The sequence below is a fragment of the Pseudomonas sp. 43A genome, from assembly GCF_013363935.1.
Classification (GTDB): domain Bacteria; phylum Pseudomonadota; class Gammaproteobacteria; order Pseudomonadales; family Pseudomonadaceae; genus Aquipseudomonas; species Aquipseudomonas crudilactis.
Window position 1 is genome coordinate 4,411,595 of the sequence record NZ_CP054880.1, and the last position, 57,671, is coordinate 4,469,265.

At 59.2% G+C, this 57,671-nt stretch carries 44 protein-coding genes and 3 pseudogenes (2 of these 47 running past the window's edge); 24 read left to right on the plus strand and 23 right to left on the minus strand.

Translation table 11 applies throughout. The annotated features are described in order from the left end of the window. The 6 genes from HUW52_RS19215 to HUW52_RS19240 form a co-directional block, all read left to right on the plus strand. Nucleotides 1–269, plus strand: partial view of a sigma-70 family RNA polymerase sigma factor gene (locus HUW52_RS19215; protein WP_175554585.1) — the 3' portion only. Its footprint begins 247 nt before the window's first position; 269 of the gene's 516 nt are visible here — the last part of the coding sequence; its start codon lies off the left edge, out of view; its stop codon occupies nt 267–269. After that, the gene (locus HUW52_RS19220) at nt 270–1,247 is read left to right on the plus strand and encodes a FecR domain-containing protein (protein ID WP_175554586.1); all 978 of its coding nucleotides are present in this window, start codon (nt 270–272) and stop codon (nt 1,245–1,247) included. 97 nt (nt 1,248–1,344) lie between these two features. Next, a complete protein-coding gene (locus tag HUW52_RS19225; protein ID WP_175554587.1) occupies nt 1,345–3,759 on the plus strand; it encodes a TonB-dependent receptor in 2,415 nt (804 codons plus the stop codon). A 62-nt stretch (nt 3,760–3,821) separates the two neighbouring features. Then, the gene (locus HUW52_RS19230) at nt 3,822–5,003 is read left to right on the plus strand and encodes an ABC transporter substrate-binding protein (RefSeq protein WP_026000744.1); all 1,182 of its coding nucleotides are present in this window, start codon (nt 3,822–3,824) and stop codon (nt 5,001–5,003) included. Next, nucleotides 5,000–6,061 carry an iron ABC transporter permease gene (locus tag HUW52_RS19235; RefSeq protein ID WP_175554588.1) on the plus strand — a complete coding sequence of 354 codons (1,062 nt, stop codon included), beginning with the start codon at nt 5,000–5,002 and terminating at the stop codon, nt 6,059–6,061. The genes HUW52_RS19230 and HUW52_RS19235 overlap by 4 nt, the downstream gene beginning before the upstream one ends. After that, nucleotides 6,055–6,810, plus strand: coding sequence for an ABC transporter ATP-binding protein (locus HUW52_RS19240; RefSeq protein WP_175554589.1), 756 nt, complete (start codon nt 6,055–6,057; stop codon nt 6,808–6,810). Before HUW52_RS19235 ends, HUW52_RS19240 begins: the two co-directional genes overlap by 7 nt. Nucleotides 6,811–6,820: 10 nt before the next feature. On the opposite strand, the gene HUW52_RS19245 is transcribed toward HUW52_RS19240, so the two are convergent. Further along, the gene (locus tag HUW52_RS19245; protein ID WP_095050073.1) at nt 6,821–7,819 is read right to left on the minus strand and encodes a bile acid:sodium symporter family protein; all 999 of its coding nucleotides are present in this window, start codon (nt 7,817–7,819) and stop codon (nt 6,821–6,823) included. 84 nt (nt 7,820–7,903) lie between these two features. Here HUW52_RS19245 and HUW52_RS19250 point away from each other — a divergent pair, with 84 nt between their 5' ends. After that, a complete protein-coding gene (locus HUW52_RS19250) occupies nt 7,904–8,692 on the plus strand; it encodes a helix-turn-helix domain-containing protein (RefSeq protein WP_095111479.1) in 789 nt (262 codons plus the stop codon). On the opposite strand, the gene HUW52_RS19255 is transcribed toward HUW52_RS19250, so the two are convergent. Beyond that, nucleotides 8,693–9,637: a Dyp-type peroxidase gene (locus tag HUW52_RS19255; protein ID WP_175554590.1), complete on the minus strand. Its 945-nt coding sequence runs from the start codon at nt 9,635–9,637 to the stop codon at nt 8,693–8,695. A 164-nt stretch (nt 9,638–9,801) separates the two neighbouring features. On the opposite strand from HUW52_RS19255, the gene HUW52_RS19260 reads away from it, so the two are divergent. Beyond that, entirely contained in the window at nt 9,802–10,776 is a 975-nt protein-coding gene (locus HUW52_RS19260) for a TerC family protein (RefSeq protein ID WP_175554591.1), read from the plus strand. 11 nt (nt 10,777–10,787) lie between these two features. Here the strand turns inward: HUW52_RS19260 and HUW52_RS30415 are convergent. The 3 genes and pseudogenes from HUW52_RS30415 to HUW52_RS19270 form a co-directional block, all read right to left on the minus strand. Further along, nucleotides 10,788–10,913, minus strand: a pseudogene (locus HUW52_RS30415) (metal ABC transporter ATP-binding protein); the annotation flags it as partial. Next, on the minus strand, nt 10,903–12,003 hold the full coding sequence (locus HUW52_RS19265; protein ID WP_016987071.1) for a polyamine ABC transporter substrate-binding protein: 1,101 nt from the start codon (nt 12,001–12,003) through the stop codon (nt 10,903–10,905). The gene HUW52_RS19265 and the pseudogene HUW52_RS30415, both read right to left, overlap by 11 nt. Nucleotides 12,004–12,252: 249 nt before the next feature. Continuing rightward, nucleotides 12,253–13,659, minus strand: a complete 1,407-nt coding sequence (locus HUW52_RS19270) for a cytosine permease (RefSeq protein ID WP_160057392.1) — start codon at nt 13,657–13,659, stop codon at nt 12,253–12,255. A 324-nt stretch (nt 13,660–13,983) separates the two neighbouring features. On the opposite strand from HUW52_RS19270, the gene HUW52_RS19275 reads away from it, so the two are divergent. Next, nucleotides 13,984–14,469 (plus strand): flavin reductase family protein, encoded by a 486-nt coding sequence (locus HUW52_RS19275; RefSeq protein ID WP_016987069.1) that lies wholly within the window; start codon nt 13,984–13,986, stop codon nt 14,467–14,469. A 147-nt stretch (nt 14,470–14,616) separates the two neighbouring features. Next, nucleotides 14,617–15,660 carry an LLM class flavin-dependent oxidoreductase gene (locus HUW52_RS19280; RefSeq protein WP_150795472.1) on the plus strand — a complete coding sequence of 348 codons (1,044 nt, stop codon included), beginning with the start codon at nt 14,617–14,619 and terminating at the stop codon, nt 15,658–15,660. A gap of 116 nt (nt 15,661–15,776) precedes the next feature. Here the strand turns inward: HUW52_RS19280 and HUW52_RS19285 are convergent, their stop codons facing one another. From HUW52_RS19285 to HUW52_RS19320, 8 genes and pseudogenes are all read right to left on the minus strand, one after another. After that, complete coding sequence (locus HUW52_RS19285; RefSeq protein WP_175554592.1) at nt 15,777–16,322, minus strand: hypothetical protein; 546 nt, start codon at nt 16,320–16,322, stop codon at nt 15,777–15,779. A gap of 275 nt (nt 16,323–16,597) precedes the next feature. Next, nucleotides 16,598–16,915 (minus strand): annotated as a pseudogene (locus tag HUW52_RS19290) (DUF637 domain-containing protein); the annotation flags it as partial. Nucleotides 16,916–17,028: 113 nt separating this feature from the next. Beyond that, nucleotides 17,029–17,319 (minus strand): hypothetical protein, encoded by a 291-nt coding sequence (locus tag HUW52_RS19295; protein WP_175554594.1) that lies wholly within the window; start codon nt 17,317–17,319, stop codon nt 17,029–17,031. A gap of 177 nt (nt 17,320–17,496) precedes the next feature. Next, nucleotides 17,497–17,937: a hypothetical protein gene (locus tag HUW52_RS19300; RefSeq protein ID WP_175554595.1), complete on the minus strand. Its 441-nt coding sequence runs from the start codon at nt 17,935–17,937 to the stop codon at nt 17,497–17,499. A 212-nt stretch (nt 17,938–18,149) separates the two neighbouring features. Next, nucleotides 18,150–18,395 (minus strand): Imm74 family immunity protein, encoded by a 246-nt coding sequence (locus HUW52_RS19305; protein ID WP_110720914.1) that lies wholly within the window; start codon nt 18,393–18,395, stop codon nt 18,150–18,152. Then, nucleotides 18,392–29,632 carry a filamentous hemagglutinin N-terminal domain-containing protein gene (locus HUW52_RS19310; RefSeq protein ID WP_175554596.1) on the minus strand — a complete coding sequence of 3,747 codons (11,241 nt, stop codon included), beginning with the start codon at nt 29,630–29,632 and terminating at the stop codon, nt 18,392–18,394. Before HUW52_RS19310 ends, HUW52_RS19305 begins: the two co-directional genes overlap by 4 nt. 24 nt (nt 29,633–29,656) lie before the next feature. Further along, nucleotides 29,657–31,363, minus strand: coding sequence for a ShlB/FhaC/HecB family hemolysin secretion/activation protein (locus HUW52_RS19315; RefSeq protein WP_175554597.1), 1,707 nt, complete (start codon nt 31,361–31,363; stop codon nt 29,657–29,659). Nucleotides 31,364–31,558: 195 nt separating this feature from the next. Beyond that, nucleotides 31,559–32,008, minus strand: coding sequence for a helix-turn-helix domain-containing protein (locus tag HUW52_RS19320; protein ID WP_160057388.1), 450 nt, complete (start codon nt 32,006–32,008; stop codon nt 31,559–31,561). A gap of 181 nt (nt 32,009–32,189) precedes the next feature. On the opposite strand from HUW52_RS19320, the gene HUW52_RS19325 reads away from it, so the two are divergent. The 5 genes from HUW52_RS19325 to argE all read left to right on the plus strand — a co-directional run bounded on the left by HUW52_RS19325 (nt 32,190) and on the right by argE (nt 37,002). Further along, complete coding sequence (locus HUW52_RS19325; RefSeq protein WP_175554598.1) at nt 32,190–33,008, plus strand: alpha/beta fold hydrolase; 819 nt, start codon at nt 32,190–32,192, stop codon at nt 33,006–33,008. Nucleotides 33,009–33,265: 257 nt separating this feature from the next. Next, on the plus strand, nt 33,266–34,585 hold the full coding sequence (locus HUW52_RS19330) for an NAD(P)/FAD-dependent oxidoreductase (protein ID WP_175554599.1): 1,320 nt from the start codon (nt 33,266–33,268) through the stop codon (nt 34,583–34,585). A 57-nt stretch (nt 34,586–34,642) separates the two neighbouring features. Continuing rightward, entirely contained in the window at nt 34,643–35,059 is a 417-nt protein-coding gene (locus HUW52_RS19335; RefSeq protein WP_008086115.1) for a RidA family protein, read from the plus strand. Between the two features lie 120 nt (nt 35,060–35,179). After that, the gene (locus tag HUW52_RS19340) at nt 35,180–35,857 is read left to right on the plus strand and encodes a DUF1028 domain-containing protein (protein ID WP_175554600.1); all 678 of its coding nucleotides are present in this window, start codon (nt 35,180–35,182) and stop codon (nt 35,855–35,857) included. Further along, entirely contained in the window at nt 35,854–37,002 is a 1,149-nt protein-coding gene (gene argE, locus HUW52_RS19345; RefSeq protein WP_175554601.1) for an acetylornithine deacetylase, read from the plus strand. Before HUW52_RS19340 ends, argE begins: the two co-directional genes overlap by 4 nt. Before the next feature lie 18 nt (nt 37,003–37,020). Here argE and HUW52_RS19350 read toward each other — a convergent pair whose 3' ends face one another. Then, nucleotides 37,021–37,932 (minus strand): LysR family transcriptional regulator, encoded by a 912-nt coding sequence (locus tag HUW52_RS19350; protein ID WP_175554602.1) that lies wholly within the window; start codon nt 37,930–37,932, stop codon nt 37,021–37,023. A 259-nt stretch (nt 37,933–38,191) separates the two neighbouring features. Between HUW52_RS19350 and HUW52_RS19355 the strand changes: the two genes are divergently transcribed. After that, nucleotides 38,192–39,607: a cytosine permease gene (locus HUW52_RS19355; protein WP_175554603.1), complete on the plus strand. Its 1,416-nt coding sequence runs from the start codon at nt 38,192–38,194 to the stop codon at nt 39,605–39,607. 99 nt (nt 39,608–39,706) lie between these two features. Further along, complete coding sequence (locus HUW52_RS19360; RefSeq protein ID WP_175554604.1) at nt 39,707–40,330, plus strand: glutathione S-transferase family protein; 624 nt, start codon at nt 39,707–39,709, stop codon at nt 40,328–40,330. Between the two features lie 6 nt (nt 40,331–40,336). Here HUW52_RS19360 and HUW52_RS19365 read toward each other — a convergent pair whose 3' ends face one another. Next, nucleotides 40,337–40,834 (minus strand): helix-turn-helix domain-containing protein, encoded by a 498-nt coding sequence (locus tag HUW52_RS19365; protein ID WP_150707558.1) that lies wholly within the window; start codon nt 40,832–40,834, stop codon nt 40,337–40,339. Nucleotides 40,835–40,932: 98 nt separating this feature from the next. Between HUW52_RS19365 and HUW52_RS19370 the strand changes: the two genes are divergently transcribed. After that, nucleotides 40,933–41,571 (plus strand): isochorismatase family cysteine hydrolase, encoded by a 639-nt coding sequence (locus HUW52_RS19370; protein WP_175554605.1) that lies wholly within the window; start codon nt 40,933–40,935, stop codon nt 41,569–41,571. Next, nucleotides 41,568–43,136: an aldehyde dehydrogenase (NADP(+)) gene (locus HUW52_RS19375; protein ID WP_175554606.1), complete on the plus strand. Its 1,569-nt coding sequence runs from the start codon at nt 41,568–41,570 to the stop codon at nt 43,134–43,136. The genes HUW52_RS19370 and HUW52_RS19375 overlap by 4 nt, the downstream gene beginning before the upstream one ends. Before the next feature lie 59 nt (nt 43,137–43,195). Here the strand turns inward: HUW52_RS19375 and HUW52_RS19380 are convergent, their stop codons facing one another. The 3 genes and pseudogenes from HUW52_RS19380 to HUW52_RS19390 all read right to left on the minus strand — a co-directional run bounded on the left by HUW52_RS19380 (nt 43,196) and on the right by HUW52_RS19390 (nt 45,406). Further along, on the minus strand, nt 43,196–43,624 hold the full coding sequence (locus HUW52_RS19380) for a molybdopterin-binding protein (protein ID WP_025111546.1): 429 nt from the start codon (nt 43,622–43,624) through the stop codon (nt 43,196–43,198). Nucleotides 43,625–43,763: 139 nt separating this feature from the next. Next, nucleotides 43,764–44,444: pseudogene (locus HUW52_RS19385) on the minus strand (M24 family metallopeptidase). 83 nt (nt 44,445–44,527) lie between these two features. Then, nucleotides 44,528–45,406 (minus strand): LysR family transcriptional regulator, encoded by an 879-nt coding sequence (locus HUW52_RS19390; RefSeq protein ID WP_045122799.1) that lies wholly within the window; start codon nt 45,404–45,406, stop codon nt 44,528–44,530. A 103-nt stretch (nt 45,407–45,509) separates the two neighbouring features. On the opposite strand from HUW52_RS19390, the gene HUW52_RS19395 reads away from it, so the two are divergent. After that, the gene (locus HUW52_RS19395; protein ID WP_175554607.1) at nt 45,510–46,901 is read left to right on the plus strand and encodes an aldehyde dehydrogenase family protein; all 1,392 of its coding nucleotides are present in this window, start codon (nt 45,510–45,512) and stop codon (nt 46,899–46,901) included. 156 nt (nt 46,902–47,057) lie between these two features. Here HUW52_RS19395 and HUW52_RS19400 read toward each other — a convergent pair whose 3' ends face one another. Both HUW52_RS19400 and HUW52_RS19405 read right to left on the minus strand, forming a co-directional pair. Then, on the minus strand, nt 47,058–48,602 hold the full coding sequence (locus tag HUW52_RS19400) for an MFS transporter (RefSeq protein ID WP_175554608.1): 1,545 nt from the start codon (nt 48,600–48,602) through the stop codon (nt 47,058–47,060). Between the two features lie 120 nt (nt 48,603–48,722). Beyond that, nucleotides 48,723–49,553 (minus strand): oxidoreductase, encoded by an 831-nt coding sequence (locus HUW52_RS19405; RefSeq protein ID WP_016983030.1) that lies wholly within the window; start codon nt 49,551–49,553, stop codon nt 48,723–48,725. A 130-nt stretch (nt 49,554–49,683) separates the two neighbouring features. Here HUW52_RS19405 and HUW52_RS19410 point away from each other — a divergent pair, with 130 nt between their 5' ends. After that, on the plus strand, nt 49,684–50,574 hold the full coding sequence (locus HUW52_RS19410) for a LysR family transcriptional regulator (RefSeq protein ID WP_175554609.1): 891 nt from the start codon (nt 49,684–49,686) through the stop codon (nt 50,572–50,574). A 4-nt stretch (nt 50,575–50,578) separates the two neighbouring features. On the opposite strand, the gene HUW52_RS19415 is transcribed toward HUW52_RS19410, so the two are convergent. Beyond that, entirely contained in the window at nt 50,579–51,748 is a 1,170-nt protein-coding gene (locus HUW52_RS19415) for a DUF1624 domain-containing protein (RefSeq protein ID WP_175554610.1), read from the minus strand. A 208-nt stretch (nt 51,749–51,956) separates the two neighbouring features. On the opposite strand from HUW52_RS19415, the gene HUW52_RS19420 reads away from it, so the two are divergent. Then, on the plus strand, nt 51,957–52,553 hold the full coding sequence (locus tag HUW52_RS19420; protein WP_175554611.1) for a paraquat-inducible protein A: 597 nt from the start codon (nt 51,957–51,959) through the stop codon (nt 52,551–52,553). After that, on the plus strand, nt 52,550–53,236 hold the full coding sequence (locus HUW52_RS19425; protein WP_175554612.1) for a paraquat-inducible protein A: 687 nt from the start codon (nt 52,550–52,552) through the stop codon (nt 53,234–53,236). The genes HUW52_RS19420 and HUW52_RS19425 overlap by 4 nt, the downstream gene beginning before the upstream one ends. On the opposite strand, the gene HUW52_RS19430 is transcribed toward HUW52_RS19425, so the two are convergent. Beyond that, a complete protein-coding gene (locus HUW52_RS19430) occupies nt 53,169–56,195 on the minus strand; it encodes an FAD-binding and (Fe-S)-binding domain-containing protein (RefSeq protein ID WP_175554613.1) in 3,027 nt (1,008 codons plus the stop codon). The two genes, HUW52_RS19425 and HUW52_RS19430, sit on opposite strands and share 68 nt — an antisense overlap. Nucleotides 56,196–56,352: 157 nt before the next feature. On the opposite strand from HUW52_RS19430, the gene HUW52_RS19435 reads away from it, so the two are divergent. After that, entirely contained in the window at nt 56,353–57,237 is an 885-nt protein-coding gene (locus tag HUW52_RS19435; RefSeq protein ID WP_175554614.1) for a LysR substrate-binding domain-containing protein, read from the plus strand. A gap of 111 nt (nt 57,238–57,348) precedes the next feature. Here the strand turns inward: HUW52_RS19435 and HUW52_RS19440 are convergent, their stop codons facing one another. Next, nucleotides 57,349–57,671 carry the end of a glucarate dehydratase family protein gene (locus HUW52_RS19440; protein WP_175554615.1) on the minus strand. The gene runs 952 nt beyond the window's last position, so only the last 323 of its 1,275 coding nucleotides appear in the window; its start codon lies beyond the right edge, outside the window; it ends in the stop codon at nt 57,349–57,351.

Sequence of the window (57,671 nt, forward strand, 5' to 3'; positions counted from 1 at the left end):
CACTGGAACGTGCCTATCTGGACGCCCTCGCCCATGTGCCGGCGCCGGAAGTGCCTTCTCCGGAATTGCGTTTCATGGTGCTGGAAACCCTGCACGAAATCGACGCGATGCTCGATGCCCTGCCGCCGCTGGTCAAACGTGCCTTTCTGCTGTCGCAGATCAGCGGTTTGAAATACGACGACATCGCCGAGCAGTTGGGCGTGTCGCTGATCACCGTCAAACGCTACATGAAGCAAGCCTTCGTGCAGTGCCTGTTGCTGGTGGAGTGAATGCTCGCACGGCGCAATGAACCACACCTCGATCACCAGGCGCTGGAGGAAGCCGCCGACTGGTTGATCCGCATGAGTGAAGGCGAACTCAGCGACAGCGAGCGCGGCGAATGGGAATACTGGAAAGCCAGCACCCCCGAGCGCGGTCGTGCCTGGGCGCGGGCGCAGTTGTTGCAGAGCAAACTCGGCGGCCTGCCACCGTCACTGGCGATGTCGGCACTCGATCGCCCGAGCAGCCCGGAGCGCCGTGCGGCGTTGGGCAAACTGGCAATGATTCTGGCGATCCTGCCGGCCGGTTGGGGCAGCTGGAAGCTCGCAGAGTCGCAGCAATGGTCAGCCGACTACCGCACTGCGATCGGCCAGCAACGCGAGCTGACCCTGGCCGACGGATCGAAAATCACCCTGAACACCGACACCGCCATCGACGTGCTGTTCGACGCCAATCAACGCCTCATCCACCTGCGCGAAGGCGAAATACTGGTGCAGACCGCGCCGGACATTTCACCGCTGGCGCGACCGTTTCTGGTCAGTACCCGTCAAGGTCGCATGCAGGCACTGGGCACGCGTTTCACCGTGCGCGAACTGCAACCGCGCACGCACCTTGCGGTGCTGGAAGGCGCGGTCAAAGTCGAGCTCGCGGACAATCGCCAGACCACGCCGCTGATCGTCAACGCCGGTCAACGCACCGACTTCTCTTCCTACACCTTTGGCCAGCTCAGCACTGCCGACCGCTACGTCGGCGCCTGGAGCCAAGGCATGCTGATGGCTGACAAAATGCGCCTGGCCGATTTCGTCGACGAACTCACGCGCTATCGCCGCGGTTTCGTGCGCCTCGATCCGGCAATCGCCGATCTGCGCATTTCCGGCGCCTACCCGATCAGCGACAGCCAGCGCACCCTGAACATGCTGGCGCAAACCTACCCGATCCTCGTCAGCGGCCATTTGAATGGCTACTGGGTCATGCTCTCCCCGGCCTGAGTGAAAAAATAATTGCCGTAGCGGTGATACTTTTTTCGATCTCGACTGGCTATTGGGGAGAAGCACCTTTTCGTCCTGTTCATAGGCTCATTCATCCATGCTTGCCGCACGCCACCTGCGCCCGGAACGTCAGCTCAAACCCGTTGTTCGCAGTGCGTTGCTAAGCCTTGTCCTGATCGGTGCCGTTTGCCCGTTTGCCTTGGCCGCCGTGCCGGTGCAACTGGACGCTGTCGCGGTTCGTGCCTACAACATTCCCGCCGGGCCGCTGGGTGCGACCCTGTCGAGTTTTGCCGTGGACGCTGGTATTGCCTTGTCGTTCCAGCCCTCGTTGTCCGAAGGCTTGAGCAGTCCTGCGCTGATTGGCAAGTTCTCTACGCAAGAGGCGGTCAATCGCTTGCTGGAGGGCAGTGGTCTGGACATGGTTTTGCGCAGTGACGGCAGCTACACGCTGGTGCAGCGCCGGGTGACGCTGGATGAAACCGCCGTGATCGGCACCGACAAGCGCAGCGATGCCCTACTAGAGGTTTACGCCGGTGGCCAGGTCGCCAATGGTGGACGCCTGGGGATTTTAGGCAATACCGATGTGATGGACGCGCCGTTCAGCATCAGCACCTACACCTCGTCGCTGATCAAGGATCAGCAGGCCGTCACCGTCGGCGATGTACTGGAACGTGATTCTTCGGTGCGCTCCACTGGCCAGACCGGGGGGATTGTCGACTCGTTCTTCATCCGTGGCTTTCCCGTCGGCGAAGGCAACCTCGGTGAACTGGCCTTCGACGGCGTGTATGGCGTGGCGCCCAATTATCGCGTGTTCACCGAATACGCCGAGCGCATCGAACTGGTCAAAGGTCCCGGCGCCCTGCTCTATGGCATGTCACCCAACAACGCGGTGGGCGGCGTGATCAACGTGGTGCCGAAACGCTCCCTCGATGAAGACCTGACCCGTTTCACCGCCAGTTACGCCATGGATGCTCAGGCCGGTGGCCATCTCGATGTCAGTCGCCGCTTCGGCGAAGAGCGTCGTTTTGGTGTGCGCTTCAACGGCAGTACGCAACTGGGCAACACGGCGATCGACGATCAATCGCGCCACGTCGACATCGGCGCGATTTCCCTCGACTATCAGGGCGAACGCCTGCGCACAACCTTCGACTGGCTCAACCAGAAAGAAAGCTTCGACGCCGCTTCGCGGCCGTTCCTGATTGCTTCAGGCGTGGACATTCCTTCCGCAGCCAACGGTCGCAGCAACGTCAGTCAGGATTGGGGCTGGTCGAAAACCCGTGACAAATCGGCACTGCTCAGCGGCGAATATGACCTCAGCGACGCATTGGCGGTGTTCGCCCATGCCGGCGGCGGCAAATCCGATGTCGCGCGAATGTCCGACCAGACGCCGACCATTATCAATGCCGCTGGCGACACCTCGTCGATCCCCGGTTATTACAAATTCGAAGTCGAGCGCTACACCGTTGATGCCGGTGCGCGGCTGCGCTTCGATACAGGGCCGATCAGTCACCGCACCACCGTGCAGGTCAGTCGCTATCGCGATGTGTTGTCGCGCGGGATCATTTCCGGCGCACCGATCCTGTCGAACATTTATCACCCGGTGGATCGCCCGCAACCTTACATCCCCAAGCCGGATACGCCGAAGGTCTCGCAGAGCGAACTGACTGGCGTGGCGCTTGCCGACACGCTGTCGATTCTCGATGACCGCGCGCAGGTAACCCTGGGCCTGCGCAAACAGAACATCAAATCCGACAACTACAACGCCGCCGGCGTGATGACCACATCCTACGACGACGGCCGGACGACACCGTTGTTCGGAGCGGTGATCAAGCCTTGGGACCACGTTTCGTTCTACTACAACTACCTCGAAGGGCTGAGCAAGGGCGACATCGCGCCTTCCACCGCGTCCAACGCTGGCGAGATCTTTGCCCCTTATGTTTCCCGCCAGCACGAACTCGGAGTCAAAGCCGACTACGGCACGTTTACCTCCACCATCAGCCTGTTTCAAATCACCAAACCCAGCGGCGAACTGGCCTCGGGGTTGTTCTCAGTGCAGGGCGAACAACGCAATCGCGGGCTGGAGCTGAACGTGTTCGGCGAAGTCACGCCGGGCACTCGCCTGCTCGGCGGCGTGACCCTGCTGAATGCCGAACTGACGAAAACCGGCGTGGCCGCCAACCGCGGCAACAAACCGGTCGGCGTGCCCGAGGTTCAGTCCAACCTCTGGGCTGAATGGGACACCTCATGGGTCGAAGGCCTGACGCTAACCGGAGGCGCGATCCACACCGGCAGCCAGTACGTGAACCAGGCCAACACACAAAAACTCGATGACTGGACCCGCTTCGATGTCGGCGCCCGCTACAGCACGCGCATCGATGATCGACCGACCACGTTTCGCGCCACCGTGCAGAACGTGTTCGATCACGAGTACTGGTCGGGCGTCGCCTCTTATGGCGCGTTCTCCCAAGGCTCACCGCGCACCTTATTACTGTCGGCGACTGTCGATTTCTGAAACGTTCAGCCGGCCAGCGGTGTGAGCCGTTGGCCGAACTGACCTTTGCAAAGGCTTTGACCATGGTGATTTTCGATCGACGCAGCCTCGCGTTGGCTGCGCTGTTACTGGCAGGACTGCTGAGCCTGTCTGCGCTGGCGCCGCGCAATGCAAACGCCAGCGAAACGGATACGGCGCGCACCGAAGTGACCGATCTGCTCGGGCGCAAGGTCAAGGTGCACCTGCCAGTCAGACGGGTCATCCTCGGTGAAGGCCGGCAGTTGTATCTGCTCGCCGCGCTGGACACACAGAACCCGATCGAACGCATCGTCGGCTGGCGCAAGGACCTGATCCAGTCCGACCCGGACACCTACAATGCCTACCTGCGCAAATTCCCCGGCATTGCCAAAATCCCCACCTTCGGCGGTTTTGAAGACGGCACCTTTGATATCGAACAAGCGATCTCGCAGCGCCCGGACGTGATCATCCTCAATATCGAAGCGCAGCACGCCACCGAAGATGCGCGCTATATCGAGAAGCTCGACGCGTTGGGCATCCCGGTGGTGTACGTCGACTTTCGCAACAACCCGATGCAGAACACCGAACCGACCATGCGTCTGTTCGGCAAACTGTTCGGTAAAGAGCAACGCGCCGAGGCGTTCATTGATTTTCGCAACCAGCAGATTCACCGCGTCACCGACGTCATCGAGAAACAGCACCCACCGCGTCCAAGCGTGTTCATCGAGCGCATCGGCGGCTATACCGACGATTGCTGCCTGAGTTTCGGTAATGAAAACTTTGGCCTGTTTGTCGACATGGCCGGCGGCAACAACATCGCCAGGGGGATCATCCCGACCACGTTCGGCCAGTTGAATCCCGAGCAGGTCATCGTCGCCAATCCGGCGCACGTGGTGGTCACCACGGCCAACTGGGAAGCCTTTGCACCCGGTGGCCATTGGGTCGGTGTCGGGCCCGGCGCCGACATGAACCAGGCACGGAAAAAACTCGCGTGGTACACCCTGCGTCCGGCCTACGCCGGAATCAAGGCTCAGGAGACACAAGCCTTTCACGCCATCTGGCATCAGTTCTACAACAGCCCCTACCAGTTCGTGGCCATTCAGCAATTGGCCAAATGGTTTCACCCGGAGCTGTTTGCCGATCTCGACCCGGACGCCTCATTCCGTGAACTGCACGAGCGTTTTCTACCCGTGCCGTATGAGTCGGGCTACTTCGTCAGCCTGCGTAATCCTGAGGTCAAACCATGAGTTCGTTGACCGAGACCGTCGAGGTGCAGCGCGAAACCTACCGTCGACTGGTGTTGCGTAAACGCCTGATCCTCGCCGGGCTGGTGATTCTGTTGCTGTGCAGTGTGCTGCTCGATCTGGCACTGGGTCCGGCGAGTTACAGTTTCAGCGAAGTGCTCGGCGCACTGTTTTCGCCGGACAGCGCCTCGCCACAAGTGCGCGTGGTGATGTGGGATATTCGTTTGCCGGTGGCGCTGATGGCCGTGGCCGTGGGCGCGGCGTTGTCGCTGGCCGGCGCGCAGATGCAGACCATCCTCAACAACCCGTTGGCCAGTCCATTCACCTTGGGTATTTCCGCTGCCGCCAGTTTCGGCGCGGCGTTGGGCCTGGCCTTCGGTGTGGCATTGTTCCCGCTGGCGGCGCAATTCATGGTGCCGCTGAACGCCTTCATCATGGCCATGCTTTCGGCGCTGTTGATTCACTTTCTGAGCATGCGCCGTGGCGTCACTGCCGAAACCATCGTGCTGCTCGGCATCGCGCTGGTGTTCACTTTCAATGCGCTGTTGGCGCTGGTGCAGTTCTTCGCTACCGAACAAGCCGTCGCTGCCGTGGTGTTCTGGACCATGGGCAGCCTGACCAAAGCCACCTGGCCGAAACTCGGGGTGATCTGTCTGGTGATCCTGATCACCGTGCCGATTTTCGCCAAACGCGCCTGGGCCTTGACCGCCCTGCGCCTGGGCGACGACAAGGCTGCCAGTTTCGGCATCAATGTGCGCAGCCTGCGCTTTCAGACGCTGATCATGGTCAGCCTGCTCGCCTCGTTTCCCGTGGCCTTCGTCGGCACCATCGGCTTTATCGGACTGGTCGGCCCGCACATCGCGCGCATGCTGATCGGTGAAGATCAGCGCTTCTTTTTGCCGGCCTCCTTGCTCACCGGCTCGTTGATTCTCTCGGCCAGTTCGGTGGTCAGCAAGACCCTGATCCCCGGTGCGATTTTCCCTATCGGCGTGGTCACCTCGCTGATCGGCGTACCGTTCTTCATTTCACTGATTCTCGGCGGGAAGAAAAACTCATGGTGACGCTGCAACTGGACAATCTCGGCGCCCGCTACGGCCAGCGCGAGATCATTCGTGGTGTCTCGACAGCAACGTTTTCTGGCGGTCAGGTGGTTGCCGTGGTCGGGCCCAATGCGGCCGGCAAATCGACGTTGTTCAAACGTATGGCCGGGCTGATCGACGGGCCGGGTCAGGTCATCCTGAAAGAATCGAAAAAAGGCCCGACGGGCATCAGCTACATGCCGCAAGGCCTGAATGCCAGTGCGCGTTTGACGGTGTACGAATCCGTGCTGCTGGCGCGCAAGCAACTGACCCCGGGCTGGGTGGTCCACGATGATGAGCTGAAACTGGTCGACGAGATTCTCGCCGCGCTGGGCATCACCGGGCTGTCGTTCCGTAACCTTGGTGAACTCAGCGGCGGTCAGCAGCAGTTGGTCTCCATCGCCCAGACGCTGGTGCGCGAGCCGGAAATCCTGCTGATGGACGAACCGACCAGCGCCCTCGATATGCATCGACAAGTGCAAGTGCTGAACTTCATGCGCAGCCTCGCGCGCAAACGCGAGGTGATTGTGTTTATCGCCATCCATGATCTGAATCAGGCGTTGCGCTTCGCCGATCAGGTGCTGGTGATTGCTGATGGCACCAGTCAGGGCAGCGGCCCGAGCAATGAGGTGATCACCGAACAGATGCTGCGCGAGGTCTACAAGGTCGAAGCACGCATCGAGCAGTGCAGCAAAGGGCTATCGCATATCCTGATCGACGATATCGTCTGATCTGCGGCGATCACGGATCGACTTGCGCCATCAGCTCAGGCACCGATTCCGGGCGCTTGGCGTAGCGCTGAGCGAGCACCGCGCAGACCATCAATTGAATCTGATGAAACAGCATCAACGGCAGGATCAACACGCCAATCGTGCTGCCGGCAAACAACACCTGCGCCATCGGCACACCGGTGGCCAGGCTCTTTTTCGAACCGCAGAACAGAATGGTGATGCGGTCTTCCTGGCTGAAGCCGAAGGCCTTGCCCAACAGCGTCGACGCCAACAGCACCAGCGCCAGCAGAATGCAGCAGACCACCACCAGCCCCAGCAACTCGACCAGCGGAATCTGATGCCAGATACCTTCGTTGACCGCCTCGCTGAACGCGCCGTAAACCACCAGCAGAATCGAACCCTGATCAACAAACTTCAGCCAGTTCTTGTTGCGCCCCACCCACGCGCCGATCCAGCGACGGGCGATCTGCCCGGCAATGAACGGCAGGAGCAATTGCACGCTGATTTTCAGGATCGCATCCAGCGTCGAACCACCATCACCATGGACGTCGAGCAATAGCGTCACCAACAGCGGCGTGAGGAAAATCCCGAACAAACTCGACGCCGCCGCGCTGCAGATCGCCGCCGGAATATTACCGCGCGCCAGGGAGGTGAACGCGATCGCCGACTGTACCGTGGCCGGCAGTGCGCACAGGTAAAGCATGCCCATGTACAGCTTGTCGCCGATCAGCGGTGACAGCAGCGGTTTCAACGCCAGACCCAATAACGGGAAAAGGACAAACGTCAGGCCGAACACCAGCAAATGCAGGCGCCAGTGGCCGGCGCCGGCAATGATCGACTCGCGGGAAAGCTTGGCACCGTGCAGGAAAAACAGCAGGGCGATGGCGATGTTGGTCAGCCAGCCGAAGCCGACGGCGACCTGGCCGCTGGCCGGCAGGAAACTGGCCAGCAGCACGACGCCAATCAGCGTCAGGGTGAAGTTGTCGGGCAGAAAACGTGGGCGAGTCATGGTCGGTTCATCCGGGGGTTGCCAGTGCGTGCCGACGACTCTAACGTGACGGCCAATTACCGACTAACGCCGAAGGGCCACAAGATGCCGCCTAAAGGACATGACAAAAGCGTCCGTCGCAGCATTCCCGGGCTGCCCAGCCTGCCGCGTCCACTCTACGGACGCACCGAATCGCTGCCCAATCGCGCCCTGACCCGGCGTCACAGTCACCCGTGGGTGCAGTTGTCCTACGCGATTCAAGGTGTGCTGGAAATCCAGACCAGTGCCGGGCGCTTCGTCGCCCCGCCGGAGCGCGCCGTGTGGATCCCGGCGGGCGTGCCGCATCGGGTATTCAGCTCGCCGCACACGGAAATGCGCAGCCTCTACATCGATTGCAGCGTTGCCGGATGGGCGCTCGAGCGCTGTCATGTGCTCGGCGTCAGCGATCTGCTCAGGGAGCTGATCCGCGCGTTCAGTCAGGTTCCGGTGGAATACGACCAGAGCGGCCCGCATGGACGCCTAGCTCAAGTGATCCTCGATCAACTGGCCGAGGCGCCGCAGATCGACCTGATGCTGCCGTTGCCACAAGACGCCCGCTTAAAGCAGATCTATCAGAGCCTTGAACAACACCCGGAACAGCAGACCACACTGAGCCACTGGAGCGAGAAGTTTGGCGTCACCGAAAAGACCCTCACCCGCCTGTTTCTGCGCGACACCGGCCTGACCTTCCGCGCCTGGCGCCAGCGCCTGCGCCTGCTCGGCGCGCTGACACCGCTGGAAAAAGGTGAACGCGTCACCGACGTCGCGCTGGCCTGCGGTTACGACTCGACGTCGGCGTTTATCGCGGCGTTTCGCCAACAGTTCGGGGAAACACCCGGCGAATTTTTTCGCTGATCAGCGATCCGCCAGCTCTTCCAGCAAATCGGCAGACGGCACGAAATACAGACTGCCGGTCACCGCAGTACTGAAATCCAGCAACTTGTCGTAGTTGCCCGGTGGTTTGCCGACAAACATGTTTTCCAGCATCTGCTCCATCGGCTCGGGCGAACGCGCGTAGCCGATGAAGAAGGTGCCGAACTCCCCGGCTCCCGGCCGGCCGAACGGCATGTTGTCACGGAGGATCTTCACTTCCTCGCCGTCAGCGTTGGTGATGGTGGTCAGCGCGCTGTGCGAGTTGCTCGGTTTGACCGCGTCATCCAGTTCGATATCGGAGAGTTTCGTGCGACCGATCACGCGTTCCTGAGCTTCAACGCTCAAGCCGTTCCACGCGGTTATGTTGTGCAGGTACTTCTGCACCAGCACGTAACTGCCGCCGCTGAAGTCGGGGTCTTCGTCACCGACAATGGTGAAGTTGACCGCTTTGCGCCCGACCGGGTTTTCCGTGCCGTCGACAAAACCGATGATGCTGCGCATATCGAAATAGCGGAAACCCTGCACTTCGTCGACCACCGTCACCGCATCGCCGAGTGCCGCCATGATCTGCGTGGCCAGTTCAAAACACAGGTCCATTTGATCGGCGCGAATGTGCAGCAGGAGATCACCCGGGGTTGCCGGAGCGTGCCGCCCTTCCCCGCCAAACTCGCGAAAACCATGCAGCGACGCCGGACGCGGATGGCCAAACAGGCGATCCCACGCGTTCGAGGAAAAGCCGCAAATGCACGTCAGATTGCCGGTCGGTACACGCTTGCCAACCGAACGCACCAGCCCGGCGACATCGCCGCACCAGTCTTTGACGGTTTGCGCGGCATCAGCCCCGGCATTCAGCGTCGCGACGATGAAAATCGCGCTGCTGGTGATCGGACTGCACACCGCTTGAGGTTCGAGAATGTCGGTATTCATCGCTGAAAACATTGCTCCGTAAAAAGTGCCCGAGCTGTTAACGAGGGCGGATAGTTCGTTTTTATCGAACTGTTGCGCAGAAATAAACGATTTTTCTTTGGCGCAAAAGCGTCGCTAGCATGGCCTCGTCTGAACCCAATCCAAGAATAGACAGGGAGCGTGACATGCCAGCCACAAACATCAATATCGGCGAACCGTGGATGTGGGGCGCCTTCATCGTCTTCGTACTTGCCATGCTGGCATTGGACCTGTTTGTTTTCGGTGGGCGCAAGGCGCATCGGGTCTCAGTGCGCGAAGCCTTGTCCTGGGTCATTGCCTGGTGCTTGCTGGCACTGAGTTTTGCCGCGCTGCTCTGGTGGTATCTGCACGGTGCGTTCGGCGCCGAGATCGCCCGGGAAAAGACCCTCGAATTTCTCACTGGATATCTGATCGAGCAGTCGCTGTCGATCGATAACATGTTCGTTTTCGTGATGATCTTCAGCTACTTCGCTGTGCCGCCAGAGCTTCAGCGGCGCGTGCTGCTGTACGGCGTGCTCGGGGCGATCGTGATGCGCGCGGTAATGATTTTTGCCGGGGTGTGGCTGGTGTCGCAGTTCGAATGGCTGCTGTATGCGTTTGGGGTGTTCCTGATCTTCACCGGGATCAAGATGCTGGTGTTTGCCGACCACCAGCCGGACCTGGACAAGAATCCTTTATTGCGCTGGGTGCGCGGGCATATGCGCATCACCAGCGGGTTTCATGGCGAACGGTTTTTCGTGCTGCAAAACGGCGTGCGCTGGGCCACGCCGATGTTTCTGGTGCTGGTGCTGATCGAGGCCAGTGACTTGATGTTTGCGGTGGATAGTATTCCGGCGATCTTCGCGGTGACGACTGACCCGTTCATTGTCTTCACCTCGAATATCTTCGCGATCATGGGCCTGCGCGCGCTGTATTTCCTGCTGGCGGACATGGCGGACCGCTTTCACTTGCTCAAGTATGGGCTGGCGATTGTGTTGGTGTTTATCGGTGGGAAGATGGTGTTGATGCCGTGGCTGCACATGCCGGTGGAATGGTCGTTGGCGGTGGTCGGTGGGGTGATTCTAAGTTCGGTTTTGCTGAGTCTGGTGATGACCAAAGATGCCGAACGCAGCACTGAATGACACCCTACATAAATCTGTGGGAGCGAGCTTGCTCGCGAAAGCGGTGTGTCATTCAACGATGATGCTGGATGATCCGACGCCTTCGCGAGCAAGCTCGCTCCCACAGGGATTTCGTTCAGCCCATATCTATTTGTCAGACTTGATGCTGGTCCACACCCGCGTGCGCACGCGCTCTAGTTTCTGCGGCAACGGTTGCACGACGTAGAGATTTTTCAGCGCTTCCGGGGTCGGCGTCAGGTTCGGGTTACCGGTGATTTCCTTGTTGATCAGCGGCATCGAATCCTTGTTCGCATTCGGGTAACCGAGGAAGTCGCTGATCGGCGCGATCACTTTCGGGTCGAGCAAGGTGTTGAGGAATTCATGCGCCTCGCTGACGTTCTTCGCGCTCTTCGGAATGGCGAAGGTGTCGAACCAGATCGGCGCGCCTTCTTTCGGCAAGCGCCAGTCGACCACCACACCATTGCCGGCTTCTTTGGCGCGGTTGCCGAACTGGTAGAAGCTGCCGGAATAACCGATGGCCACGCAGATGTCGCCGTTGGCGATGTCAGTCATGTATTTGGCCGAGTTGAAATAGGTCACGTACGGGCGAACCTTGAGCATCAACTCCTTGGCTTTTTCATAATCGGCGGGGTTCTGGCTGTTCGGGTCGAGGCCCAGATAATGCAGGGCCAGCGGCAGGATTTCCGTCGGCGAATCAAGCATCGCCACGCCGCAGGATTTGAGTTTTTCCATGTTCTCCGGTTTGAACACCAGATCCCAGCTGTCCACCGGCGCGTTGTCGCCCAGTGCGGCTTTGACCTTGGCCGGGTTGAAGCCGATCAGCACGGTGCCGACCATGTAAGGCACGCCGTACTGGTTGCCCGGATCGTTCTTGCCCAGCAGTTTCAGCAGCTCCGGATCCTGATGGCTCCAGTTCGGCAGTTTCGATTTATCCAGTTTCTGAAACACGCCAGCCTTGATCTGCGTTTCAAGGAACTGGTTGGACGGCACCACCAAGTCGTAACCGGAGTTGCCGGTCAGCAGTTTGGCTTCCAGGGATTCATTGGTGTCGAAGGTGTCCCAGGTCACTTTGATGCCGCTTTTTGCGGCGAAATCCTTGGGCACAGACGGCAGGATGTAATCCGCCCAGTTGTAAACGCGCAGTTCGCGTTGCTCAGCCTGGACGGCGCCGGCCAACAGCGTCAGCCCGCACACAGTGGCACCCAGAATGCGTTTCATCGTGACCATGGTTGTTCCCCAAAAGGCAGCGTGAGTTCGATGGTTTTTATGTTCTGTACACGGCAGCGGCTGTAAAGGTAGCCAAGGGTAAAAAAGGTTCAGCGTCTGGTTATGGTTTTGATTCTTGCTGACAGCGTAGACGGATCACAGTGGGGGATGGGCCAAAAGGGGATCGATGTGGCCAATTTGATTGACCGCCGGGATGCGGAAACAACAATGCCCGGCACTTGGCCGGGCATTGGGGTGAAGCGGATCAGGTCAGTCGGTGTAACCCAACCTCGCCGCCCTGCTCTGCTGAGTCTGGCCGCGTGTCGCCAGGCAGTAATACAACGGAACGGTGACCACCAAGCCCACCAGCCAGGACAGATCCGCGCCGTCGACCAGATTGGCGTAAGGCCCGACATACAGTGAGGTATTGGCAAACGGCAACTGCACGAGGATGCCGATGAAGTAGGCAATGATCGCGTGCAGGTTGAAACGCCCGTAAATCCCGCCGTCAGCGCGAAAAATCGAGGTGATGTCGTAGTTGCCTCGCTTGATCAGGTAGAAGTCGATGAGGTTGATCGACGCCCACGGCACCAGCACCAGCAGCAGCGCCAGAATCAAACCGATGAACTCGGAAATGAAATCCGCCGATGCACCCAGCGCAACCACGCAGCAACCCGCGAGCACCACGCTCGACAACACCACGCGCACCTTGATGCTCGGCGTCCATTGGCTGGCAAATGTCTGGATCGAGGTAATGATCGACAACACCGCACCATACAGATTCAGCGCGTTGTGGCTGATGATATTCAGCAGAAACAACACCATCAGAATCGGCCCCAGCCACCCGGTGGATTGCTTGACTGCAACCATCGCTTCAGTACCTTCCGGGGTCGCCAGCACCGCCACGGCGCCGAAGCTGAACGACAGAATCGTGCCCAGCGTCGCGCCCAGATAGGTCGCCCAAAACGGTTTGGCAATGCCGATATCCGCTGGCAGGTAACGCGAGTAATCGGACACGTACGGCGAAAAGCTGATCTGCCAGATGATCCCCAGCGACACCGTCGCCAGCCAGCCGGACAAGTTAAAACTTCCGCGAGTGAGAAAGTCCGCCGGCAAGTCATGGGCGAAGATATAGATGAACCCGGCCAGCAACGCACTGCCCATCACCCAGGTGCCGATGCGGTTCAGCGTGTGAATGAAGTTGTAGCCGATCACACCGATCGCCGTAGCTGCCAGTGCACCGATCAGAATGCTCAGAGGCGCCGGCACCGACGGCGCAATGCCGACGATGGATTTACCCGCCAGGACGATGTTGGAAATAAAGAAACCGATGTAGATGAGCGCGGCGAAGAACACGATCAACAGCGCGCCGTAACGCCCGAACTGGCCGCGACTCTGGACCATTTGCGGAATGCCCATGCGCGGGCCTTGCGCCGAGGCCAGCGCAATCACCACGCCGCCAATCATGTGCCCCAGCGCAATCGCCAGCAGCCCCCAAAGCAAATCGAGGTGGAACACCTGAACCACCATGGCGCCGGTGACGATGGGCAGTGGCGCAATGTTGGTGCTGAACCAAAGGGTGAATAGGTCGCGGGCCTTCCCGTGGCGTTCCGCGAGTGGGACGTAGTCGACCGTATGGTTCTCGATCAACGGATCTTGCCGGGACATCTGGGACATATGCATGAACTCGAGTTTGTCTGTTCTTATCGTTGTATGAAGCCAAACCGGGGGGACTCTCTGGCCGCCCCTCAGATGCAGACCATATTATGGTATTCCAAACAATTCACAAGACTGATCCGTAGTTTGCGACGCCAACTGATACGCCATCCTTACTGAAACTGCGGCTTGCAGACCAGTCTAAAGCCCCGTAAATGCTGAGTTTCCGACGAACGCGGCACGTTTATCGGTTCAGCTTAAAAGGCCTTGCAAAGATCGAATACTGGTATACCATCAGACCAACAAACACATAAAAACAGCAACACATCATCCGAGGACCGACCAATGATCGATGCCGCCATCTACAAACAAGTCATGGGCTCGTTCCCGTCCGGCGTAACCGTTATCACCACCCTGGACGATGACGGTCAGATCGTCGGCCTGACTGCCAGCGCGTTCAGCTCGCTGTCGATGGACCCGGCGCTGGTGCTGTTCTGCCCCAACTACAGTTCTGATTCGTACCCGGTACTGATCAAAAACAAACGCTTTGCGATCCACGTTCTGTCAGGCGGCCAGCAAAGCGAGGCCTACGCCTTCGCCCGCAAAGGCAAGGACAAGGCGCAAGGCATCGAATGGACCTTGAGCGAACTGGGTAACCCGATCCTCGCCAACGCGACAGCTATCATCGAATGTGAGCTGTGGCGCGAATATGAAGGCGGCGACCACGCCATCATGGTCGGCGCGGTGAAGAATCTGATCGTCCCCGAGCAAATCGCCGGACCGCTGGTGTACTGCCACGGCAAGATGGGCGCCCTGCCCGTCCTGGCCTGATAGAAGAACAACGCATAACAACTGTGGGAGCGAGCTTGCTCGCGAAGGCGTCCTGTCAGTCGCCACAGATGCCGGCTGTTACACCGCCATCGCGAGCAAGCTCGCTCCCACATGTAGCCTCAACAACAAAAGATCCGAGGAAGCGTCATGAAATTTTCCCTGTTCATCCACATGGAACGCTGGGACGAAAGCGTCAGCCACCGCCAACTGTTCGAAGACCTCACCGAACTGACCCTGATGGCCGAGGCCGGCGGTTTCAGTACCGTGTGGATCGGCGAACACCACGCCATGGAATACACCATCTCGCCAAGCCCGATGCCATTGCTCGCCTACCTCGCGGCCAAAACCACCACCATCCACCTCGGCGCCGGCACCATCATCGCGCCGTTCTGGCACCCGTTGCGGGTCGCCGGTGAATGCGCACTGCTCGACGTGATCAGCAACGGTCGTATGGAAGTCGGCCTGGCGCGTGGCGCTTATCAAGTTGAATTCGATCGCATGGCCGGCGGCATGCCTGCCTCCAGCGGTGGTCAGGCATTGCGCGAAATGGTCCCGGTGGTCCGCGCCCTGTGGCAAGGCGACTACGCCCACGACGGTGACATCTGGAAATTCCCCACCTCCACCAGCGTGCCAAAACCAATTCAAAAGCCCAACCCGCCAATGTGGATCGCCGCCCGTGACCCGGATTCGCACAACTTCGCCGTGGCCAACGGCTGCAACGTCATGGTTACGCCGCTGATGAAGGGCGACGAAGAAGTCCTCGACCTGAAGAACAAGTTCCAGACCGCGCTGGACAACAACCCGGATGTGCCACGTCCGCAACTGATGGTGCTGCGTCACACTCACGTGCACACGGCTGATAATCCGGACGGCTGGAAAGTCGGGGCGAAAGCTATTTCACGGTTTTATCGCACGTTCGATGCGTGGTTTGGCAACAAGGAAACGCCGGTCAATGGCTTCCTGGCGCCGAGCCCGGAAGAGAAGTTTGCCGGACGTCCTGAGTTTGAGCTGGAGAGTCTGCACAAGACGGCGATGATTGGTACGCCGGAAGAGATCATTCCGCGGATCAAGTACTACCAGGAACTGGGGGTGGATGAGTTCAGTTTCTGGTGTGACAACAGCTTGCCGCATGACGAGAAGAAGAAGTCGCTGGAGCTGTTTATCAAGCATGTGGTGCCGGCGTTTCGGTGAGATTTCTTCTAACGTCTCACTCATGAAAACGCCCGAATCTTTGGGCGTTTTTATTTGGGGTCCGTTCGGCAGAAGATAATTTTCAGCCATTGAGCCACGCCTACATTTCCCCCCGCCTAAAAATACTCATTAAAAGCATCAATGATTTTATCCAGAACCTCATGATTACCTTTCAAACTTTGAAATTCTTCGGAACTGATCAAATTACAGCGAAGGCATTCAGAGAACTCCCTATGGCTGCTGCCAGCTGAGTTCAAAGCTATTACGCCATATTCTTCGCACGCACTTTCAAATGCCAGCCAATCACCATCCAGATTACCTATAACCATCGGATAATCGACAGTCCCTTTGAAAAAATCTCGAAAGCCTGCACTTAAATTTCCAATATCTTCCTCAACGTCCTGCCCATCTAAAAGGTAGCAGGCGCCACTATGCGGGTTACCAAAAAGGACAAATACTTTCGCTGAAAAGACCTGATAATTCAGGCAGCACAGTTCATTCAAAACATCAGCAAAGCTTAATAGTGGCCTTTCAAAAAAATAATATTCAAGCCCAACGTCGCTGAACACCATCGCGGGCAGATCTTTTTTAAAATCAATACGACTGGATAGCATTTTCGCTATCTGAATTGACTCCTCAATATCAATTTTTGACAGGCCCATTTACTTACCCTTGAATCGGATTTTGACGATCGTTTTTTTAATTCCTGCTATATCCAATGATGCGGAAGGTTCTTTCGTCGACGTCGATTCCGGATAAAATCTGTGGGTTCTATCCCCCTTGGTCAGAATTGAAATTTTTCCGTCCTGCGAAGACGTCCTATCGTAACCATTGGCTTCCAGCATTTTTATCGCCTCTGGAGGAAAACGGGGACAGGCCACGTTTTTGGAGTGTTATCTAAACGTGGTCTGTCCCCATTTACAAATGGGTATCGGCATCAACCGCTTCCGCAGCCCCCGACAAAGTTTAACGCGATAGCAGCGGCCACATTGCCGGCCTGAGAAACCAATCCTTCCTTCAAGTTATCGCTGTAACTGCCTCCGCCAATCACGGTTTTTATGGCCCCGCCAGCGAGCCCCTGAGCACCCGCACGGACCGCGAAACCACCGATACCTTGAAGAGTATTTAGGTCAAATCCTTTTGTAAGCTTGTTGAACGACACCGTGTGGCCGCCGAGTTGTGGATCGATCACACCCTTTGTAAAGCCGGCTGTGAGACCCGACATTGCTGCACCTTTCAGACTGTCCTTACTGAAGGCTTCCTTTAACTGCGGCCCCTAGATAAACGGGGCGGACCACATTTCGAAGTACTTTCTAAACGTGGTCTGTCCCCATTTGTTCCCCAACCCGTCGCATGCACCATACGCCTTCAACGCACGGACGATCCTCCGGATCGAATGTGTCCTGCAACTTCTTGAGCCAAAGCCTCTACGATGGGGCCAGGTCCTTCAATCTTCAGCCCTATATAAGTCTCAGACTCAATGGTGATGACCGCATCTCCCAGCTTGACCGTTGCTGTATCAAGCTCTTGGGATCCACCAACGCCCCATGAACTTCCTACTCCTATTGCGCCATGGGACGTGAGCACCGCTACTAGAGCAGCCTTCAAAACATCGTCGTATTCGTCCCCAAGCCGGATGCTCTTGTTTTCTATATTCATCATTAGAATCCCAGGTCCTTACCGCCTGCGCGGCTTGCTGATTCAGTAATTTGCTCCCAACTCTTTCCTTTTGCTCTGAGCCATTCGTTCGAAGGAACCGGGGACAAGGAAACGGGGACAGACCATGTTTTCGGAGTACTTTCTAAACGTCGTCCGCCCCCATTTATCCTTCTACATTTAATCTTTAGTGAAGTCGTCGCAACGTATCCAGTCAGTGAGCTCCAATGGTAGCTTACAAATAGAAGACTGCATCAACTTCGGGAGATCCACTAACTTTAGCGCCGATTTTGGTTTGGCAATTAATTTATAACCACCCTGCTCGGAAGCGTCATGACTGAACAACCCTCTGCCGGCCATTTCAACAAAAGATTTTAAATAGCGCGCACGCTGAGCTTCATCGGCAAACTCAACCAAATTGGCTTCTACTATCTCAACGTCCACGCCTCCAGGCCTTGAATAGAAGTAGTCATAAATTTTCTCATATCTGGAAGTTGACTGACGGACATCGTCAGGTACAACCCCATGTCCACCTGTAGCGAAATGAGCGATGACCCCACCACGACATGAGGCAAACCAATCAAGATCATTGATTTCCAGAAATTCGTCGTGCATTTCCATTATTCGACTCCGGAAATATTAGTGCAGTTATCACACCTAGGAACTACCTGCCCGTCCTTGGGCGGATCGAGGGAGTGAATTTTAGAGAAAACGGGGACATACCACGTTTTTTGAATAAATTGCAAAGCCGTGGTCCGCCCCTTATCTAAACGTGGTCTGTCCCCATTTATCCTGCCAAAAGACGCGCTTCAAGGGTAGTTAGCTCCGCCCAGTCACTTCTCGACGTCAAGCATGTGTCCCTTTCTCGAGAATTCCGCCTCAATTTCGTCAATAACCATCTGAACTTCTTCTTCAGTTAAAACTTGATTTTCATGGGGTGAATCCCAGTGCTTTAACGAGTTCCTATACAACACGAAACCAAGCTTATCCCCTCCCGGAAAGAACATTTCGCCTTGAATGGTCGCTACTTTATTAGCCACCTGTATTTTCAGATATCCTCGAGATATTTCAAGAATCACAAATCACCTCTTACAAATATAGTTTTCTCGAGTCTGGTTACTGGATCAATAGTAACTATTTTATCCACTTTAGGATTTTTCAGAAGTGCGGGCAACTCTGCGGTTTCCCAGACGTTTCCTGGACGCAAATTCTGTCCAATCACAGCACGTACCGTTCCGGAAACTCCACTGGCATACTCTGCAGAAATATTTTGCCATGCTTGCACCACCGTCGGATTTGAAGCGTCCCATGCAGGCATTTGTATACCACGCTGCGCTATCAATGCTTCCAGAGTCGTGCCTCCTTGTTGCATGGCGATCTGTTGCGCTATGTCTGCGCCGCCCACATCACCGGTTCGTCCAGACCAGAAAAAAGCCTCACCTGGTTTGGTCGACACGCCTAGTTCAGTTTTGGCAAACCATAAGCCTGCCTTCCCTATTAATCCAACAAATGCAAGGCCGGATATCTCACCAGCCATAAATGCGCCCCATGCCTTGACGAATTCATTCGCGGGCTGAACCCCTTCAAATCCCTGACCTTGATTAAGTGCAAGTTGCGCTTGAGCGATTTCTTCCGCTGTTGCTCCATGCAGCGCCATGTACTCGACCATGGACGTCGATGCTTGTGCATACCCAGTCAAACCCGGAGGGATATGTAGATCATAATTGTACTTTGTAGCGTTTTCGGCGATCCAAGCTCCGGTTTTAAGAGTATCCGCATCAGCGTTTCCAATGGCAGATGCTGCTAGAACACCGACGATTTGCGATGCCATGGAAAGCAGGTCTTTATTTCCGCCCACCTTCTTGTCCAATTCAACTACTAGTGCCTCGTTCGCACCAGCCGCCAACGCGCCAGTCGCAAAATCCCCACCGGTCATTTCCGACAACAACCCGCCAACCGCAGCATGAATGATGACTTTGGTCGCAGAACCATCATCGACCACACCTTGTGTGAGATCACCCACCAAGTTAAAGCTGAACGCAGCTACTGTATTGAAAAGCGCGGTTTGCAGCAGATCACCAATATCTGCATCACCGCCCACTACTTTGGTGATCAGCGCAGAAGTACCGCCTTGAAGGATCTGACTTCCCGCGAACTTGCTTACACCTTCCCACGTAGCTAATGAGGTCCCGGCATATTTGCCGTTCGCGTCGAATTTCACGCCGGTTAGTTTGGTCAGATATTCAGACATCAATCCGGCCGTAAGCCCGGAAATCACATAGCCCTGCAGCGCATCAGATGAGGTAACGTCCGCGAACACCGCTCCAAGGTTTCCGCCGTTATTGATAAAGCTTGTCGTGGCATTCGTAGCCGCTCCGGTAGCCACAGCCGCGAACGTTGCGGCCCAGAACGTGCCCATTCCGCTCAACGCTGTCAGGGCAGCCGGTCCGACGACGGCGGCCATGACGATCGCGATGATCATCTGCGACGCCGGACCAAGCCCCGAGTTGTTGTATTTGAACGACTCGTGAATCTCCTTCACCAGCCGCCAATCCACATCCCCCCGCGCCTCGGCTTCTTTCAACCATGCCAACTGCGGGTCAGCCTTGACCATGCTGTCGATGGTCTGGCTGACGGACTGCTGGTTCACATCCTTGATGTCGATTTTCAGACCATCAACGGCCTTGATCACGATGTTGCCCTTGGCAATCATCTGGGTCTGGCGCAGGGTTTCGTCGGTATTACCGCGGCCTTTTGAAGAGACCCAGGCGGCGTTGTTATTGGTCTTGGTGTGGCTTTCATTGTGAAGGTCTTTGACCCCTTCAAAGGTGATCGCCCCACCGCTGTCCAGGGTGATGTTGTTACCACTTTCAAGCTTGGCAACCTGATAAAGCTGATCGCCCTTGCTCTTGAGCGTCAGATCGCCGCCAGACTTGATCTCGGAGCCGACATACTTGTTGTCGGTCACCTCGTCGTGCTGCATCTTCAGCTTGCCGAAGCCGCCCTTTTTCTTCATGTCGTACAGCGAGTAATCGGTGTCCTGCAAAGCTAGGATCTGCAGGTTGTCGCCGGCCACCAGATAAGCTTCATCACCTGCCGTTACACGACTGGAAATCAGACTCAGATCCTTCCCTGCATCCAGCCTGACGTCGCCGCCCGCCGTAATACCAGACATGACCTGGGAAACGTGGTCCTCCTGCCACGTTTCTTTCTTGTTTTTCGAGTTCGAATGTTCCTCATCGGCGGCTGAGGTAATCACCAGATTCTCGGTAGCCTTCATCGACACATCACGCTTGGCATCGATCTCACTGGCAATCACATTGATGTCGCGCTTGGCTTCGGCCTTGAAGTCACGCCCGGCATCGATATCGGCGGCCAGTTGAGTGATATCGCTGCTACTTGCCCTTGAACCCAACGAAACGCTGTCATTGACCTGCACGGAGACCACATTGACATCACGCCCGGCATTCAACGCCATGTCCTGACCGCTTTTCATCACGCCGCCGATGACGTTGATGTCCTTGGCCGCTTTGACGGTCAGGTCGTTGGCGGCTTCAATCCGCGCTGCGTTATCGGCAAAGTCCTGATGCCGGGTGACGGAGCCGTATTGGTTGTCCATCGAAGTGATGGTCCGTTCGTTGATCACATCGCCCGTGCGGGTAGTCAGGCTGACGTCCTTGCCGGCAATGATGCCGCCGGACTTGTTGACGATGTTATTGGTTGCCAGCAGATCGAGACGATTGCCTGCCTCGATCGAACCACTGTTGACCAGGTCCTTGCCCGCCGTGGCGGAGAGGTTGTTGGTGGCTTTGAGCGTGCCGACGTTGTCGAGGTTTTCCCCCGCAATAAGCGTCACATCGTTACCGGCAATCAATGCCCCGGTCGGGCCGAGACGGCCGCTGGCCTGCGCCAGATACACCACCGGCACCAGCACTTTTTCACCATTCACTTCGTGCTCTTCGAGCCAGACGATGTCGTGGGTCAGTGCCGCGACTTGCTGCGAGGTGAGGCCGACGCCGACCGACAGGTTGAGTGCGTCCTTGCTGGCGATGGCGTTGTTCATCAGGTACTTGAACATGCCCTCGTTGGAGGTCTGGCCGTCGATGAAAGCCTGGCCGGTGCGTGCGGTGACGGCTTGCTGGATCAGGCGTTGTTCGTAGAGGCCGTCGCCCAGACGTTTGGCGCTCTGGTCGGGGTTGTAGCCGAGCTTCTCCAGCAGATAATCCGAGCTCATGAACGACTTGAGGTCGGTCAGCACCGGGTTGGTTTCGATCAGGTATTTGTGCGGGTTCGAGGGCGCCGTGGTGTCCGGCAGGCCAGTGACACGCGTGACCGGACGAGTGTCGATCGACTCTTTCATGTCGTTACCGCGGCCCGGGTTGCCCGTGCCTGCAGAACTCTCCGGCACTTTCACGTCGACCGTACTGGCGACTGTCTGCACCATGCTTGGCGTACGGTGGAATGTATCCACGGCGCGTGTGCTGTCGGACACCGGCGCCGGCGCATCGATAAACAGGTTGCGGGGCCCGCCGCTGCTGTCGGCGACCGTGTGGTCCTGGGCATTCACCGACTCACTGGCGACTGTCCACGTTGGCGCTGGCCCGGTGTTGCCGGCTGTGGCGCCACTGGTGCCCTGCCCGCTCAGACGGAACAAACCGTTCTCGCCCGTCGGCAGCGAGAAGCCAGGCAAGCTCAGCGGATTGACTTGCTGTTGCGCAAGATCCGGCGGCAGTTGGCTGTTGATGCGCACAACGACAGTGCCGCTGTTGCCGACCGAGGTATCGGCGACCTTGTTGGTGCCCCCGGTGGCGCTGTAGTCCTGATGGATAACACTGTTTTCAACTTCCCGGGTCGCGGTAATCGAGACATTGCCACCGGCCTGAATCACTGCATTACGCGAGTTATTGGCATCAGCAGCACCGGTGCTGTTCACCGGGGTTTCAACCGCAAGACGGCTTTCGTAAGGCGCCAGTTCGCTCGGTAATGCCAGCAGATTATTCGGGTCATACATCGATGGCGTTGACGTCTCAAAGCCGGCGCTGAATCCAGACATGGCCCGGCCGTATTTGCGACTGCCGACGTTTTCGCCCGTCTCGGCGTCGACGATGACGATGCCATTGCCCACGGTTGTGGCGATCGCTTTACGGATCAGACCTTCCGGTGCGATGACGTAGTACACAAACGGGAAATCAGGGTTGTTGCGCTGGTTGTACGGCATGATCACGTTGGCCATGAATTGCGCCGTGGTGCCTGTGCCCATCTCGAAGTTGTACTGACGCGTGACTTCGACAGTCCCGCTCTTGGCGCCGATGTTCTTCAGGCTGTTCGCGGTAATGGTGATGTTGCCGCCCGCCGCTACCGTGCTTTTGCTGTTGAGGAACGTGCCACCCGTAAACGTAAAATCCTTGCCGACGTTGAACATCGCCGAGGCGCTGGTATCGGTGTCGAAGAATTGGTAGGTCTCGCGGCTGGCAAGGAAGTTGTTGAAAGTGCCGCCAACGCAGTCACCGCACGTTGCTGCAATGAACCCGGAAATGAGCTTGCGTTCAACCGACGCCGTCGGCCCTTCTGTGCGGTTTTCAAACACGTCGGCGCTCAGCGTGAACCCGCGTCCGCTCTCCATCGAGCCGGAAATGTTGTACACCCCCGCTGCCCGCGCCGCGCCGCCATACCCGCCCATCACCACATCGCCCAGACCGTAGAAATCACCGTGCTGGTTGGTCAGCGTGCTGACGCCGAGGGTCATGTTGTTGCCGCTGAAAATCAGCCCGCGATCGTTGAGCAACGAGGGCGTGTTGATGATGAGGTTCTGCGCCGCACCCAGGGTGCCGTAGTTGGCAACACTGCCCGCGTTGATCGTCAGGTCTTCACTGGAGGTCATGCGCCCGGCGTTGCTGAGCTGCCCGCCGATATTGACGGTCGACGTGGCACCCACCGCGAAGCTGCCGCCCGCCGCAACGTTCATCTGCGCGACGGAAAGGTAAGCGCCGCGCTGACTGGTCAAGCGGCCGCTGCCGGCGTAGGTTCCGCCGATTTGCATATCGAGGATGCCATCACTGGCGATCAAGCCATCGTTGGTCCAGTTGCCGCCCCGGATCTGCAGGGAATCGGAAGCCAGCAATTTGCCGCTGGCGGTCTGGCTGAATTGGCCGACATTGACGTTCAGGCGACCGGCCTGAATGACGTTGGAGTTGCTCCAGCTGTCGGCGTTGAGTTCCAGCAGTCCGCCGGTGACGATGCTGCCGCCGGCGCCGATGACATTGGCGGTGGAGATGTCGAACTTGCCGCGCCCGACGTGGTTGAGTTGCCCGCCGGCATTGAAGAGGCCTCCCACTGCCAGGGTCATGTCGGTGTTGGCGGTTTCCAGCACGCCATTGCGGTTGTCGAGCAAACCGCCGATCTGGAACAGGGTTTTGCCGGTGTTGCCCAGCGAACGCAGACGACCGTTCTGGTTGTCGACGCTGGCAGCCTTTACGCTCAGTTGGGTATCGCTTTCGATGACACCCGTGCCGTTACGCAACGCGCTGCTGAGACCGAAGTCGATGCGGTTGGCAGCGATCTGCCCGCCAGCGTTTTCCAGACTTGTGCCGGTGACGCCCAACAGTCCTTTCGAATACAGCACGCCACTGCTGTTATCCAGCGCCGCCGTGGTAATGCTGCTGTCGGCCGACTGCGCGGAAATGCGCCCGCCGTTGTTGTTCAGGCCAGCCAATGCAGCAAGCGTCAGGCTCTGCGCCTGAATGATGCCGCTCTGACGGTTATTGTTCAGGTCGAAGCCGTTGCGCAGCACACCCACGGTGCGAGCTTCCAGCGCGCCTTTGATGCTGGACAGCGTGCCACCACGGTTATCGATGTTGGCCGCTTTGACAAAGACATTGCCGCTTTGCGCGATGACCTTACCGCTCTGGTTGTCGAAGTCACCGCTGACCTCAAGGGTCAACGCGCCTTCGCTCTGGATCGAACCTTTGCCGTTGCGCAGGCTGGCTGCATTGAGTTGGACGTCGGCATTCTGGCTGTAGATCAGGCCGTCGGCGCTGTTGTTGACGGCGCCCGTTGCGGTGATCTGCAATTGGTCATTCGCCGCCACGGTGCCCTTGTTGCTGTTGTCCAGAGAATCGGTGTGCGCTTCCAGTGTTTTCTGGCTGACGATCTGGCCGTTCTGGTTGTGCAGATTGGTCACACCCTTGATCAACATCGCGCCGCTGCTCGCCAGTTTGCCGGCGTTGTTGTTCAGCTCTCCGCTCAGGTTGAGGGTGATCGCGGCGTTGCTGGCGATCTGGCCGCCGTTATTGTCCAGACGTGTGGCCGTAGCGGTGAAGGCCTGTTCGACATTGACTGAGCCGCCGGCATTGGTGAACGCCGTGCTGACGACATCCAGTGCAGCACCACTGAAAATCAGGCCCTGGTTGTTATTGAGTGCGCCGCTCAAGGTCAGGGTCTGCCCTGCACCGCTGCTCAGATTGCCTTTGTCGCTGTTGTCGAGGCTACCCGCCTTGATATTCAGATTGCCTTGGGCAACTACCGCACCACTGCCGCTGTTGAGCAGCGCATCCTTGAGGTCGACCGAGACATCGGCGAATTTGCTGGAGAGCGTGCCGTTGTTGCGGTTGTCGAGGCTGTCGGCATTGACGGTGAGTCCCTGCCAGCCGGAGATCAGGCCTTTCTGGTTGATCAGGCTGGAGCCACGCAACAACAGTTTTTCACCGCTGATGATTTTGCCGTTGCCGTTGTTCACGGCACGGGCGAGCAGCTCGAAACCGAGGTTGCTGGAAATCTCACCGCTCTGGTTGTTCACGTCGCGCAGACGTTTGAGTGTCAATGGCCCTTGCGCCGTGAGCAAGCCGCGCTGGTTGTCGAGATCGCCATTGGCCAGATCAAGGGAGACGGCTTTGTCACCCATCAGGCGTCCGCCGTTCTGGGTCAAGGACGTCAGCTTCAGGTCGATGTCACCGCTGGCGGAGACTTCGCCGCCGTTGCTGGAGTCCAGCCCGGTGGCGGTCAGCGTCAGGTTGCCTTGGCTGTTGATCAAACCACTCTCGCGGTTGTTCAAATCGGCACTGGTGATATCAAGGGTTTGCACCGCACTGATCAGCCCATGGCCGTCGTTACGCAGCAGACCGTCCACGGTCAGGTCGAGGTCGCTACGGCTAACCAGGTTGCCACCGCTGTTGTTCAGACTCGCGGCGCGCGTGTCGATGGCGGCTGCGCCGATCATGCCTTTGACGTTGTCCAGTGCGGCCGCGATGCGCAGGGTCAGACCTTGATTGCTCAGAAGTTTGCCGTTGCTGTTGTCGAGACTTTTCGCGGTCAGGGTCAACGCCTCGGCGCTGGAAATCGTGCCGCCCTGATTGTTGACGCCATTGAGTTGCTTGAGCAGCAGCGTGCCCGGAGCGTTGATCAAACCACCAATGTTGTTCAACTGACCGTGATTCAGGTCCAGGCTCAGTTGCGTATTGCTGAACAGTTTGCCGCCCTGTTGATCAAGGCCGCTGACCGAAGCCGTCAGCGCGTTCTGACTGCCGATACTGCCGTCGCCACCGTTGGTGACCTGGCCGGCAGTCAGGTTCAGGGTGTCGGCGCTGCTCAATTGACCGTTGCTGTTATCGAAGGCGCCGGTGGTCACGGTGACCGCGCCTTTACCGCTGAGCGTGCCCCTTTGATGGTTGTCGAGGCTGGCACTGTCGAGGACGAGCGCGCCATCGGTAACCACTTGCCCGCCCTGGTTGTCGACACTGCCGCCGCTGTCCAGCGTCAGATCCGCCGCGCTGGACAGGCTGCCATCGGCATTGGTCACTTGCGCAGCGTTGACCGTCAGCGTGCCTTCGCTGCTGACTTTGCCCGAGGTGTTATCAAGGGCGCCGGTGAGGTTCAACAGCATGCCTTGCTGACTGAGCAATTCGCCGCCGTTGTTCACCAGCGAACGCCCCTGCAGAGTGAACTGCGTGCCGGCATCGATCAGGCCTTTGGTGCGGTTGAGCACTTCGTCGACGGTCAGGGTCAGCGCCTTGCCGGTGAAGATTTTGCCGCCGTCGCTGTTATCGAATTTTTTTCCGGTAACGCGCAAATCGCCGTTGCTGCTGATCTCACCGCCACGGCTGTCCAGATCAGCGACGGTCAGGCTCATGTCTTGGCTCGACCCCAGCAGACCGTTCTGCCGGTTATCGAGTTGATCGGCCTCCAGTTTGAGTACACCGGTGGCGATCAGTTGACCCTTCTGGTTATTGACGGTTTTTGCCTGCACGCTGGCATCGGCTTTGCCGGCGATATTGCCTTCACGGTTGTCCAGTTCATCAGCGGTAATGGTCAGTTGGCCATCAGCGATGACCGTGCCGAGTTGGTTATCCAGGGTCTTTTCGGTGGTGAGCAACAACGCGCCGCGACTGCTGATCAGGCCTTCGTGGTTGTCGAGATTACCGCTGTAACTGTCCAGCGAGGCGGCGGAGATCACGCCTTTGAGGTTGTTCAATGCCGCCGCAATGCGCAACGTCAGGCCCTGCTGGCTGAGCAGTTTGCCGTTGCTGTTGTCGAGGTCTTGCGCGGCGAGCAAGAAGGCTTGCTGGCTGGAAATTTCCCCGCCCTGGTTGCTTACGCCGTTAAGGTTTTTCAACAGCAACGTGCCGGGCGCATTGATCGAACCGTTCTGGTTGTTCAACTGGCCGTGATTCAGATCGAGGGTCAGATCAGTCTTGCTGAACAGTTCACCGCCCTGTTGATCCAGCCCGGTAAGCGAGACATCCAGTGCTTGCTGGCTGGCGATGCGGCCAGTGGCGTTGTTGACCTGCCCTGCCTTGAGCGTCAGTGCCGCGCCGCTGGTGAGTTTGCCACCCTGGCTGTTGTCAAATCCGCCGGTCTCGACCCGGCTGTTGCCTTGGCCGTAGATCACGCCCTTATGGCTGTTATCCAGACGGCCGCTGTTGACGGTCAGCAGGCTGTCGCTGTTGATCGAACCGCCCTGATTAAGCAAAACGCCAGTGCTGGTCAGTTTCAGGTGGCCGGCGCTGCCGAGGCTGCCGTTGCTGTTGTCGATGCGCGCAGCATTGACGGTAAGCGTGCCGTCGCTGCTGATCGCGCCGAGAGAATTGGTCAGCGCGTCATCAAGGGTAATCACCAGGCCGTTGAGGCTGCTGAGATTGCCGCCGCTGTTGTCCAGCGTAGTGCCGGTAACGGTTACCGCGCCTTTGGTGGAGGCGATCAGGCCTTTGCTTTGGTTGATCAGTCTGGCGACGCGCAAACCCAGGTCGCTGCCGGAGAGGATTTTGCCGCCGTCACTGTTATCCAGATGCAAGCCCTTGATGTTCATCAGCAGGCTGCTGGAGATTTCGCCATGGCGATTGTCGACGTCGTCTACCGAGAGTGTCAGTGCTTTTGTCGTGCCGACCAGCCCACCGTTACGGTTATCGAGGGTCTTGCCAGTCAGGCTCAGATTGCCTTGGGCAACCAACGCACCGCCCTGTTGTTGCAGCAGGCCGATGGTTGCCAGCAGATCGCCCTGACTGGCAATCCGTCCAGCCGCGTTTTGAATTTCCGCAGCGGTAAGGTTGACGGGGCCGAACGCACTGACCAGTCCACCGCTGTTATCCAGACGAGTGCCAACATAGGTCAGGCCTTGCTTAGCGCTGATCACGCCTTTTTCGCGGTTATCCAGTTGCGCGACATTCAGGGTCAACTGCTGGTCGGCCTGAATCACTCCGCCCCGGTTGTCGGCCATGTCACCGTGCACGGCCAACGTGCTGTTGCCGATGACTTTACCGTCACGGTTGAGCATTGTGCCGGCCTGCAGATCGATGGCACCTTTGGCCGAGATATCGCCTTTGTTGCGGTTGTCGAGCGTGCCACTGATGCGTGCAGTCAGGCTGCCATCGCTGACCAGCGCCCCGGCTTCACGGTTGTCCAGGCTGGCAGCTTTCAGAGTCAGCGAACGACCCGAACCGAGCACGCCGTCGCGGTTGTCCAGCGCACCACTGAGATCGATGTTCAATCCCAGATCGCCTAGGATCTGGCCGCTGCGGTTATCGAGCATGCCGCCGCTGACGACGACGTTCTGTGCACTGAGCAACCCGTTTTGATTGTTCAGGGCTTGCGCGGCGTTGACTGTCAGGTTGCGGCTGGCGGTCAGGCTTTTGTCGCTGTTGTTGAGGGTCTGCGCGCTCAGGCTCAGATCACCGTGGCTGTTGCGGCTGCCATCGGCGTTGACGCCGGCTTCGATGGCGCCGGCGTTGGTCAGTTGGCCGCCAGCGCTGAGATTGATGCTGTCGCGGGCCGCAAGGGTCTGGCGGTTGGTCAGATTGCCCTGGGTTTGCACATTGGCGCTGGTGCCGGCGTAAAGCGGGCCGCGTGCGTCGAGGCCGGCGGCCTTGATGTTGACCGCGCCGGTGGCCGAAGTTTCGGCCAGACTCAGTTGGCCGTTGGCATCAAGCTGAATATCACCGCCGCTGGCAATCAGCTTGCCGTCGAGTTTCACCCCGACCCCGGCTTCGGTGCCGACCAGTTTGATCGCCCCGGCGTACATGCCGCCCAATGCCGAGGAGTCGATGGCCAATTGCGGTTTACCGCTGCCATCATCGGCGCGGGCCGTGGCATTCAGGGTTTGTGCGTTGACGTCGTTGCGCCCGGCAATAATCGTCAGGTTTTGTGCCTGAATCTCAGCGTTGATTTTCGCGCTGCGGGTGATGATTTCGAAGCGGTCGACGTTGGTCGCGTTGAGGCCCGCACCCTCGATGGCCACAGAACCTTGATCAACCTGAAAGCGATCCAGCCGGCCGTTGTCGAGCACCGGTTTACCGGTGGTCAGTGTCACCCGTGGTGCATTAATGAAGCCGCAACCGTTGCAGGTGATGCCATACGGGTTCGCGACGATGACACGCGCCGACTGCCCCGCCACTTCGGTGTAGCCGCGCAACTGACTCGGGTTGCCGCTGATGACTTCGTTGAGAATCGCTTGCGCCGAGCCGCTGTTCTTCAGGTTCGGGTTGTCGACAATGTGCCCACCCAGTTGAGTGAGATTATTCTGCGTCGAGCCGTTATTGAGGATCAGCCCCTGCGCACCGACGTTGTAATCGTGGAACTGGTTATGCGACAGGCCGCTGGCATTGGGCGTGGCGATGTTGATGATGGGCACGCCATTGCCAGCGCGATCGAGCGAGGTGTTCGGGTTGGCCACAACGATGCCGTCGGCCTGCGCCCACATCGGTTGCCAGAACATGACGTTCGCCAACAGGAACGCCAACCCGCGTTTGGGCATGCCCAAGAAGGACTCACGTGTTTTCACGGCCGCAGACGGTTGTTCTGCAAGGAAGGCGAACTGACGAACATCCATGTCGATGGTCTCGAAAAGTTGTTTTTAGATAAAAAAGTCGAGGCGGAAATAGATCGGTGCTTCACGCTCGGTCAGCGCGTCCGGTCGTTCCAGGGAATGGGCAAAGGTCACACTGGCGGCGACGTGCTGGCCACGGGCGAACAGGTCCAGCGAGTTGCTCGACATACGCCCGTGCTGATCGACGTTGTAGCGACCGTTCTGGATCACACCCTGGTCGTAACCGAGGCTGGTGCCGTATTCGGAGAACACCGGTTGCAGCCACTCGACAGTTACCGGACGACTCCAGCGCAGGTCATTGCGCCAGTAACCACCGCTGTCGCCGGACAGCGACTGATCCTTGTAGCCACGAATCGACGACGAGCCGCCAAGGCTGGTGCGTTGCGGGCTGAACAACACGTCTTCGCTGTGCTGGCCGGTCATCAGGCTGCTGAAACTGAAGGATTCGCCCCAGACCTTGAACGGTTGCAGGTAGCTCAGGGTCGCGGTGTATTTCCGGTAGCGCGCGTCCGGCTCACCAGGGGCGGGATCATGGCTGCCCTGTGCGTCGAATGCGCCGATGCCTTCCTGCATGCCGGCGTCAAAGTTGACGAAGGCACTGCCGACGCGGCGACCGTGGTTGAAGCCGAACTGCGCTTCGCTGATGCGGTTGCTGCTCAGCTTGAGTTTGCTGTCTTCGATGAAGTTGTTGGTGCGCAGGTACGACAGGCCAGCGCTGAGCGACGTCTTGCTGACGGCGTCGCGGTGGATCACCCGCTCGGCGCGCAACTGATGGTTCTCGCTGTCACCGGTCTGTTTGAAGTTGTAGCCGTTGGCGGCGATTTGTGAGCGGTACTCGCTCTGGCTGTAGGTGTAGCTGAACGTCCACCAGCCCCACGGCAAGCTGTAATTGAGCATGGCATTGTTGGAGGTGTGCTGGTGATCGGTCATCGCGTCGTGACCGCCGCGCAGGCTCAACTGATCGGCCAGGCCGAGCGGGCTGTCCCAATCAAACGTGGTGCCCCACTGCTGCTCGCCGGTGCTGCGCTGGCCGTCGTTACTGCGTGACAGGCCGGCACGCCATGGTTTTTGCGGCGTGTTGGTGACCAGCACTGCGCTGCCGCCGACGTTCTGGCCGGGCGCCAACTCCATTTTTGCCTGATTCGATGGCAGGCGGTTGAGCTGATCGACCATTTGCTCGATCTCGCGCAGGTTGACCAAATCACCGGTTTTGCCGGGAAAGGCCATGGCCAGTTCGCGCTCCGAGAGCTGGCTGTTTTGCGCGCCCTTCATGCCTTCAAGTTTGCCTTCGACCACCAGCACTTGCAGGTGCCCGGTGGACAGATCCTGCTGCGGCAAGTAGGCGCGGCTGGTGACCAGGCCTTTCTCGATGTAGTGATCGGTGATGACTTTGAGCAGCTCGTTGAGCTGAGGTACGCCCAGACATTCGCCGATATAGGGTTTGAGCAGGCGGGTTTTATCACGCTCGGAAAGACTGTCGGCGCCCTTGAGCTCGATGTCTTTGATCGGGAAGCAACGGGTGTCGGCGGGGGCTGCCGGTTGCGCAGGCCTGGCGTCTTTGCCGGGCAAATCCTTGAGCTCTTCGAGGCGCCGCTGCTGCTCTTCGAGCAAGCGATTCTGGCGATCACGGATAAGGTCGGTGTCGCCGGGTGTAGGGGCCGCAATGGCAATCTGGACTGGAGACAGGCACAGCAGCGCTACGCACAACCTCGCCACGAGGGCGGGTGAGGACATGTTCGATCCCTCGATACGAAAAGTGACATCAAAATAGTGGCGCGATATTAGATGGCCATCATTTTGACGTCAAACAATCGTTTCGACCGTTTGTCGGGTTTGTATCGAGGAATGTACAACTGGGTTCGGTACAGCGAGGGCGCGTTTTCATTGACCTGGCGGCAGCGAGTAACTCAGTTCAAGCAGCCCCGCCTTTCAGTGTTCAACACCCAGTCGTGTGGCGACGTCCTCGGGGGCCAGCACGCGGCCATCGGCCGCCGTTAGGGTCAGCTTGCGAATCGGCTGACGATTCTTTGCATCGACCATCACCGAACCCGGCTCACCCGGCGCATACATGAATTCACCGCCCCACTGCGACAGCGCGACGATCACCGTCTGCAAGGCTTTGCCGCGCTCAGTCAGCACGTATTCCTTATAGGCGCCGCCATCGGCCGCAGGCAGCGCTTGCAGGATCCCCTGCTCCACCAGGCCTTTGAGGCGCGCGCTGAGCATGTTCTTCGCGATATCCAGGCTCTTCTGAAAATCATTGAAACGCCGAATCCCGTCCAGCGCGTCACGAATGATCAGCAACGACCACCAGTCGCCGATCAGGTCCAGTGTCCGGGCCACCGGGCAAGCATTGCCCTGCAAGCTTTTGCGTTTCACGTAGGAGTACTCCATGCATTCGTCGATTGGCCTCGCGGCTCACAGTTGCATCATACAACTCCAAGACACACCTCACGACTGGACCGTTGCAAAACCAGCACCTGCATACAAGTAGCCGGAGCGCTTTGCGCTGATAGTGAATGTCGCCATTTCGGCACTGACCCCCGACGCAGGAGTTTCCATGAGCACCTTCACCACGCAAGACGGTACCGAGATCTACTACAAGGATTGGGGCAGCGGTAAACCCGTGCTGTTCAGCCATGGCTGGCCGCTGGATGCCGACATGTGGGAATACCAGATGGAATACCTGAGCAGCCGTGGCTATCGCACCATTGCCTTCGATCGCCGTGGTTTCGGGCGTTCCGATCAGCCGTGGACCGGGTATGACTACGACACTTTCGCCGATGACATCGCGCAACTGATCAACCACCTGGACCTGCGTGACGTGACGCTGGTGGGCTTCTCCATGGGCGGCGGCGATATCAGCCGTTACATCGCTCGTCATGGCAGCGAACGCGTTGCCGGTGTCGTATTGCTGGGCGCGGTGACGCCGCTGTTCGGCAAGAAAGCCGATTTCCCGCAAGGTGTCGACACCTCGGTGTTCGACGGTATCAAGGCTGGCTTGTTGCAGGATCGTGCGCAGTTCATCGCTGACTTCGCCGCGCCGTTCTATGGCACCAATCAAGGCCAGAAAGTCTCTGACGGCGTGCTCGCGCAAACACTCAACATTGCGCTGCTGGCCTCACTCAAGGGCACTGTGGATTGCGTGACCGCGTTCTCGGAAACCGACTTCCGCCCGGACATGGCCAAGATTGATGTACCGACACTGGTGATCCATGGCGACGGCGACCAGATCGTGCCGTTTGAAACCACCGGCAAGCAGGCGGCGGCGCAGATCAAGGGTGCCGAGCTGAAGGTTTATGCAGGTGCGCCACATGGCTTTGTGGTGACGCACGCGCAGGCCTTGAATGAGGATTTGCTGGCGTTTCTGAATCGTTGAAACCGACGCAGTGGTGAGGGGAAGATTCTGCTCACCACTGCACGTTACGCCAACGGTTTTTTTATCTCCCAAGCCCACAGCCGATCTCTGCAACCCCTGTGTTTCAAGGGTTTCCAAGCGCTGCATCAGATTTTTATCTTCACATCCCAGCTTAATAATATTTTACCGAAATCCCCCTCCTCCCTAGTCTGACCGCAAGCCAAACGGACACGCCATCAGCGCCCGAATCCAACTGCCTTGCTAGGAAGGATGTAGAGATGACCACTGAAATAACAATAACAGACACACTCATAGTGGGTGCCGGCCAGGCTGGCGTGGCCATGAGCGAGCACCTGAGCAAACTCGGCGTGCCGCACCTCGTGCTGGAGCGCAATCGCATTGCCGAACGCTGGCGCACCGGACGCTGGGACTCGCTGGTTGCCAACGGCCCGGCCTGGCACGACCGCTTTCCCGGCCTGGAATTCGATGACGTCGATCCCGACGGTTTCGCCCCGAAAGAGCGTGTGGCGGATTACTTCGAAGCCTATGCAAAGAAATTCAATGCGCCGATCCGCACCGGCGTTGAAGTGAAACGTGTGGTACGCAATGTCGGCCGCCCGGGTTTCACCGTCGAGACCTCCGAAGGCGTGATCGAAGCCAATCGTGTGGTTGCCGCCACTGGGCCGTTTCAGAAACCGGTGATCCCGGCGATTGCCCCCGCAGACGAACGTCTGTTGCAGATCCATTCCGCTGACTACCGCAACCCACAGCAACTGCCGGCAGGCGCAGTGCTGGTGGTCGGTGCCGGTTCTTCCGGCGTGCAGATCGCCGATGAACTGCAACGTTCCGGCAAGCAGGTTTACCTCTCCGTTGGCGCCCATGACCGCCCACCTCGCGCGTATCGCAACCGGGATTTCTGCTGGTGGCTGGGCGTGCTTGGCGAGTGGGATCAAGCGGCGATGAAACCGGGTCGCGAGCATGTGACCATCGCGGTCAGCGGTGCTCATGGCGGGCGCACCATCGATTTCCGTGGTCTGGCCCATCGCGGCATGACCCTGGTTGGCGTCACCGAATCATTCAATAACGGCGTGGTGACCTTCAAGCAGGACCTGGTCGGCAACCTCACTCGCGGCGACGAAAATTACCTGGCGTTGCTCGATGCCGCCGATGCCTACATCGAGCGCAACGGCCTCGATCTGCCGGAAGAACCTGAAGCGCGCGAAACCTATCCGGACCCTGAGTGCGTGAAAAATCCGCTGGCCGATCTGGATCTGGCCAGGGCTGGTGTCACGTCGATCATCTGGGCCACCGGGTTCGCCGTGGATTACTCGTGGCTGCAGGTCGCGGCGTTCGATGACATGGGCAAGCCTGTGCATCAGCGCGGCGTGTCGAGTGAGCCGGGGGTGTACTTCCTCGGTCTGCCGTGGCAGTCGCGCCGGGGCTCGTCATTTATCTGGGGCGTGTGGCACGACGCCAAACACGTCGCCGATCACATCGCCACCCAGCGCAAGTACCTGGACTATCGCGATGCCGAGCAGCGTGAAGCCGAGTTGCACCAGAACATCCACAGCAGAGCCGCCGACACCGTCGACGCTTGATTTCCTTTTCGCTCCGGCGCCGATTGCGCCGGGGCAACCTTCTTTCAGGAGCTGCACATGAGCAAGCCAACCCACACGCGCATCCGCATGTTCAACACCAAAGACACCTACCCGAACCAGACGCTGGACAACGATTTGTGCCAGGCCGTGCGCGCCGGTAACACCGTATATGTCCGTGGACAGGTCGGCACGGATTTCGACGGCAATCTGGTCGGTCTGGGTGATCCGCGCGCGCAGGCTGAACAAGCGATGCGCAACGTCAAGCAACTGCTCGAAGAAGCCGGCAGCGACATGAGCCACATCGTCAAGACCACCACCTACCTGATTGATCCGCGTTATCGCGAGGCGGTGTATGGCGAAGTCGGCAAGTGGCTCAAGGGTGTTTTCCCGATTTCCACCGGGCTGGTGGTGTCGGCGCTGGGGCAGCCGCAGTGGCTGATGGAGATTGATGTGATTGCGGTGATTCCTGAGTAAGTCAGGAAACCGAGTCGCGGCCTTCGCGAGCAGGCGAAGGCCTACATTTGAAATGCGTTCCCCTGTAGGAGTGAGCCTGCTCGCGATGAGGCCAGTCCAGACAAACAAGGAGTTCAATAGATGACCTTTTCAATCACAGCCCGCTGCGCCGAAACCGGCCAGTTCGGTGTCGCCATCAGTTCCTCCAGCATCGCCGTCGGCGCCCGTTGCCCGTGGCTGCTGCCAGGTGTTGGCGCCGTGTCGAGCCAGAACATCACCCTGCCGTCCCTCGGCCCGGAAGTCCTTGCGTTAATGGAACAAGGACTGGCGCCGGACTATGCGCTGGACAAAGTCCTCACGCGCAACGGTTACAGCCAGTACCGGCAGATCACCGCGATCAACCACCTCGGCCAGACCGCGCATTTCAGCGGTGCGCAGACCCTCGGCGTGCACAACGCTGTCACCGGCGAACAGTGCGTTGCCGCCGGCAACATGCTCGCCGGGCGTTCGGTGATCGAAGCCATGGTCAGCGCCTTTGAAGACGGCGAAGGTCAACTCGCTGATCGCCTGCTCAAAGCCCTGCACGCCGCACAAGCCCTCGGTGGCGAAGCCGGTCCCGTGCATTCAGCCGCTGTCGTGGTGGTCGGTGAACAGACCTGGCCGATCGTCAACCTGCGTGTCGACTGGGCCGATGAAGACCCGATCAGCCAGTTGCAAAAGCTCTGGGATGCGTATCAACCCCAGTTGCAGGACTACATCGATCGCGCCCTCGACCCCGCCAAAGCTCCCGGTTATGGCGTGGCCGGTGATGACCGATGAACAGCGTCGAGTTGCTCAAGGCGCTGGTGGGTTTCGATACCACCAGCCGTGAATCCAACTTGCAACTGATCGAATTCGTCCGCGATTACCTCGCAAGTTTCGACGTGCCCTGCGCGCTGATCTACAACGACGAGCGCAGCAAAGCCAACCTGTTCGCCACGATCGGCCCGGTGGATCAACCGGGCATTGTGCTGTCCGGGCACACCGATGTAGTGCCGGTCGATGGCCAGCCGTGGACGCTGCCGCCGTTCGCACTGAGCGAGCGCGACGGCAAACTGTTCGGCCGCGGTACGGCGGACATGAAAGGTTATATTGCCTGCGTGCTGGCGTTGGTGCCGGCGCTGGTGCAGGCGTCGTTGCGTCTGCCGGTACACATTGCCCTGTCGTACGACGAAGAGGTCGGCTGCCTCGGCGTACGCTCGCTGCTCGAGGTCTTGCAGCAACGCCCGATCAAACCGTTGCTGTGCATCATCGGCGAACCGACCGAGCTGAAACCGGTGCTCGGCCACAAAGGCAAACTGGCAATGCGCTGCGACGTCCACGGCCATCCGTGCCATTCGGCTTACGCGCCACTGGGCGTCAATGCCATCGAATACGCCGCCGAACTGATTGGTGAGCTGGGCCGACTCGGGCAGCAACTGAAAGCGCCAGAGCATCATGACAAGCGCTTCGACCCGCCCTACAGCACCGTGCAAACCGGAGTGATCAGCGGCGGCAAGGCGTTGAACATCGTGCCTGCCGACTGTCGTTTCGATTTCGAAATCCGCGCCCTGCCCTCGCAGGATCCGGGCCTCGTCGCCCAAGCACTAAAAGCCTACGCCGAACGCGAAGTGCTGCCGCGCATGCGTGCGGTCAGTGCGCAAAGCGAGATCCGCTTCAGCGAATTATCAGCCTATCCGGGGTTGGTCACCGATGCGCAGAGCCAGGCCGCCGAGCTGATTGCGGCGTTCTGCGGTTCAACGGATTTCGCCACGGTGGCGTTCGGCACGGAAGGCGGACTGTTTGATGCAGCGGGTATCCCGACCGTGGTCTGCGGGCCCGGCAGCATGGATCAGGGACACAAACCCGATGAGTTTGTCAGCCTCGATCAACTGAAGGCTTGCGATGAAATGCTCCAACGGGTGCTGACATTCATCAGCAAGTGAACCGTGGCTCGACTGCTCTCAAGCGTACAGTCGGGCCAACTCTTCACGGCAATGGTCGACAAACAACTGCACCGGTTTGGTCAGTTGCACCCGCCGCAGCCAGGCTGCCGACAATCCCGACCCGGTCACGGTTTCCGCCAGCGGCACGCAGACGACTTTCTGGCCGTCGTAGGTGTAGTCGCTGAACGGTTTGGTGACCAGAATCGAAAAGCCGAAACCACGCCCGACCATGCCGCGCACCATCTCGATTGATGGGGAGCTGAACACAATATGCGGGGTCAACCCGCGCTCCTCGAAAATGCTCACGAAGTAGGTTCGGCTCGGTACCACGTCGAGCAGAATCATGGGCTCCAGTACCAGATCATGCAGCGAGACCTTCGCCTGTTGCGCAAAGCGGTGATCGGCCGGGAGCAAGGCGTAAGGCTGCTGCGCGGGCATCAGCGCCGTGGTTTCAATCGTGCTATCGAGATCGTGCTCGAACAGCATCGCCAGGTCGATGCTGCCGGCCGTCAGCGCCTGCACCAGCTCTTGCTGCTCACCGTCGCGGATGCGGATTTCCACCCCCGGCCAGCGTTCCTTGAAACCGGCGATCAGGCGCGGCAGGTACAGCGGCGCGACAGTTTCGAAACAGCCGATATCGATTTGTCCGGCCACCACGTCGTTGTCGGCCAGAGCGTTCTGCTCGAATTCGTGGGCAACGCGTAACAGCTCCAGCGCCTTGCGGTAGAAGCGCGAGCCGCTGGGCGTCAGCGATACACCCTGGGCGTGATGCCGGATGAACAGTTGCACGCCGAAACTTTCTTCCAGGTGCTTGATCGCCGTGGAGACCGACGGCTGCGCGATGTAGAGCTTGCGCGACGCTTCGGCGACGCTGCCGCAGTCAGCGGTGGTGACGAAGTATTTGAGCTGGCGCAGGTTGTAGGCGGCCATGGGAATCTCCAGAAAATCAAACGATCGCAGCCTTCGGCAGGTCCTGCACAAAGCGCTGTGAATCCAGATAAGAGAGAAGCCTGAACATACCGGAGCTACGCCTCACCCGGAGCATATTTTTTTTAAGGTCTGTAGCAACAAACTTACTAATTTATCTCTCGCGGTGCTTTGCACATGATCGCTTCAACAAGAAATGCGCCGCCCGTGCCGGCGCTTGCCGAAGTACGTCCACGTACTCATCCTTGCCTTGGAGTTCGTCATGGCTACCCCTGCAGCAACCTCCGCTCCGCTGATTGAAAAACACACGATAGGATACGTGCCCCCCGAAGATCGCCACGGAAAGGTCAGGGATCTGTTCACGCTCTGGTTCGGCGGCAACATCGCGCCGTTGCCCATCGTTACCGGTGCGCTGGGCGTGCAGTTGTTTCACTTGAATCTGGTCTGGGGCATCGTCGCGATTCTCGTCGGCCATCTGGTCGGCGGCGTGCTGATGGCGCTGCACTCGGCGCAAGGCCCGCAGATGGGCATTCCGCAAATGATCCAGAGTCGCGCGCAGTTCGGCTCCCTCGGCGCGCTGTTGGTGGTGTTGATTGCCGGCGTCATGTACATCGGTTTCTTCGCTTCCAATATCGTCCTCGCCGGCAAGTCGCTGCACGGTGTGGTCGATAGCGTTCCGGTGCCGGTCGGTATCGTCATTGGCGCAGTCGGTTCGGGAATCATTGGCATCATCGGCTACCGCTTTATCCACGTGCTCAACCGCATCGGCACCTGGGTGCTGGGGATCGGCATCGTCGTCGGTTTCGGCTACATCTTCACTCATATTCAAACCGATGACTTCCTCACCCGTGGCAGCTTCAACCTCTCCGGTTGGCTGGCCACCGTGTCGCTCGCCGCGTTGTGGCAGATCGCGTTTGCACCTTACGTGTCCGACTATTCGCGCTACTTGCCGGCCGACGTGAAGGTTTCGTCGACCTTCTGGACGACGTATCTGGGGTCGGCGCTGGGTTCGAGCCTGGCGTTCATCTTCGGTGCCGTCGCCGTGCTGGCAACCCCGGTGGGCATGGACACCATGGACGCGGTGAAACTCGCCACCGGTTCCATTGGCCCGCTGATGCTGGTGCTGTTTCTGCTCAGCGTGATCAGCCACAACGCCCTCAACCTTTACGGCGCGGTGCTGTCGCTGATCACTCTGGTGCAGACCTTCGCCTACCGCTGGATCCCCACCGCCAAAAGCCGCGCGGTGATCTCGATCATCGTGTTGCTGGCCTGCTGCTTTGCCGCCGTTGGCGCCTCGAAAGACTTCATCGGCCACTTCGTCGACATGGTGCTGGTGTTGCTGGTGGTGTTGGTGCCGTGGACGGCGATCAACCTCATCGACTTCTATGCGATCCACAAGGGCCAGTACGACATCCAGTCGATCTTCCAGGTCGATGGCGGCATCTACGGTCGCTACAACCCGCAGGCCTTGCTGGCCTACGCGATCGGCATCGCCGTGCAGATCCCGTTCATGAACACGCCGCTGTACGTCGGCCCGGTGTCGGCGCACATCAACGGTGCGGATCTGTCGTGGCTGGTGGGACTGCTGGTGACTTCGCCGTTGTATTTCTGGCTGGCCAATCGCGACACGTCTTATCGTCGACGGATGATGGGCGGAAAACTGGCGAGCAGCCTGTGAGATTGATGCGCTGAAAAAGAAGGCCCGCGCTGTGCGGGCCTTCTCCGTTGCGGTGTGGTATTTGTTTACGCCTGACGACGATTGGGTAAGGGACATCCAGTGCTGCGAATACTCGGTAAAGCCTCATCGATCAACGTGCGCAAAGTCCTGTGGACTTGCGCTGAATTGCACATTCCTTTCGAGCGTGAAGACTGGGGATCGGGGTTCAGATCGACGAACGATTCGGAGTTTCTCGCGCTCAATCCCTGTGCCATGGTGCCGGTGATTGAGGACGGTGATTTCACCTTGTGGGAATCGAACACGATCATTCGTTATCTGGTGTCGCGTTATGACGGTTCGCACCTCTATCCGACTGACGCGCGAACCCGGGCGCGGGTTGATCAGTGGATCGACTGGCAGGCATCGGAGCTGAATCGCTCGTGGTCGTACGCGTTTCTATCGCTGGTGCGCCAATCGCCGGAACATCAGGACAGCGCCGCATTGTCAGCCGGTTGCCGCGACTGGGCGCGAAACATGGCCATCCTCGACCGGCAATTGGAAAAGACCGGCGCTTACGTCAGTGGCGAGACGTTTTCCCTGGCGGATATTCCCATCGGGCTGTCGGTGAACCGCTGGTTCGAAACACCATTGGCTCACCCGGATTTTGCCGCGGTAAAGGCTTATTACGAGCGTCTGAGCCTGCGTCCCGGCTACGTGCTGCACGGTCGAAACGGTACGCCGTGATCGAGCTTATTTACCTTTGAACGCCTCATGTCGCGCCAGCCGTTCGGCGGCGTAGGCTGCTTGTGGCTGGCTGATCAGGTCTTCCCGACGCAACGCTTCACCGCAGTGCTCGCACAGCGGCCCGAGACCGGCGCTGTGGTTGCAGTTCTTATGGGTCATGTTCACTGCCAGCCCCTCCTCCGGTGCCTTGCACCAGGTCTCTCCCCACGCCCGCAGCGCGATGATTACCGGGTAGAACGCCTCGCCTTTCGCCGTGAGGTGGTACTCGTAGCGTTTCGGTCGCTCGTTGTACAAGCGCCGCTCAACCAGCCCATCCGCTTCCAGACATTTCAGACGCGCGGCGACCATTTGCGGCGTACCGCCGGTCTGCGCCTGGATCTCGTCATAGCGATGATTGGCCATGAACAACTCGCGCAAAACCAGCACCGTCCAGCGGTCGCCGACGATCGTCTCGGCCCGGGAGATCGGGCACAGCGTGTCGGGAAGACTATCGTTTACTGCCATCAGGGCTTGCCTCTTTTACAGTTACTATGATTATCATATCTACACGATGCCGGGACAAGCCCTGTGCACCGATCATCCCATTGCCGGAGCAAGCCGCCATGTCAAATACCTCCTATCCGCTGGACAGAACCGCCTATCTGTTGGTTGATCCGTATAACGATTTTCTTTCGGACGGCGGCAAGATTTTCCCTTTGATCAAACCCATGGCCGAGCAGAACGGCCTGCTCGACAACCTGCGCAAACTCGACCGCACGGTGCGCGAGCTGAAAATCCCGGTGGTCATCGTACCCCATCACCGCTGGGAAAAAGGCGACTACGAAAGCTGGGATCACCCGACCCCGACCCAATGCAAGATCATGCACATGCACCATTTTGCCCGCGGTGAATGGGGCGGTGAATGGCACCCGGATTTCGCCCCGCAAGAGGGCGACATTGTGGTTCAGGAACACTGGGGCTCCAGTGGTTTCGCCAACACCGACCTGGATTTTCGCCTGAAACAACAAGGCGTCACTCACGTGATCATCGTCGGCCTGTTGGCCAACACCTGCATCGAAGCCACCGCGCGCTATGCCGCGGAACTGGGCTACCACGTCACTTTGGTCCGCGATGCGACTGCAGCCTTCAAAGCGGAAATGATGCACGCCGCCCACGAACTCAACGGCCCGACATTCGCTCACGTGATTGCCAGCACTGACGAACTGATTGCCAACCTCAAATCCCAAGGTGAAGCGCAATGAGTCTCACCGGCCATTTGCTGATCGGCGCGGCGGATGTTGCCGCCACCGAAGGCACGATGAAAGCGCTGAATCCGGCCAGCAATCAGTTGATTGAACCGGACTTCGCCTTCGGTGGTGCCGCGCAGGTTGACCAGGCAGCGATACTCGCCGATGCGGCATTCGACTGCTACAGCCACACCTCGCTGGCCGAACGTGCCGCGTTCCTCGAGAGCATCGCTGACAACCTCGACGCAGTACGCAGCGAACTGGCCGCACGCGCGGCGCTGGAAACCGGACTGCCCGAAGCTCAGCTTGAGGGCGAAGTTTTGCGAGCCGCGACCCAATTCCGCCAGTTCGCCGACGTGGTGCGCCGGGGTCGCTTCCTGCAACTGGCCATCGACCCGGCCCAACCCGAACGTCAGCCAAGGCCACGGATGGATCATCGCCTGCAAAAAATCGCCATCGGCCCGGTGGCGATTTTCGGCGCGAGCAACTTCCCGATTGCCTATTCGGTGGCGGGCGGCGATACCGCGTCGGCATTGGCGGCCGGGGCGCCGGTGATTCTCAAGGCGCACAACGCGCATCCCGGCGCTTCGGAAATCCAGGCGCGGGCCATTCGCAAAGCCGTGCAGGCGCAGGGTTTACCCGAAGGTGTTTTTTCAATGGTGCGCGGTGGCGGCAATGCCATTGGCGAAGCGCTGGTCGATCACCCGTTGATCAAGGCTGTGACCTTTACCGGCTCCGAACCGGGTGGCATGGCGCTCTATCGCCGTGCGCAATTGCGACCCGAGCCGATCCCGGTATTCACCGAAATGACCAGCGTCAACCCGACCTTCATCCTGCCCGAGGCACTGGCGGCTCGCGGCGCCGAAATCGGCGACGGCTTTATCGAACGGATGCTGGTCAACGTTGGCCAGGCCTGTTTGTGCCCATCGATCCTGATCGCCATCCGCGGTGCGGGGTTTGATGAGCTGTGCAGCGCCATGCGCAAACGGGTCAGCGCGGCACCGGCGCGGACGATGCTGACGCCGGGCATTCATGGCGCATACGTCGAAGGCCTGATGGTGATGGAGCGTGCCGGAGCGCAGGTGATCGCGGCAGGCACGCCAGCCGATGCCACGTTCGCCGGACGTGCTGCGTTGCTGGAAGTCGAGGGACACCAATTGCTCAGCGAACCGGGGTTGGCCCACGAAGTGTTTGGCCCGTCGGCACTGTTGGTATCGGTCAGTGATGAAGCCGAGCTGCTGGCAGTCGCCCGTTCGTTCAAGGGACAGCTCAGCGCGGCGATTCAACTTGAAAGTGGCGATCTGGGATTGACGCGGCGCCTGCTGCCGATTCTCGAACGCCGCACTGGACGCATCGTGGTCAACGCCTTCGCCCACCCACAGGAAGTGACCTTTGCCACCGTGCACGGCGGCCCGTTTCCGGCGACTTCGGACAGCCGCTTCACTTCGGTCGGCATGACCTCGATCGAACGCTTCTTGCGGCCCGTGGCTTATCAGGGGTTTCCGGATGAGTTATTGCCAGAGGTGTTGCGCGAAGGTAATCCGCTGAACGTGCCACGCAGTATCGACGGGGCGTTTTGACAGGCAAAAAAATGCCGGCCTCCTGTTCAAGAGCCCGGCATTTTTTATTGCAAAATCAGTCAGGCCGGCACACCCAGAATGATGTGCGAAGCCTTGATCACAGCCGTGGCGCTGACGCCTTTGGCCAGGCCCAGTTCAGCAACGGCATCGCGGGTCACGATCGAGTAAACCTTTGAACCGCCGGCCAGCTCGATGACCACTTCGGCGTTGACCGCGCCATCGGTCACGCTCAGCACTTTACCTTCCAGGCAGTTGCGCGCCGACAGGCGAATGTCGCTGGATTCGGTCATCAGCATGACCCATGGCGCCTTGACCAGCGCGACGGCTTCTTTGCCGACGGCGATGCCGAGGTTTTTGATGCTTTCCATGGTCACGACCGCCACAAGTTGCTCACCGCCAGCCAGGGTCAAAACCACCTCGGCGTTGACCGCGCCGGCCTGAACCTGGCTGACCTGACCTTTGAATACGTTGCGTGCACTGACTTTCATGATGGACGTCCTGTTTTTTGACTTTGGAGTTAGGAAACGGCGTGCATCATCGAAGTTGGCGCTATATAAAAACAACTACAGCGCTGCGCTCTGTTGTCACGCTCCTAGATAAAAGCACGCTCTGAAAAACCGCCACGAATCAGATCAGCAAATCTTCATAAAACGCGCCGAATGGCCGCGAGGGATGGGCGATCTGGATTTCCAGAATCCACACGCCAGCATGCGGCGCCTGATCGAAGTCACCCAGATCGCCGCCCCGGTGAATCGCATGAGGAAAATCGCTGACCCGATGGCCCTTGATATTCAGGTTCAACACCCAGCCCATCGCCTCGGCCTGATCGCTGGCATAGCGATAAAGCTCCACCCCGGAAACACCTTGACGCCAGAAGGCTTCGACCCGATCGAACAGTTCTTTCGAGGCTGCCGCGCAAGCGATCATTTCCGGATCAGAACCGGTGGTCTAAGTCGCGCCCGCATCACCTTCATGGCCCTGCCAGACCACGCCCATATCGATGAAGAAAATATCCTCTTCGCCCAACACCGGATCGCCGTCGGAACGTTGCTTGAAGGTCTTGAGCGTGTTGGCACCGAAGCGGATCAACAGCGGATGCCAGATCCGGTCCATGCCCAGTTCGGCGAGGATTTCCTTGCCGCGCGTCGTCGCTTCGGACTCGAGCATGCCCGGCTTGATCACCGCAGCAATGGCGTCGACGGCCTTCCAGGTCAATTGCTGGGCATGGCGCATGGTCTCCAGCACAAAACCTTCGCCAACGGCTTCTTTGCCGCTCAGAACTGCTTTTTCGCTCAGGGCTGTGGTCATTTGCTTGTTCCTCATGGCTGCGCTGTATAGTTTTTTATATTGCGAAACGCCGATAAAGATACAGCCATGACACAACGTGTCAATTACTCTTCTGCACGCACCACACCGCGCTCTTCGAGCAAGCGCACAAACATGCTCAGACTGCGCGACACCGTGCCCCGCCGCCACACCAGCCAGGTGGTCAGATAACGAAAGTCCGCCGCCAAAGGCCAAACGCTGACCGTGGCACTGCCGGGCATGCTCTGCAGCATTTTGCGCGGCATCAGCGCCAGTCCGGCGCCGGCGCTGACGCAGGCGAGCATGCCGTGGTAGGACTCCATTTCGAAGATTTTTCCGGGCACAGCGGCGTCGGTGCTGAACCATTTTTCGAAGTGATGACGGTAGGAGCAGTTGGAGCGGAAGGCGTAAATATTCTCGCCATTCACATCCGCTGCACGCTGTACCGGGGCGTGATTCAGTGGCGCGATGATGACCATTTCTTCTTCGAAGGCCGGTACGCCTTCCAGCGTCGGATGCAGCACCGGGCCGTCGACGAATGCTGCCGCAAGACGCCCGGAGAGCACGCCGTCGATCATCGTCCCGGAGGGCCCGGTGGACAGGTCCAGATCAACTTTCGGATGAAGTTGGTTATACGCCGCGAGCAATTCGGGAATGCGCACCGCCGCCGTGCTTTCCAGCGACCCCAAAGGAAACGCGCCTTGCGGTTCTTCGCCCGCCACGGTGGCGCGCGCCTCTTGCACCAGGTCGAGAATCCGCCGCGCGTACTCAAGAAAACTCCACCCCGCCGGCGACAGGCGCAGACGACTTTTCTCGCGAATAAACAGATCGACGCCCAGATCCTGCTCAAGCTGTTTGATCCGCGTGGTCAGGTTCGACGGCACGCGATGGATCTGCGCGGCGGCGGCGCTGATGCTGCCGTGTTCGGCAACGGCTTTGAAGATTTCCAGCTGCACCAGATCCACAGTCATTCTCCAATCGTGAAAGAAACGATCTTTATTATTCAGTTTCCAGAAAACAAACACCACCCTACTCTAAGCCCATCCGACGAACATGCAGGACGATGCCATGAGCCAGATTTCCAGCCAGACCCACGCCATCTCGATCAACCCCGCCACCGGCGAGCAGATCGGTCACTACGCGTTTGAATCCGCCTCTGCCCTTGACGCTGCGCTGACCCGCGCCGCCTATGGCTTTGGCAAGTGGAAGCGCAAGCCGCTGCAAGATCGCTCGCGCTTGTTGAGCGCCTTGGCCGGTGCATTGCGTGAAACCAGCGAAGCCATGGCCACGATGATCACCCAGGAAATGGGCAAACCAATTGCTCAGGCCCGTGGCGAAATCGAGAAATGCGCCAAGCTCTGCGAGTGGTACGCCGAACACGGCCCGGCCATGCTCGACGCTGAACCGACCCAGGTTGAAGGCGGCAAGGCGCGCATCGAATACCGTCCGCTCGGCCCGATCCTCGCGGTAATGCCGTGGAACTTCCCGATCTGGCAAGTGCTGCGCGGTGCCGTACCGGCGCTGATCGCCGGCAACACTTACGTGCTCAAACATGCGCCGAACGTGATGGGCAGCGCCTATCTGCTGCGCGACGCCTTCACCCGCGCCGGTTTCGCCGATGGCGTGTTTGAAGTGATCAACGTCACCCCGGAAGGCGTTTCCACTGCCATCGCCGACTCGCGTATCGCCGCCGTGACCCTGACCGGTAGCGTGCGTGCCGGCATGGCCATCGGCGCTCAGGCCGGTGCCGCATTGAAGAAATGTGTGCTGGAGCTGGGCGGTTCCGACCCGTTCATCGTGCTCAACGACGCCGATCTGGATGAAGCGGTGCAAGCCGCTGTGATCGGTCGCTACCAGAACTCCGGTCAGGTCTGCGCAGCAGCCAAACGGCTGATCATCGAAGAAGGCGTGGTCGAAGAATTCACGCGTAAATTCGTCGAAGCCACGCGCAAGTTGAAGGTCGGTGATCCGCTGTCCGCCGAGACCTACATCGGTCCGATGGCACGCTTCGACCTGCGTGATGAGCTCGACCAGCAAGTGCGCGACACCCTTGAAGAAGGCGCCACCCTGCTGCTCGGCGGCGGCAAGTCCGAAGGCCCGGGCAACTATTACGAGCCGACCGTGCTGGCCGATGTCACCGACCGCATGACCTCGTTCAAACAGGAACTGTTCGGCCCGGTCGCGTCGATCATCAGCGCTCGCGATTGCGCGCATGCCGTGGCACTGGCCAACGACAGCGAATTCGGCCTGACCGCAACCATTTACACCGCCAACGTGGCACTGGCCCAGCAACTGACCAGCGAACTGGACACCGGCGGCGTGTTCATCAACGGCTACTCCGCCAGCGATCCACGCGTGACCTTTGGCGGTGTAAAGAAGAGTGGTTTCGGCCGTGAGCTCTCGCACTTCGGCGTGCGCGAATTCTGCAATGCGCAGACGGTGTGGCTGGATCGCAAATAATCCACACACTGGAAATCTTGGATGGATTGAAGATAAGTGGGCTTAACGCAATCAATGTGGGAGTGAGCTTGCTCACGAAGGCGCCAGCACATCCCACATTGATGTCGCGTGAACTGACGCTTTCGTGAGCAAGCTCACTCCCACATGGGTAGCTTGCTATGCCGCAGCTTGCAATGAATCAGCGACCGACCGATCCTTGCTCAACAACCCCAGCACCACCGCCGCCGACACCAGCGTGATCACCGTCAGGATGTGCAGCAGATACTGAAACGCCGCAGCGTACCCTTCTACCAGACGCCCGTTGGCCAGCCCCGGAACGGTGTTGATCGCATGCGCCATATCACCCGTGGTCACCCGGTGCGCGGTCTCGGCAATCAGCGACGCCTCGGCGCTACCCGCCACCACGTGCACGGCACTCGACAGATCAGCGTGGAGCAGTGACGCCAGTACTGCCGCGACAATCGCCAAGGCAATGCCCTCACCCGCCACCCGCACGGTGCTGAAGATGCCCGCTGCCATGCCTGCGCGCTCTTTCGGCACGACGCTGACCGACAAACCATCCATCAGCCCCCACGGCAGGCCGGCGCCAATACCGATCAGCAGCATCGGCACCACTAGCGCGAATTTCGCCTCACCGACGTTGTACAGGCTCAGCCAATGCAGGCCCACAGCGGCAATCAGGAACCCGGCGCCGGACAAAATCCCAGCGGATACAAAGCGCGCCAGCGAAGCGGCCAGCATCGGTACCACCAACATCGGCGCCGACAACGCCAGCAACAGCAGGCCGGCGTCGATCTCGCTCAAGCCCTCAACGCCGATGAAGCGCAGCGGCAACATCACCACCAGCACGATGTAGCAAAAACAGGTGCCGATCGGCAGCATCTGCACGCCAATGAATCGCGGATAACGGAACAGGGTCAGATCAAGCATCGGCCGTTCGACACGCATTTCGACGATCACGAAAGCTGCCAACAACACGGCCGAAGCGCCCAGCAAACCGATCACGAGCGGGCTTTCCCAGCCACTGTCCGGCGCCTGGATCAGGCCGAAAGTGAACAGCGCCAGCATCGCACTGAAAAGCACCGTACCCAGCCAGTCCAGCCCTTTGGCATCCGGGTCACGGGTTTCGCGCATACGCGGCAGACCGAAGACCATCGCGATCACACCGATCAACGCCGTAAAGACAAAAATCGCCCGCCAGTTGAAGACCTCGATCAACGCCCCGGCCATCAAGGGTCCGAACGCCAGACCGATGCCGAACGTTGTACCGAGCACGCTGTACGCCCGGGTCCGGGCATGCCCTTCGAACTCTTGCGCCAGCGCCGCCGAGCCGCTGGCCAGCGCCGCCGCCCCCGCCACGCCTTGAACGGCGCGCAGCACATCCAGCCAGAACACCGAAGGCGCCAGACTCTGCGCGATCGAGGCGACGGTAAACAGCAGCATGCCGAAGGTGAACAGGCGTTTGCGTCCATACACATCAGCCAATGCGCCGGCGGCCATCAGCAAACTGCCGAACGACAACATGAACGCGTTGGTGATCCAGGTCAGCGCCACCGGGCTGCCGCCCAGGTCACGGCCGATGGCTGGTGTCGCCACCGCGCCGCCAGTAAAACTTAACGGCAAGACCAGTGCCGAGAGGCAAACGGCCGCCAGTATGAGCAACTTGTCGCGCGCTCCGTGCGGCTGAGTCATAGCGTTCATCATTCCATCCTTTGAGGATCAATAAGCTGCATTACGCAGCGGATAAGGCGTGAAAAATCCACCGAAGTTTGCAGACGGTGACAATGAGAGCGAGCGGCCTCGCTCTCACAGCTCTGGCGTTCAGTTGTTGAAGTCGGTCGACAGCGCCAATACCTGCCACTGTTCCAACTCCTGCGCCACCAGCCGATTCTTCGCCTCGATCCGCGCAACCGTGTCACTACCCAGCGCCAGTCGCAGCGGCGGGTTCGGTGCATTGACCAGCGCCAGTATCGCCTCGGCAAACTTCAGCGGATCACCCGGTTGTGCATGATTGGCCGCTTCGGCGAACACGCGCATCTTGCCCACGGTTTCGTCGTAGTCCGGCAGCACCAACGCGGTCTTGATCAGCGATTGCTCATCAAGGAAATCCGTGCGGAAGAAGCCCGGCTCGACCACCGTGGCGTGAATGCCCAGCGGTGCCAGTTCCTGATGCAACGCTTCGGTGATGCCCTCGACGGCGAACTTGGTCGAGCCGTAAACGCCCCAGCCCATGTACGCCTGATAGCCGCCGATCGACGAGATGTTGATCACCCGGCCACTGCGTTGTGCGCGCATATGCGGCAACACGGCGCGAGTGACGTTGAGCAGGCCGAACACATTGGTCGCGAACAAGCGCTCGGTCTCGCTGGCGCTGGTTTCTTCCACCGCGCCGAGTACACCAAAACCGGCATTGTTGATCAGCACATCGATCCGGCCGAAGCGTTTGATCCCTGCGGCAACGGCCTGATGCGCTTCGTCTTCGCGGGTGACGTCCAGACGCACCGCCAGCAGGTTCGGCTGGTCGCCGAGACGATCGGTGATGTCTTGCGGGTTACGCGCGGTAGCGATGACCGCGTCACCGGAACGCAGGGCCTGCTCGGCGATGAGAATGCCAAAACCACGGGAAGCACCAGTAATGAACCAGGTACGCATCACAACTTCTCCTGTTAGAAACCCTGACGTGGGTGCCGGGCCTGTTTGATAAGTTGATGCGACTTTAAAGCCGTGCTACTGATGCGATAATCCCAACAATTTTGCATGACTTTGTGAAAGGCATTCACAGATGAAATCACCTTCGGCGGCGGATCTCACCGTTTTCCTGTGCACCGCGCAGTACCTGAACTTCAGTAAAGCCGCCATCGAACTCGGCCTGACCCCTTCCGCGCTGAGCCATTCGGTGAAGGCGCTGGAGAACCGTCTTGGTGTGCGCCTGTTCAATCGCACCACCCGCAGCGTGGCGTTGACCGAGGCTGGCGAGCGCCTGTACGCGCGATTGAAACCAGCCTTTCGCGACATCGACGATGCGCTGGAAGACCTCAATCACTTCCGCGATAAACCCTCGGGCAATCTGCGCATCACCTGCGGGCGGCAAGCCTGCGAATTGGTGTTGCTGCCGATTGCCAGTGAGTTTTTGCAGGTGTACCCGGATATTCGTCTGGAAGTGGTCGAGAGCGATGCGCTGCTGGATATCGTCGCCAACGGTTTCGATGCCGGCGTGCGCTTCGGCGATCGTCTGGAAGCCGACATGGTGTCGCTGCCAATTGGCCCGACAATGCGTTCAGTGGTGGTCGGTTCCCCCGCGTTTTTCGAACGCCATGTGGCACCGCAAAAACCCGAGGACCTGCACGGACTGCCGTGCATCCGCCACCGCTACCCCAGCGGTTCGATGTACCGCTGGGAACTCGAACGCGGCGGCATCGCCCAGGAAATCGAGGTCAACGGCCCGCTGACCCTCGGCGATGTCAGCCTGATGGTCGGGCCCGCGCTGCAAGGGCTGGGCCTGGCCTATGTGTTCGAAGACATGGTCAGCGAACACCTCGTCAGCGGGCGCCTTGTGCAAGTGCTGGCAGACTGGTGCCCGTACTATCCGGGCCTGCACCTGTACTACCCGAGCCGCCGTCATGTGCCGGCAGCGCTGAAGGCGTTTATCGACTTCGTGCGCAACCGGCGTTAGGCGTTTACAGATACTTCAGCCAGGCGATGTCACGGCGACGAGCCTTCAACACAGAGAACCAGCGCACGGCCGGGAACAGCGCAATCGCCAGGATGACAGCGGCCAGCCAGATTGCCGAGACGGACGAAAAACCGAAATAGCTACCCTGATTCAGCCCGAACAAGGCCACGCCAATCAGGTACAAAACCTTCAACGTGTACAGGTGCAGCAGGTAGAAAAACATCGGCGCCGAACCGAACACGGTCAGCCAGCGAATCCAGCGACGATCCTGCAAGCGTTCGAATGCCAGTAGCAGCAACAGCCCGGCGCTCACGGTCAGCGCGATAAACAGCAACGACGGCGGGTACTTGGTGATGTTGAAAAAGCTCATCAGGGTTTGCACCGACGTGTCGCCTACGGCCCATGGTTTCTCGCCATAGCCGTTGATCAGCCGCAGCCCGACAAAACCGAGCAGTCCGGCGCTACCAGCAATCAGCAGGTGCAGTTGACGAAATCCCGCTTCAACGCCGCGAGCGAACCACGGCCCCAGCGCATAACCCAGACCGATCACACCGATCCAAGGCAACAACGGATACGACGTGCGCAGGCGCAGAGTGTCGCTGACTTCGATCCAGCCACGATCATGCAAAATCGCCCACGGCACATGCAGCACCGACTCCACCGGGAAATGCACAGTGTCGAGCAGGTTGTGTCCGGCGATGATCGTCAGGCTCAACATCAACAACAACCAGCGCGGCAGCCACACCAGCAGCGACAAGGCGATCATGCTCAAGCCGATCGCCCAGATCACTTGCAGATAAATCACACTCGGTGCCAGTTGGAAGGTCCACGCGAAGTTCACCAGCGTGAACTCCAGCACCACCAGAAACAGACCGCGTTTGAACAGAAACGCACTGACATCGGCCTTGCCCGCGTACTTCTCGCCGAACAACCACGCCGACAATCCGGTCAGCAACACGAACACCGGCGCACACAGATGCGCCAACGTGCGGCTGAAAAACAGCGCCGGCTCGGTGCTGGCAAAGTCCATCGGGTCGCTGACCTGGCGATGCAGCAAAAAGGTTTCGCGCACGTGGTCCAGCAGCATGAACAGAATCACCAGGCCTCTGAGGGCGTCAATGGACAGCAGCCGGCCAGTGACCAACGGGGCAGAACGAGGAAGCACAATCGTCATGAGCGTTTCGCAATCGAAGGGATAACAGCAGGCGCCCAAAAGGAACACCCCTAAAAATTCGCGTTACCTTATAACAACAAACAGCAAAAACCCAAGCTCAATCGATAGTGATTCTCAGAAAAACCTCAGCCGCACAAGTTGCCCAATAGCCTCAGGCTTCTATAGTGATCAAGTCCCCCGCCCTTGCGGCTGCTGTCGAGCGTTGTCCATGGTCAACACCGAACACCTGATCATCTGCGAGCACTGCGACTGCGTGTACGAAAAAGCCGTGCTGGCCAAACACCAGAATACCTCGTGTGTGCGTTGCGGCGGCGTACTGCAGCGCTTCAACGGTTTGACCGTCGAGCAGCGTCTGGCCCTGACCTTCACCGCTGCGATGCTGTGGCTGTTTGCCAACTTCTACCCGGTGATGAGCATCAGCCTCAAAGGCTTGAAAAACAGCGCGACACTGTGGGATTCGGTGCTGGCGCTGAGTCAGGGGCCAATCACCTTTATGGCGATGGTCGCGGCGATTTCGATCATCATTGCCCCGGCGTTTCAACTGGTGCTGCTGGTCTGGGTGCTCAGCTTCGCGCTGTCATCGCGACGTGCTCCGGGCTTCAAGCTGTGCATGCGCTGGCTGGAAACCCTGCGGCCATGGAGCATGCTTGAAGTTTGTCTGTTGGGAGCGATGGTGGCGGTGTTCAAACTGGCCGGATTGCTCGATGTGTTGCCCGGCATCGGCCTGTTTGCGCTAGCGGTGCTGAGCTTGATGATGATCAGGATTGCCGGTCGCGATATCCGCGACCTCTGGGACATTCTATGAAACGGCCACCGACTGCCAGCGAACTCAATCTGTGCCTGTGCCACAGCTGCGGGCTGGCTTGCGACATGACCGACGAGCCGCACGAGTGCCCGCGTTGCGACGCGCCGCTGCACCGGCGCAAGACCAATTCACTGGCGCGCACCTGGGCCTACATGCTCGCGGCGCTAGCGTTTTACGTGCCGGCCAATCTGCTGCCGGTGATGAACACCACCATGCTCGGCAGCGGCGCCGACAGCACGATCATGAGTGGCGTGCTGGAGTTCTGGGAACACGGCGCGTGGGACATTGCGCTGATCATTTTCATCGCCAGCATCGCGGTGCCGGGAGTCAAGTTCGTGGCCCTCACGCTGCTGTTGATGACCGTACAGCGCGACAGCGCCTGGGCGCGCAAAGAGCGCTCGAAGCTGTTCCGCTTCGTCGAGCTGATCGGCTATTGGTCGATGCTCGACGTGCTGGTGGTGGCGCTGGTCGCAGCACTGGTGAAGTTTCAGGCGCTGGGCGATATCGAGCCGCGACCGGGCATTCTGTTTTTCGGCCTGGTCGTGGTGTTCACCATGCTCGCGGCGATGAGTTTCGATCCGCGCCTGATCTGGGACACGGACACGGACGAATCCCTCAGCGACGCTGAACCTCAAGCAGCACCTGCAACGGATGGCGCAGTGCCTGATCCGACTGGCGCTTGACCTGACTGCGGCAGGAATACCCCGTGGCCAGTGCTTCGCCCTGCTCTGCCGGCGCGTCTATCTGACGTGCCCACGACTGCTCGTAGATCACCGCTGAGGTTTGACGATTGCGCGCCTCGTGGCCATACGTGCCGGACATGCCGCAGCAACCGGTGGCTTGCGTGGCCAACTTCAATCCTGCGCGTTCGAACACCTGTTCCCACTGCCGGGTCGCGGCCGGGGCGTTGGTTTTCTCGGTGCAGTGGGCGAGCAACCGGAACGATGCGGTTGCATCCTGCGCCGCCTGCTCCGGCATCACCTTGAGCAACCACTCCTGCAGCAACGCCACTTCCGGGCATTGCTCCATGCCCGGCACTTTCAGGTATTCCTGGCGATACACCAGCGTCATCGCCGGATCGAGGCCCAGCAACGGCACGCCCACATCCGCCAATTCACGCAGCTGCCGAGCGTTGCGCAACGCCGCGCGGTTGAACGCCGAGAGGAAGCCTTGCACATGCAATGGCTTGCCGTTGGCGCTGAACGGCGCGAGATACACCTGATAACCCAGACGTGAAATCAGTTCGACCAGATCCGCCAGCAACGGCGCTTCGAAATAACGCGTGAAGGCGTCCTGCACGATGACCACACTGCGCTCGCGTTGCGCCGGGGTCAGCGCCGACAAGGTCGACACCGTCGCTGGCTGCACCTGCCAACGGCGCATCGCAGCGTGAAAATCGAATCGACTGAGCAACGGCACATCGATCATGCCGCCGACCCTTTCCAGCAGGCCGCGCACCCACGAAGCGCCCATCAAACCGTTGTACAGCGCCGGAATCCGCGCCATGTACGGAATGCTGTACTCCAGCGAAGCAATCAGATAATCCCGCGCCGGACGCAGATAACGGCTGTGATACAGCTCGAGAAAGCGCGAACGAAATTCCGGCACATTGACCTTCACCGGACACTGCCCCGCGCAGGATTTGCACGCCAGGCAACCGGCCATGGCGTCGTAGACTTCGTGGGAGAAATCCTCGGACTGTGCACGGCTGTTGCGCCAGCGCTGCCACAACGAGCTGAAAAACGCAGGCTTGCGAATGGCATCGGACAATACGTCAACGCCCGCCTCGCCCTGCAAACGCAGCCACTCACGAATCAATGAAGCCCGGCCCTTGGGCGATTGCGCACGCTCGCGGGTGGCTTTCCACGACGGGCACATCGCGTCATCAGGGTCGAAGTTGTAGCAGGCGCCGTTGCCGTTGCAGTGCATCGCGGCGCCGTAGCTTTGCCAAACCTTCTCGTCGATCCGCCGATCGAGTTCTCCGCGCAAAGTGACTTCATCGATTTTCAGCAGCGCCGCGTCGCTGTTGGCCGGCGTGGCGATCTTGCCCGGATTGAACTGGTTGAACGGGTCAAATGCAGCTTTCAGCGCTTGCAGCGCCGGATACAACTCACCGAAGAATGCCGGTGAGTATTCCGAGCGCAGACCTTTACCGTGCTCGCCCCACAACAGGCCGCCATAACGCTGAGTCAGCGCGGCAACGCCATCGGACACCGGACGTACCAGCGCGGCTTGCTGCGGGTCTTTCATGTCGAGAATCGGCCGCACGTGCAGCACGCCTGCATCGACGTGACCGAACATGCCGTACTGCAAACCGTGGCTGTCGAGCAGGTCGCGCAACTCGGCGATGTACTCGGCCAGGTGCTGCGGCGGCACCGCCGTGTCTTCAACGAACGGCTGCGGCCGCGCTTCACCGGCAACGTTGCCGAGCAGGCCTACCGCACGTTTACGCATGCCATAGACTTTGCTCACCGCTGCGTGGCCGACCGCCAGCGTGTGGCCCAAACGCTCAACGGTTTGATCGCGGCTCAGGTGTTCGACGAACGCCTCGACCCGACGATGCAGATCTTCGGGATCATCACCGCAAAACTCGACCAGGTTGATCCCCAGCGTCGGGCGCTCGGCACTTTCCGGGAAATACTCGGCGACGCCGTGCCAGACGATGTCCTGCATCGCCAGCAACAACACTTTCGAGTCGACGGTTTCGATCGACAGCGGCTTGAGCGCCATCAAGGCCCGCGCATCACGCAACGCGTCCATGAACCCGGCGTAGCGGATGTTCACCAGCATCGTGTGCTTGGGAATCGGCAGCACATTCAGCCGCGCTTCGACCACAAAACCCAGCGAGCCTTCCGCGCCGCACAGCACGCTGTTGAGGTTGAAACGGTTGTCCGCCTCACGCAGATGCGCCAAGTCATAACCGGTCAGGCAACGGTTGAGATCAGGGAAGCGTTGTTTGATCAGTTCGCCCTGTTCATCAATGATCTGCCGTGCGCAACGATGGACCTCACCGACGCGATCTTCGCGGGCGCACAACTCTTCAAGTTGTTTTTCCTCAAGGGGCAACCCGTGCAAACGCTCACCGCCGCGCAGGACCATATCGAGCTCAAGCACATGATCACGGGTCTTGCCGTAAGTGCAACTGCCCTGGCCGCTGGCGTCGGTGTTGATCATGCCGCCGACGGTGGCGCGGTTGGAGGTCGACAGTTCCGGGGCGAAGAACAGCCCGGCGGATTTCAGCGCAGCGTTGAGTTGATCCTTGACCACCCCGGCCTGCACGCGCACCCAGCGTTCCTCTACGTTGATTTCGAGGATGCGGTTCATGTGCCGCGACAGATCGACAACGATGCCGTCCGTCAGCGATTGGCCGTTGGTGCCGGTGCCACCGCCGCGCGGAGTAATCACCACTTGTTGGTACGCCGGTTCGGCGATCAGTCGTGCCACTCGCGCCACGTCCTCGGCATCCAGCGGAAACACCGCCGCTTGCGGCAGGCGCTGATAGATCGAGTTGTCGGTCGCCAGCACCACGCGGCTGGCGTAGTCAGCGCTGATTTCACCGCGAAAGCCGCTGGCTTTCAGGGCTTGGAGGAACTGTTGGTAATCGCTGGTCAGGGCTTTGGTGGAGGACAGCTGGGCAATCATCGGTCAGGTTATCTCGGTCAAATCGGGCCGTGTGGCGGTAAACAGTTGTACGCAACGAATGATTGCGTCAGGCTCCGCCATCTCATGGTGCCCATGTTCATTGCTGGCGAACGCCGGGACAACCGTAAATTCGACCCGCTATTGATGACTTTTACGAATGAATCCGCGCACGCTCACCCCTTCCATGTCGTTACTGCTGGCCTTCGAGGCCGCTGCGCGCCATGAAAGCTACACCCGCGCCGCCCACGAACTGTCGCTGACGCAGAGTGCAGTAAGCCGTCAGGTGCAGATTCTCGAGAAGATGCTCGGCATGCGTTTGTTCAGCCGTGAAGGCCGGCAAGTGGTACTGACCGATGTCGGGCGCATGTATCAGCGCGAACTCGCCGAAGCGCTTGGGCAGATTCGCAGCGCGACATTGCAGGCGATGGCGTTTGGCTCGGGCATTCACAGTCTGCGCCTGGCGACGCTGCCGACCTTCGGCTCGAAATGGTTGCTGCCACGGTTGAAGGATTTCTACACCGCGCATCCGGGCATGACCGTGCATTTGCATTCGCGGATCGAAGCAATCGACTTCGATACCAGCGAAATCGATGCGGCGATCTGCGTCGGTGGCGGTGAATGGCCAGGGCTGACGGCCCTGCCCTTGCACACCGAGGAACTGGTGGTGATTGCCAGTGCGCAACTGTCCGATGCTGAGCGCGACGACGCCGAACAACACATCGCCGGGCAACTGCTGCTCAACGTCAGCAGCAATGCCCAGGCGTGGGCGGAATGGTTCAGCCATCACGGTTTGCCGCACCGCAGCATGCGCATCGGGCCAAGCTTTGAAATGACTTCGCACTTGATTCAGGCGGTGCGGGCGAATATTGGTGTGGGGTTGGTGCCGCGAATTCTGGTCGAGGATGAGTTGCTCAGCGGTGAATTGCTGCAATTGGGCGAACCGATTACCAGTCGGCGCAGCTATTACCTGGTGTATCCGCCGCGCAATGAGAATTTGCCGTCGCTGAAAGCGTTCCGCGATTGGCTGGTGCATACACTCTGAAGGAATGAGTCGCCCCCTGCGCGAGCAAGCTCGCTCCCACAAAGGATTTGTGAACGCCACAGATCAAATGTGGGAGCGAGCTTGCTCGCGAAGAGGCCAGCGAGCACGACATCAAAATCTCGGCTTGACCGCCCTCCAGTCCGGCTTGTAGCGCTGCATCTGCCGCACATCATCGCGCTGACGAATCCCGCACGTCAGGTACTGATCATGCAGCTTGCCCAACTGCTCATGATCCAGTTCCAGGCCAAGCCCCGGCGCCCGGGTGATCTTCACGCAGCCATCGACTATTGGCAGTTTGCCGCCCTTGATCACCTCTTCATCCGGCTCCTGCCAGGGGTAATGCGTATCACAGGCGTAATCCAGATTCGGCACCGCCGCCGCCACATGCGCCATCGCCATCAGGCTGATGCCCAGGTGCGAATTGGAATGCATCG

Bases quoted from the DNA above. Each gene is read 5' to 3' on its own strand.
- HUW52_RS19220 (WP_175554586.1), top strand. From the start codon at position 270: ATGCTCGCACGGCGCAATGAACCACACCTCGATCACCAGGCGCTGGAG.
- HUW52_RS19225 (WP_175554587.1), top strand. From the start codon at position 1,345: ATGCTTGCCGCACGCCACCTGCGCCCGGAACGTCAGCTCAAACCCGTT.
- HUW52_RS19230 (WP_026000744.1), top strand. From the start codon at position 3,822: ATGGTGATTTTCGATCGACGCAGCCTCGCGTTGGCTGCGCTGTTACTG.
- HUW52_RS19235 (WP_175554588.1), top strand. From the start codon at position 5,000: ATGAGTTCGTTGACCGAGACCGTCGAGGTGCAGCGCGAAACCTACCGT.
- HUW52_RS19240 (WP_175554589.1), top strand. From the start codon at position 6,055: ATGGTGACGCTGCAACTGGACAATCTCGGCGCCCGCTACGGCCAGCGC.
- HUW52_RS19245 (WP_095050073.1), bottom strand. From the start codon at position 7,819: ATGACTCGCCCACGTTTTCTGCCCGACAACTTCACCCTGACGCTGATT.
- HUW52_RS19250 (WP_095111479.1), top strand. From the start codon at position 7,904: ATGCCGCCTAAAGGACATGACAAAAGCGTCCGTCGCAGCATTCCCGGG.
- HUW52_RS19255 (WP_175554590.1), bottom strand. From the start codon at position 9,637: ATGAATACCGACATTCTCGAACCTCAAGCGGTGTGCAGTCCGATCACC.
- HUW52_RS19260 (WP_175554591.1), top strand. From the start codon at position 9,802: ATGCCAGCCACAAACATCAATATCGGCGAACCGTGGATGTGGGGCGCC.
- HUW52_RS19265 (WP_016987071.1), bottom strand. From the start codon at position 12,003: ATGGTCACGATGAAACGCATTCTGGGTGCCACTGTGTGCGGGCTGACG.
- HUW52_RS19270 (WP_160057392.1), bottom strand. From the start codon at position 13,659: ATGTCCCAGATGTCCCGGCAAGATCCGTTGATCGAGAACCATACGGTC.
- HUW52_RS19275 (WP_016987069.1), top strand. From the start codon at position 13,984: ATGATCGATGCCGCCATCTACAAACAAGTCATGGGCTCGTTCCCGTCC.
- HUW52_RS19280 (WP_150795472.1), top strand. From the start codon at position 14,617: ATGAAATTTTCCCTGTTCATCCACATGGAACGCTGGGACGAAAGCGTC.
- HUW52_RS19285 (WP_175554592.1), bottom strand. From the start codon at position 16,322: ATGGGCCTGTCAAAAATTGATATTGAGGAGTCAATTCAGATAGCGAAA.
- HUW52_RS19295 (WP_175554594.1), bottom strand. From the start codon at position 17,319: ATGAATATAGAAAACAAGAGCATCCGGCTTGGGGACGAATACGACGAT.
- HUW52_RS19300 (WP_175554595.1), bottom strand. From the start codon at position 17,937: ATGGAAATGCACGACGAATTTCTGGAAATCAATGATCTTGATTGGTTT.
- HUW52_RS19310 (WP_175554596.1), bottom strand. From the start codon at position 29,632: ATGGATGTTCGTCAGTTCGCCTTCCTTGCAGAACAACCGTCTGCGGCC.
- HUW52_RS19315 (WP_175554597.1), bottom strand. From the start codon at position 31,363: ATGTCCTCACCCGCCCTCGTGGCGAGGTTGTGCGTAGCGCTGCTGTGC.
- HUW52_RS19325 (WP_175554598.1), top strand. From the start codon at position 32,190: ATGAGCACCTTCACCACGCAAGACGGTACCGAGATCTACTACAAGGAT.
- HUW52_RS19330 (WP_175554599.1), top strand. From the start codon at position 33,266: ATGACCACTGAAATAACAATAACAGACACACTCATAGTGGGTGCCGGC.
- HUW52_RS19335 (WP_008086115.1), top strand. From the start codon at position 34,643: ATGAGCAAGCCAACCCACACGCGCATCCGCATGTTCAACACCAAAGAC.
- HUW52_RS19340 (WP_175554600.1), top strand. From the start codon at position 35,180: ATGACCTTTTCAATCACAGCCCGCTGCGCCGAAACCGGCCAGTTCGGT.
- argE (WP_175554601.1), top strand. From the start codon at position 35,854: ATGAACAGCGTCGAGTTGCTCAAGGCGCTGGTGGGTTTCGATACCACC.
- HUW52_RS19350 (WP_175554602.1), bottom strand. From the start codon at position 37,932: ATGGCCGCCTACAACCTGCGCCAGCTCAAATACTTCGTCACCACCGCT.
- HUW52_RS19355 (WP_175554603.1), top strand. From the start codon at position 38,192: ATGGCTACCCCTGCAGCAACCTCCGCTCCGCTGATTGAAAAACACACG.
- HUW52_RS19365 (WP_150707558.1), bottom strand. From the start codon at position 40,834: ATGGCAGTAAACGATAGTCTTCCCGACACGCTGTGCCCGATCTCCCGG.
- HUW52_RS19370 (WP_175554605.1), top strand. From the start codon at position 40,933: ATGTCAAATACCTCCTATCCGCTGGACAGAACCGCCTATCTGTTGGTT.
- HUW52_RS19375 (WP_175554606.1), top strand. From the start codon at position 41,568: ATGAGTCTCACCGGCCATTTGCTGATCGGCGCGGCGGATGTTGCCGCC.
- HUW52_RS19380 (WP_025111546.1), bottom strand. From the start codon at position 43,624: ATGAAAGTCAGTGCACGCAACGTATTCAAAGGTCAGGTCAGCCAGGTT.
- HUW52_RS19395 (WP_175554607.1), top strand. From the start codon at position 45,510: ATGAGCCAGATTTCCAGCCAGACCCACGCCATCTCGATCAACCCCGCC.
- HUW52_RS19400 (WP_175554608.1), bottom strand. From the start codon at position 48,602: ATGAACGCTATGACTCAGCCGCACGGAGCGCGCGACAAGTTGCTCATA.
- HUW52_RS19405 (WP_016983030.1), bottom strand. From the start codon at position 49,553: ATGCGTACCTGGTTCATTACTGGTGCTTCCCGTGGTTTTGGCATTCTC.
- HUW52_RS19410 (WP_175554609.1), top strand. From the start codon at position 49,684: ATGAAATCACCTTCGGCGGCGGATCTCACCGTTTTCCTGTGCACCGCG.
- HUW52_RS19415 (WP_175554610.1), bottom strand. From the start codon at position 51,748: ATGACGATTGTGCTTCCTCGTTCTGCCCCGTTGGTCACTGGCCGGCTG.
- HUW52_RS19420 (WP_175554611.1), top strand. From the start codon at position 51,957: ATGGTCAACACCGAACACCTGATCATCTGCGAGCACTGCGACTGCGTG.
- HUW52_RS19425 (WP_175554612.1), top strand. From the start codon at position 52,550: ATGAAACGGCCACCGACTGCCAGCGAACTCAATCTGTGCCTGTGCCAC.
- HUW52_RS19430 (WP_175554613.1), bottom strand. From the start codon at position 56,195: ATGATTGCCCAGCTGTCCTCCACCAAAGCCCTGACCAGCGATTACCAA.
- HUW52_RS19435 (WP_175554614.1), top strand. From the start codon at position 56,353: ATGAATCCGCGCACGCTCACCCCTTCCATGTCGTTACTGCTGGCCTTC.